Origin of the sequence: Rubritalea profundi (assembly GCF_002954445.1) — a bacterium.
In the GTDB taxonomy this organism is placed as follows: domain Bacteria; phylum Verrucomicrobiota; class Verrucomicrobiia; order Verrucomicrobiales; family Akkermansiaceae; genus Rubritalea; species Rubritalea profundi.
This window is the reverse complement of the sequence record NZ_MQWA01000001.1, coordinates 3,010,730-3,068,400: the sequence shown is the minus strand read 5'-3', so window position 1 is coordinate 3,068,400 and position 57,671 is coordinate 3,010,730. Positions and strand designations below refer to the sequence as shown.

Genomic DNA, 57,671 nt, shown 5'->3' with positions numbered 1-57,671 from the left:
TTAGTGTGGCTGGTGACGCACTACGCATCTCACTGAGGGCGGTGAGGCCGGAGATGATTTCGGTGTTACTTCTGCCATCTAGTAGTAGCCATTTTGTGACGGGTTGCTCCATTTGCTTGAGGTGGAATTTAGCGGATAGCCTGATGATGAGTGATTGAATTTCATCTGATGATTGATTTTTAAATTGTTCTGCACATGCTTCACCAACGATGGCAGCGAGGCTCGGGTTAGCGGCTAATTTAGCATCTAACAGTTCCATTTTTTTAAGGATACGGAGCTGGTGTTTAGTATCACGGAGCAATGACTGTAGTGCCTTGGTTACGTCTGGATTCTGAATCTGGCTGGCTAGCAGGGAGAGCTCATTCTTGCTGAGTTCGCGATCCAGCTTAGGGATAGATTTGATGAGTTGTGCGCTGGCCTGGGCTGGGGGAAGTGACTGGACAGCGAGCAAGAATGACTCGGGCTTCAGGTTCTGAACGATCTCAGAATCTAGCATCTTAGCGGTGACTGCACCGTGTTTTTCCATTGCCCAGCGTGCTAGGTAGAGCTCAAAATTTCGATGGTATGCGGTGAGTGACCTTCCTGTGAGCGGTGCCTGCCCAAGCTGGGCAGCAAGTGCGATGATACCAGGAGTAGGCGCTCGGTGATAGCGGATGGTGTTCGCTAGCTCCGCACGGACACGGTAGTTTTCATCCGTTGGGAAGGCTGAGGCGATGGAGAGGAATTCTTTTTCATTTAAATGTAAATTCGCCAAACTACGGATCACTTCAAAACGCATGAAGGGTGACTGATCAGAGGCTAGTTTCGCTAACTCAGAGGAATGTTCCTGCCACTCACCGAGGTCTTCGAGTGACCAGAATGCGAGTGTGCGGCTGCTGATCGGTGCGGAGGTATCGTTGACGAGCTTGAGGAGGTTTTCTGTCAGAGCGGGAGTCTTCTCAACCTTGCGGTCAGCGATGGCATACCATGCGAGACGTGCGATTTTCTCATTGGGGTTTTGAAGTGCCTGGATGAGTTGAGCTGGGTTGGCTTTAGTTAAATCTAGCGGTGTCTTTGGGGTAAGGTTATCAGGCGAATGCGCCAGATGCGACCACTTGTTTTGTCACGGTCTGGGTGAGCACGTGGGACTTCATTGTGTGAGATCACTTTATTATACCAGTCCACGATGTAGAGGCATCCATCGGGTCCGAAGTGTGCCGCTACGGGGCGGAACCATTTGTCTTCAGAGGTCATGAAGTCGGTTTGTTTTGTGTAGCTGTGATCACCATTTTTATCACGCACGGTAGTAATAATTTGGATTCTGTTAGTGATCGGATTCACGATATAGAAAACGTTTTCAGCTTTGGGGTGGAGTTGATTAAATGCTGATGCTTTCTCTTCGGTAAGGGCGATGCCGCTGAGCCCGGTTCCGCCCATTTGTTGACCTGGGAGAGTGGATGGTATTTGTGGCGCGTAGCTGCGGAGCTTTTCTTTAGAACCAGTGGCATAGTGTGTGCCTTGGAGATACTCAGCTATCGGTATTCCCCAATCATTCGCTTCTTGGATGAAGGTTTCACCGTTGTTCTTCTGTATGAGTCCCCAGATGTTGTTAGGACCTGCGCTTACGCTTTCAAATTCGCTGCCATCTGGTCTGAATCTTGCTAGTTTACATTGGCGAAATGAGACTGATTTACTGCCATCCGCAAATGCTTTTCCACCCGGGCGAACCACGTCTGAATAGTTGAAAAGTCCCTGTGCGAGGTAATACCATCCTCCTGGCGCACGCTCAAACTGGTGAGGAAATAGGTGGGAGTCTTGAATGCCAAACCCTTTTAAAACAGTGTCGAACCCTTCAGCTTTGCCGTCTTGGTTCTTGTCATAGTAGTGGCGGATCTCGGTACCATACTGGACGAGTGCGCCGTCAGCAGTGGGGATCATGCCGAGTGGGATGACGAGACCATCGGCAAAGACGCGGGGCGTCTGTGGTCCAGGAGCGCTGGGGTTATCAAAAACGAGTATTTTGTCTTTGCCTCCCCTTTTATAGATGGCTTCTGCGTGTGCTTTATTTTCGTTGGCATCGATAGGATATTCAAAGGCGGTCATCGTCCACATGCGTCCTGCGGTGTCCCATTGGACGGTGATTGGCTTGCCCACTCCTTGCTCCTCACTGGCTACGAGCTCGGCAGTGAAGCCTCTTGGTAGCTTGAATCCTTGGAGTTCTTGTTGTGGACTACGTGCGCCAGATTTTTTTGGTGGTGACACTTTCGCTGGAGCTTGTAGTGCCTTCCATGTTCTAACATTTGGAGTGCTAGGGAGTTCTTTGATGGTGATGTCCTTATACTGCACCTCAAAAATGCCACCACCGTGGGCTTGGAATCCGATCAATCCATCGAGCGGAATATTTTTGTCTTTTTCGGTATAGTCTAGTGCTGGGACACCATTGATCCATGATCTAATGCGTGGTCCTTCACAGAGAATGCGGTAGTGATTCCAGTCCCAGTCCTTCGCTGTTTTTTTGATCGCAGCGGGATCAATGGGCTGCGCAATGACTTTGTTTCTTCTGGATTCATCGTAGATTTTACCCCACCAGCCAATACCTGCATCGACTTGGTAGCCTTTCATTTCACTCTTTTTAGGGACGCGGATACTTCTCACTTGGATACCTGAGTTAATAAATCCGCTGCCTTTTACGAGACGGATGTCAAATTCTAGTTCAAAGTTTTGGTAAGATTTATCTGTGGCTAAGAAGGTGTTAAAGGGCACCTTCTTTTTCATATCCCCGCCTACGATGAGACCATCGCGCACCGACCAATACTTTTCTTCTCCCTTGTTTGTGTTCCAGCCTTTTAGAGTCTTTCCATCGAAAAGAGGAACTGCTTTCTGAGCTGTGAGAGGAAGGCTCAGAGCGATGATAATGAGGTAAATAAATTTCATAAATGCAGTATCATAGATGCATCTGATGGATGAATAAAGTAATATTCATCCACAAGTATCTATGCGAAATCCACATTGTATAAAGATTGGTGGCCAAAAGTTACGGGGAATGCACTCAATTACAGCACCCGGGACATGAAATATGTGAAATATGGGGACAGAGCCAGGGCGATTGGCTGGCTAGGGGCTACTGATGATGTAGAAAAAGGGGTCCGGTGATAAATCTTATAATTCTCTGTTTAAGAGTCTGTCGGAGTTAGAATTATTGGGCGAAGATCCAATTTTCTGGAGGGTTCTCTACATCATTTCGAACGAGGGTGCGCCCAGCTCAGGAGTCTGACTCAATGGTGATATTTTTGTGATTTAGCGTGATTTAGAGGGATATTGGGAAGTTGTTTTACGGGGAAGGGCCTCACAGTATTTATTAGACATACAATACTACCATTCGCACAATGCTACTAGTCGACTCGTGATCCATAGTGCCTTATAGGATGGAATCATCTTACAGATTTCTTATGAAATATCACACTACACGACAAAAATTTAAGCACTGGATTCTACAATCAATGTGATCGCTCAGTGTGACAAAACCTTGGAGTGCTGCGGCTTGACGCAGCTCTGGTGAGGCTGTGGCTTGACACATGGGGGCGGGAGTTTCAAGTGTGCCGTTTTCAGACCGATAGGGTGAAGCCTGTTGCTGATTACGTGGTCTGAGAGTTAGGGCTGATGGCTCCACTCCTTCAGGGTGTGACGGCGGTTTCCAACCGCCTCGTCCGTATTTTACAATCTTGGGCTTGGCGGTTGGAAACCGCCGCCACGCAAGACTCCAGCGTACCTACGCAGAAGGCGTCGTGAAGTCACACAATATCTGCAAATGACTACACCCTGCGAAATGTGTTCGGCGTTTTTCCGTAGTTGGCTTTGAAGAGGCGGTTGAAGTTACCGAGGTTGTTGAAGCCGCAGTCGAAGGCGATGGTGGTGATGGTGTGTTCGGTTTCGATCAACTCGCGGGCGGCGTGGCTGAGCCGCAGCTGCACCAGATAGCTCTGGTAACTCATGCCTAGGTGTTGTTGGAAAAATCGACTAACTGATTGGGGGTGCAGAGCCGCGGTGTCAGATACTTGCTGTAGGGTGATGGGCTCGCGCCAGTGCGACTCGAGGTAGTTGAGCACGCGCTGCAGACGATCGATCTTGCGTGTGGTGACCGATGCCGAGTAGCTGGGGCTGGCGAGTGGTTTGCGTTTCGTATCGATACTGAGGGTGTGGAGAATCTCAATCAATCGCAGTGCCTGTTCCGGGCCTGCTGGCAGTTCAAAGAGTTGCTGGATCTGCGATTGCACGGCTTTGGTTGTTGTCGGTGAGAAGCTGAGCCCGCGTTTGGATTCATTCAACAGGGCATCCATTTTTTGAAATTCGACTGAGTTGAAAAATTCGGCACCAAACAGGTCGGAGCGAAATTGAATGACGCGCGAGCAGGCTCGGCCTTGGCTCCAGTTGCGGTACTGGTGAGGCACTTGCGGACCGATTAAGATCAAATCGCCGGGCGTGAAGGATTCGACGGAATCGCCGATGATGCGCTGGCCCGAGCTTTCCATGACCCAAGTCAACTCGATCTCGGGGTGGTAATGGTAGTTGTGGTCGAACGTCGGCAAATCGATATCGAGGCAGGTAAAGGAACTGCCTGAGTGGGGGCGGACATTTTCGCGGGTGGGCTTCATCGCTCTCTATTCTCCATATTTTAAGTTAATAAGCAATCCAATGTGAAGATAGTATTAGTTGTGGTGAATTGGGTGGCAGAACTAGATCGAATCCCCTGCTAAAGTTCTGCTTATATGCCTACTAAAATTACCTTTATCACGCAGGACGGCTCAAAGGTCGTTGTCGAAGATGCCATTGGCACACTGATGGAAGTGGCCACCGAACACGATGTGGAGGGCATCGACGGTGACTGCGGTGGTGTTTGTTCGTGCTCGACTTGCCACGTCAAAGTAAAGCGCGAGTGGCTGGATAAAGTCGGCGTGGCCGATGAGATTGAGCAAGACATGCTAGATCTAGAAGACGAAACCGACGAACGCAGTCGCCTCTGTTGCCAGATCGAAGTAGTCGAAGAGTTCGACGGTCTTATCGTCGAAGTCGCTCCCCTCTCGTAGCGCGACTGTCCCGGTCGCAATACGAGTTACCAGTTTCCTTTTTCCTTTTTCCTTTTTCCTTTTTCCTTTTTGCCAAGACCACCATGTCCAACTGTCCCTACCACGATCCGTTTAAATCTGCCCGCGAGCAGAAACCTGTTTTAGCAACTGAGTTCGACGGCGACCCCGTCGCGATGATTCTTGGCTTTAAGGAAGTGCGCAAAGCGGCGCGCGACTACACGACCTTTAGCTCCGACGCTCCATTCCGGGTGCCGATTCCGCGCGAAGAAGATGTGCGCAGCATGCGTCAATACCCGATCGAAGTGGACCCGCCAGCACACACGGAGTACCGGAAAATTGTAGAACCGTTCTTCCGTCAGCCGACTCAGCCTGAATACATCGAACGCATGGAGAATTTATTGGAGGAACTCATCCTCGATGCTCTTGAGCGTGATTCGATCGAGATCGTGCGGGAGTTTGCCATCCCTCTGCAATCGCGTGCTCTGACGTATCTGCTCAACGTGCCGGAGTCGGAAGCTGATTTATGGACCACTTGGGGAACCCATGTTTTCCGCGATGAAAGTGGCAAGTCAAAAGGAGCTGAGATGGAGACCTATACCAACTCATTATTCGACCGCGCCGAGGCCAATCCTGGCGACGACTTTTTCTCTGCTCTAGTGCAGGCACGCTATCAAGGCCGGCCACTGACCCGCGAGGAGATGCAGGGCTGTGCCAACCTCGCCTTCGCTGGCGGACGCGACACTATAATCAATACTGTATCGACCGTCATGGCATACATTGCAGAACATCCCGAAGCGCTTGATGCGCTGAGAGAAAACCCGAAGCTGGTGATGACCGCGACAGAAGAGCTGATTCGCTACACATCGCCGGTGACCCACCTTGGGCGTATGTGTCCAATGGATACAGACGTGCACGGTGTGAAAGTCGATGCCGGCAAGCTGATCTCGCTCAACTGGGCGTCGGCCAACTTTGATCCGACTATGTTCGAGGAACCAGAAACCGTGCGCCTCGACCGCAAACCTAATCCACATATAGCATTCGGCAACGGCGCACACAACTGCCTTGGCGCACCTCATGCGCGATTGATCGTGCGCACCCTCTTGAAAAAGCTCTGCCAGCACACCAACGGGATGACGCTACTTTCCGCGCAAAGGAAGGTGGAGAAAGAGGCCGACTATGAACGTGCCAATGCCTATCACGAACTCAAGGTCCAGTTGATCTCAAAGTAACCAAAAAAAATTTAAGCGTAATGTCAATTCAAGCGAAAGCCGCAGTGGCGGATGGTAAGGGCGGGTTCACCGTCGAAACAATCGAAGTCAATCCACCCGCACGCGATGAAGTGCTGGTTGCCATCAAGGCATCTGGCCTCTGCCACACAGATTGGGATTCACTCAACTGGGGTGGAAATTTTGTGCTCGGCCATGAGGGCGCGGGCATTGTCGAAGCCGTGGGTGAGGGCGTGACGCATGTGGCGGTCGGCGATCGCGTCATTTTGAATTGGGCGATCCCCTGCAAATGCTGCTATCAATGCCAGAACGGCCATCAAAATATCTGTGAAAAATATTCACCGGTCACTGGTAAAGTGCCGACCGATGGGATGGCGCATGCCGATGCCACGCGTTGGCAAGGTGCCCCGTTAGGGCGTTCATTCAATATCGGCACGCTGAGCAGCCACACCGTGGTGCGCAAAGAGGCGGTCGTGCCGATCACCGTGGAGATTCCCTTTACCTCGGCCTGCATTATTGGCTGCGGTGTGATGACCGGTTACGGCTCTGTGGTAAATGCTGCGCAACTCAGCCCTGGTAGCAGTGCTGTGGTCCTCGGCACTGGCGGGGTTGGGCTCAACGTGATCCAAGGCGCACGCATTTCCGGCGCTTCCAAAATTATTGCGGTGGATGTGAACCAACAACGACTCGACATGGCGGTGCAGTTTGGTGCGACCCATACCGTGCTCGCTGATCGCAACGATACCGGACTGCTGCAAGCCGCGGAAAAAGTCAAAGCCCTCTGCGGTGGACGCGGGGCTGATTATTCATTTGAGTGCACTGGAATCCCCGCGCTGGGTGCCGCGCCGCTGGCGATGATTCGCAATGCTGGTATGGCGGTGCAGGTTTCTGGGATCGAGGAAACCATTGAGATCGATATGAACCTGTTTGAGTGGGATAAGATTTATCTCAATCCGCTGTATGGCAAGGCGAAGCCCGAGTTCGATTTCCCCAAACTGATGGAGCTCTACGCGCAGGGGCAACTCAAGCTCGATGAATTGATCACACGCACCTATGCCGTCGAGGATTTACAACAAGCCATTGATGACATGCTGGCTGGTCGTAACGCCAAGGGGGTGATCGTCTTTGATTAATGAGCGCGCAAACTTCTCATTTCCGGACGACCGAAGTCGGAGACCTGCCATGCCAGAGCGGCAAGCTGCAATTCGTCACGGTCAAGAGCCCCGCGCTGCAACAACGGGCAGACGTCACGCTCTATGTGCCGGAGCAAGCGATTGGCCGCAGCGATGTGCCGGTGGTTCTGCTGTTACACGGCGTCTATGGTAGCCATTGGGCGTGGGCTCTTTCTGGCAATGCCCATCTGACGCTTCAAGCGATGATTGATGCGGGCGATGTGCCGCCGATGATTCTAGCAATGCCTTCGGATGGCCTGTGGGGCGATGGCAGTGGCTACGTGCCCCACCCTGCTCAGGACTTTGAAAAATGGATCGTCGAGGATGTGCCCCATCTGGTCTCTGAAGTGACCGGCAACGTACGCACTGCGCCGCATTTCATCGGTGGTTTGTCGATGGGCGGTTTTGGAGCACTGCGCTTGGGAGCCAAGTATCCAGAGCGCTTCGCCGGCTTTGCTGGGCATTCATCGATCACCCAGCTAGAGCAGATGGCGCTTTTTGTAGAAACCCCTTTGCCGAGCTACCGAGGGGAATCCAAGCAGCCCGAGGGCGTCCTTGAAACCATCCTGCAAAATCGAGAAAGCCTAAAGCCGTTTCGCTTCGATTGCGGGTCAGACGATCTGTTGATTGAGCAGAACAGAGAGCTCGCACGGGCACTCGAAGACGCGGGTATCGATTTCACCTTTGAAGAATATCCCGGAGTCCATGACTGGAGCTATTGGCAAGAACACGTGTCCAAGACCTTTGCTTTGGGGCGGCTTGAAGCGCGCGGTGGCAGGACCACCCGGAATATAATACCATTTGAACAGTCAGATTGCCTTGATGACGTCGAATGATTGGATTGTAGCAAGGCGTAAGGAAGGGCCATAGCGGGCTATCTGACCGACGCGCAACGCCGCTAGAATCTAATCATTCGGCGCCCCTTCCATCTCGGCTCCGCTGACTATTTCACCCAACCTTAAAAACCTATCATTATGGTAAGATGACTGTTCAATTGGTATAACCACCCCCCTAGCTGTCAGACCACACAATCAGCAACAGGCTTCATCCTATCGGTCTGAAAACTGAAAACTGCACACTTGAAACTCCCGCCCCCATGTGTCAAGCCACAGCCTCACCAGAGCTGCGTCAAGCCTCAGCACTCCGAGGTTTTGTCACACTGAGCGATCACATTAATTGTAGAATCCAGTGCTTAAATTTTTGTCGTGAAATTGTGAATGTTGAATGATCAACCTCGGCCCCTTGGAAATTGAATATTCCTTGTTGGCTGTTGGATATTCCTCTTTTCCCACCCAGCGCATCCCACCTGTCCGCCGTAGTCTCAACGAAGGAGGATGATCAGATCGGACGTGTACTTGAGGCGCTTAAGAAAACGGGGAGAGCTGACAACACCATCGTTGTATTTTGCTCTGACTACGGATTGGCCATTGGTAGCCACGGCTTGATGGGTAAACAAAATGTCTACGAGCATTCCGTTAGGGTTCCGATGGTGATCATGGGCCTTGGCATCCCCAAGGGCGAGATCCGTGAACAGCTCTACTACATGTACGATGTCTATCCAACATTATGTGATCGCGCGGGATTAAAGACGCCAGAGGCGGTTCAGTATCGAAGCCTCGATAAAGCGATTGGTGACTCAAAATCCAAGCACCGAGACCACCTCTATTTTGCCTTCATGTCCTGGCAACGGTCTGTGCGTGATCAGCAATACAAGTTGATCGAATACTGCGTCGGTGATGAGCGTCATACCCAGTTGTTCGATTTGGTAGAGGATCCACAAGAAACCAAAAATCTTGCGGATCACAAAGCGCATCAGGCAACGGTTTCTCGTTTGAGGACCTTACTGAAGCAGGAGCGAGTCCGTCTCAATGATGGCAATGTTCCTTATGCGTTGACCAATAAGCAAGGTGCCGATTTCTGGACTGCGTTTGAGAGGAACTAACATGCTTGTCCTCCCCACATCCTGAGTCTTGGGTTGCTCTGAGCCCTGACATTGTAGCATTGCTGATGCCGCGCCTTTATTTTCGGTGCGTTGACTTTTGGCCTCGTGCTGATCACATTGTTTTACGCTTAGGCGAACCTATGAAAACCCATCCTAATTTTTTCCTACTGGCAGCGATGCTCCCTGTTCTGGTCTGGTCCGGGATCCATCCCTTCGACTGAACGACTTGGTGGCTGGAGGTGGCTCCCGTTTTCATCGGCTTTATCGGCATCTTCATCGCCCAAGCCAAGGGCTGGAGATTTTCGAATTTAGCACTCGTCCTGATCGGCCTGCACATGGTTGTCCTCATAGTCGGCGGCCGCTACACCCACGCGCTGGTTCCCGTCGGCGACTGGGTGAAAGACGCCTTTGACCTCTCTCGCAACCATTACGACCGCCTTGGTCATCTCATGCAGGGCCTCGTCCCCGCAATCATTTGCCGAGAAATCTTCATTCGTAACAAAGTGATCGAAAAACGTGGCTGGATGGCCTTCTGCGTCATTTCTGTCTGCATGGCCGTCAGCGCCGTGTATGAACTCATTGAATGGGCAGCGGCCCTCGTTTCCGCAGAGGCATCGGAGGCGTTCCTCGGCACCCAGAGCGACGGCTGGGACACCCAGAGCGACATGTTCTGCGCTCTCATCGGCGCATGTATAGCCTTCATTTCCCTCCAAATCCCCCACAACAAGTCGATGAAGAATTTGGAGGGGTCGCCCCAGAAAAAGCTCGGGCAATTTAAGTCCCAGCCGAAGTATACTAAGCGCGATCATTAATCGTGAAAAAGGCTTGAAGCTTTTTTCTACGGTCTGACGCTAGAGGCATCAGATGATTACCCTAGAGTTTTCCGAGCAAGATCTAGCTGATATTGAAGAGGCGTGCGATGCCCCAACTCTTCCTGAAAAGCTCACGCGTAAGCTAATGTGCCTGAGAATGCATAAGCAAAAAGTCAGGGACCGAGTCATTGCATCGGTCATGAATATTTCACCCTACACCGTAACAATCTATCTCAAGGAATTTGACAACCTCGGCATAAGCGGCACTCTCGAAGACAGAGCCTACATTCAATCTCTGAAAGGAACCATTATAGCAGCTCCTCACAGCAGCCAAAAACCTCCTCAAAGCATCCAACCCCGAAGCCTTTTTCTATTGGCTTTAAAATAGTCGAAGCTCAAGAACTTTAAGGAAAGTGACCCTTTGTGAGATTTAAAATCTCACGCAACTCACTCCATATTCTAATTTTCGACTTGCTACCTGCCACTTGCTACACGCTACTACTCCCATGCTCAAAGTCTCCAATCTCACCACTCGCTTTCACACCCGCAACGGCATCGTGTGTGCAGTCGAAGACGTTTCCTTCTCTGTCGACCGCGGGGAGACCCTAGGCATTGTCGGTGAGTCTGGATCAGGCAAATCCGTTTCCTGCTATTCCCTGCTAGGTCTCATCCCCATGCCTCCGGGGAAAATCCATTCGGGCACCGCCATTTTCGACGGCGACATCGACCTGCTCAAAGCCTCCGAAAAGATACTCCGCAAAATTCGAGGCAAGAGAATCTCGATGATTTTCCAAGACCCAATGACCTCACTCAATCCCTTTTTAAAAATCTCCACACAGCTCACCGAACCTCTTGAAATCCATGAAGGAGTCAAAGGGAAAGTGGCTCTCAACCGCGCCATTGAGGCACTGGCCGAAGTCGGAATCCCCGAACCAGAAAAGCGCATCCACTCCTACCCACACGAATTTTCAGGCGGCATGCGCCAACGCGTCATGATAGCCATGGCTCTGATCACTCGTCCTGAGCTTCTCATCTGTGACGAGCCCACTACAGCCCTCGATGTTACAGTCCAGAAGCAAGTGCTCGACCTCATCAAGGAACGACAGGAAAAACTCGGCACAGCAGTGATCATGGTCACCCATGACTTAGGAGTCGTCTCCCAAGTCTGTGACAACGTCAACGTCATGTATTCTGGCCGGATTGTTGAAAGCGCTAGCGCAGACGACTTATTCCGAAATCCAATGCACGCCTACACCCGCGCCTTGTTGAAATCGATTCCTGCCACCCACGCCAAAGGCGAAAGGCTCTACACGATCCCGGGTCTCCCGCCCTCACTCACTAACCCGCCAGAAGGCTGCAGCTTCCATCAGCGCAACACTCTTGGAAAACCTGAGCTCTGCACCAGTGATCATTCTCCAGAGCTTACCGAAAAGTCCCCAAATCATTGGGTACAAGATTGCCCTGGCTGCCTAGCCCGATCAGCGAGTTGATTCTTCGCTATCGCTCGGATTTCGTGAAAAGATTGTCACCAATCTAAGATTTCTCTGATAGAGTGTGAGATCTATCATTTGACTCACGTACTAAACTCTAGCTTATGCCAGTTACATACACTCTTCTACCCGGCCTTCACGGCGACACCACACTCTTCCCGCCCTTGGTAGAGGATCTCGGTGATGTTCTGACCGAATGTGTCGAGTACCCCACAACTATATCCCAGTCCTATGATTCGTTAGAAAAATGGCTGAGTGAGCAACTCGATTGGCAAATTCCACGCGTTATTATTGCTGAAAGTTTCTCCGGCCCACTCGCCCTTCGACTAGCGAAGCGCTTCCCACACTCCGTTCAATCTTTAGTTCTCGCTGCGAGCTTTTGTGCCTCGCCTAAAAACCCGAACTTAGCCATCTTGCCACTTCGGCCCTTACTCATGCTGAGCCCGCCAAAACGCACCCTAAGGCACTTCCTTATCGGCGATGAGGCATCTGAGCAACAGGTCACAGAACTTAAAAAGATTGTTTCTAGAATTCCATCGAAAGTCCTAAGCCAAAGAATCCGCGCCATTCTCGGTCTTCAATCCTCTGATAGCCCTTGTCTCAAAAAACTCCCGATGCTCATCCTGCAAGCCTCGGATGACAACATGGTTCCCTGGGAGACACAAAATCAATTGTGTATGCACTATGACCATGCCACTACTCATTGGTTAGATGGCCCGCACCTCATCTTGCAATCTGCAAGCGCGGAATGCGCATCGATAATCAAGGACTTCGCCGAACAATCTACCCCACAAGTTAGCTATGTATAAACCACAAGTTGTCCTCTCAATCGCAGGCTCTGATTGCTCATCTGGAGCTGGTATCCAGGCTGACCTCAAAGCCTTTTCCTACTATGGTACACATGGTCTTACCGCCATCACTTGTGTCGTGGCCGAAACACCAAACCAAGTCGTTTCCATCCACCCGATCCCCCCCGCGATCCTGCAAGACCAAATACGTATCCTTCTAGAAACCTACCAGATCAAAGCGATCAAGACTGGCATGCTCTATTCCAAGCTTCACATCGTCGCCATCACCGAGCTACTTCAACAACAACCCATACCCATCATCGTAGACCCAGTCATGGTTGCCTCATCTGGCGCACACTTGCTCAAAGATGATGCCGTAGAGGCCTACATCAGCCGCCTGCTGCCCATCGCTCAACTTGTCACACCCAATCTCGCGGAAGCTTCAGTCATACTCAATCAAGAAATCACCCAAGTCGACCAACTCGAAGCCGCAGCACAAGAGATTAGCTCGATTTACAATATTTCTTGCCTCGTCAAAGGTGGCCACCTCCCAGCAGAAAATAACAGAGTCGACGTACTTTGGCATGAAGGAAAAGCCTACCGCTACAGCGCTCCAACCGTCGATATTGAAAGCACCCACGGTACAGGCTGCACACTTTCAGCCGCCATCACCGCAAATATCGCCAGAGGCCTTTCCATCCCCGATGCCGTTCAGGTAGCAAAAGACTGGGTTCACTCAGCAATCTCTCAATCCTTTTCATTCAAGTCTGCCGACGATGTGCCTGTACAAGCGCTCAACCAATTGCGCCCAGGCGCTCTGAAGCTCGACCTCTAAAAAACAAAGCCCGCATCGCTGGTAAACAATGCGGGTTTTGAGTCAAAATTGCCATTTAGCCGGTAATAGCGTAAGTTTAGTTTAATACCATTTGAATAGTTAGAGTGGATCAATAGCGAAACAAGATGGTGAGAGTAGCACTTCGTGAGGAAGTGGGTACTGGGCGCTATTCAAACTTATGAACGTTATTACTCGATCCAGCTACCAGGTTCTTTGCGGAAGGTCTCGAATTTCCCAAGCGATTGATCCCAGAGGTACACCGACCAAAGGTAGGACCGGTATTTGAGCTCGCAGTTCTGACGGATAAATAACTCCTCACGAGCGCCTGGATATTCCCAGCGAATATTCTTTTTACGCGAGCGAAATTTCTCACGGTTGATGATGATCCACACCCTATTGTCCTCTACAAAAATCCTCTGTAAGTCAGCTAAACGGTTGACCACCCTTGCATCACCATTCCGATCATGGAGCACTCCATCTTTACGGTACGTGTAATCAAATAGAATAGGCACAACGAGATCGTAGTCGACTTTACCTAACTCAATCTTTGCGGCATGTGGGTGTGGCTCTGTGATCATTATCTTGTCAGACTTTCTCATTTCTCCCCTGACGTAGGCTAACGAAGAAATCGGGTCACCAAGGATTTTTTCCCGGTAAGAACCTGCGATTCTCCATGGAGACATGGAGGCAATGACCACCCCTATCACAATCCATCTCATCGTCATAGCTACTCGCCTGTTAGTTTGAGATGCTAGAAGTCTGCTGAAAACACTCACGCCATGGACCCCGAGGAGAATCCACAAGGGTATGATCGAATACATATAGCGGAAGCTCACTGAGGTGATTAGAAAGTTGAACGTGCAAATAGAAACCAAGAGGAACACATGCAGCGTGATCACAATCTTCGAGCCTCGACGGATCGAATAGACAAAGCTGAAAAAGTAAAAAAGAGCCAGCACCACGTGCAAGCGTGAGTAACCAATAAACATCGACAGAATATTACCCAATTCCCAAAAGGTCGGAGCCACTGTGGCCTCTATATTGGGAGACACCCCCACTGATTCCGTGATACATTTCACCTTAAACAAGAGCACATCTGCAACGATCAGCACTCCAGCAATGGCCATATAGATCACGGCTTTTATATCCCATTTCAACGCAACCCCACGGCCAAACAAAAGATAAGTAATGAGGAAGACTGGTACAAAAATGACACTAATTTCCTGACTCAACACAGCAAAAGAAAACAGCAGAATGGCACCAACACGGTACCATATGCCTCGCCTCACAATAAATCCTTCAATAAATAGATAGACCATCAACAGCACCATTAGTTGTTGTTGCTGGTAGAAGCGTGCAATGTGACCGCTGAAGATGAGGAATGGATGAACGGCAAAAACTAACAGGCTAGCACTCGCCACCCAGCGGTCTTTAAAGAAGCGCATAGCTAACAGCCAGACAACCCATCCTGTGACCACACTCAAAACTACCGAATAAAGCCTCAGTGACCAGATATTTGGTCCAAACACCTTCACTACCCCAGCTGCGACATAATGGTAAAGTGGGCTACGACTGTACCATATATCTCCAGCTAGACTTGGCGTACCAGTCTCCGCTATCGCCAGCACTGCTTGAATTGACGCATATTCATCATCATCAATCGGCTGGTAGTGCACCATCCAAGCCCGTAGCATAAATACCAATACCAACAGAAGAACCATAATGGTGGTAGAACTCCGTCGCCCCCGTCCTGATACCTGCCATTTCTTTCCAACGTAAAAAACTCCGAAGCTCACAACTCCCGCCAGCCCTACAAAAAGTGGTCCTCTGCTCTCTGCTAGAAACCACACGTACTCACTACGCTCGGCAAAACTGAAGACCAGCAAAGCAATCAAGCCTAGTATACAGGTATACACCAGGCACCAATGAGTAAGCGCTCTGTTGCTTCGTCCGATGATAACTAGTAAAGCTAGAGCTCCAATAGCGAGAGCGATCTCCCACCATTTATTGGCAGATGGCTGGTTCGTGGCATAGAAGTCCAGAACTGATAGATCACTAGGTTTCACCCTGTAAGCCGTCATAGGACTCGCCGCCCCAGTGGCCATCCAAGTCAATTCTCCCAAGCTGAAATCAACGGTATTGCTCTGCCTAACTATGCCATCGAGTGCGAAGTTGAGTGGCTGGCTACCGTCATAGCCAAAGTCTTCTCTATCGACTAACTTGATTCGTATCGAGTTCTGGCCATCCCGCAAGTACGCGCCAATATCATAGCCATGGTATTGGACGCTAGCACTCGGCCTAGCTAACGACTGAGGCAATGAGGCGTCAGTTTCCTCATAAAACCCATAGGGATCTTGTAGACGCCCACGTTCCTCTTCACTTCTATCATCATCTAAGTTGCCGCCACTTTGATTTGGTCTATCACGGGTTCTATTATGAGTATTTTCGTAGCTCTTAAAGTCATTGATAGTCGGGTCGCCATGTCGAGGGTTCTCGAATCGCTTTCCGACAAAGAAGCTTTCTGCTTCATCTGGATCTAGCATGACAAAAGGCATAGCCAGTGGCCTTCTTCCAGTCCACTTCACCCCCCACTCTCCCCCGTTGTAGAGACCTTTGGAGCTGCCACTCACTTCCACACGCACATCATTTACCCATAGCCAGAAATCTCCATGGCTTGCCAATCTTAAATATGCTCTCTCAGGATGCTGCAGGGAGAACTGCGCCTCTACCTCACCTGGGAAACGCCCTGCAGCATCCCGCACTGGTTGTATCCAATGACTTGAAAACGGTTTCTCGTATGTCCCCTCAGGTACGGCACTCAAAAATGACCTCTGCTTGCCCGCAACAACTTGAGCAGCACTCCAATGACTCACGGAATAGAGTGGTTTGGCCCAACTATTTCTGCCAAGACCTCTAGGTACTGGTTCGGCTACCCAGTTTTTGTTAGTTACCAATTCTACTAATGTACCGTCCTTTGTAGTCACCTCACCGAATGCCAGCACCGTGGGCTGCGTGGTTCGTCCCTCAGCCTCGAGACAAATGCTATTTTTTCCTTTATGTAGGTAGGGTGTTAAATCAAAAAATGTGACCAGCTTGGTATTGTCATGTCCGCTCCATTGGTACTCACGTGGGAAATTATACGCCACGATCGGTTCACTCCGCACCACCCGCTGACCTGACTCAGTTAGGCCATTTTGAAAAATTCGAGTTGGCCTCCAGTATCCTTGGGCCCCAATCGGGTTCCCGTTACAAAGTAACTCATAGCCTCCCTCGCTGACGACTGCTAACCAAGCATGACGTGCCTCCGCCTCTAGGTCTAAATCATAGCGGAAGCAGCCAGTGTATTGATCTACATCACTGCAGCTAATCCAGTGGGCGCTATCTGGTGCCCGATAGCTATAGAGGTTCCCCTCCGGCCCATATTCTCCAGCCAGAAATAACCAACTTAGCACCACAGCTAACACCGCCCATAAGGAACTCTTCGATGCCTTGATTTTCTTTAGAGTCACCATCAGCATACTATTTCCCCATCGAGCGTTTCCTCGCCTCCCAAGCCTCATTGACATTGCCCATCCTCAATTCACCCTGTGCAAGCATCCAGTTAGAAGAGGCTATCACACCCTTTTTGTTTTTACTGCGCAAGCCTCGATAAAGCTCAATCAGTTCAGAATGAGACGCTTTATTAGACCTCAAGTCACTCGTTTGTAAGGCCACTAACTGACGGTGAAAACACGCTTGAATACTGTTATTTTCACGTGCAAGAACTGAGTCCAAATACTGAATAGCGCTACTATAGCGACCTGAATTTATGTTATTGATTGCCACGCGTAGTTGCTGCCGGCTGAGTTCACGTGCTAAATTGCGCGACACATCCGTATCGCTTAGAACCATCTGATCTAGCTGAGCACGAGCACGAGCGTAATGGCCGTGACGCTCCAGCCAATCAACCCGGTAGAATTGGGCTTCCGCTGAAAATCTATTCTCAAGTTTGACATCACAATATCCCAGTTGCCGTATAACTCCACTATCACATTCCAAGCTAGGCAACCAGCCAATGGCATTTTCTATTTGCTGCTTAGCCCCAGCATAATCTCCCTGAGCTGTCGCCAATTTTGCCGACTTTAGAGAGTGATGCGCCATGTAGACATTACCAGCAGTTAGAGCGATCACACAGGCTGAGGCTTTGATGAAAAAAAGGATGCTTTGCTTGTAAAGCTTTCGGGCCACCGTGACTGAGCGTCTCCAATACAATCCACACACACACAATCCAGCTAACAGATAACCGATCACAGCATAGAACCAAGCACTCGCAACAAACTGTGTGAAGCTAGGCCCGTAACCATACCACCACAGCCAATCATTAATTTGAGTCACACCAATCGAGCCACTCGGTGGTCGGTAAACAGCCAATCTATCGGGAGGATCTTGGGCGTTGACCCCAGTTCCAAGCTCCACACTGCGCTCCGAATGAGAGCGGTAGACATCACCACCTAACCAAGTCAATGTGTCATGTTGTTGCTGAACCCAGGCCGCATCACCTATGAGGTTTGAGTCTCGCTGGGTCAACCAAGCTGGAAACCAGACAACCATAACAAAGCTCATGATCACTCCTTTTATGAGTATTCCTCCACGTTGACTTCGCTTGTTCCAAAAGAGAGTGACAGCTGCCACGCTGGCAATAAAAATCAGTATCAAGACTAACTTAAAGTAGAATGCCAATACTGAATCCGAATAACTCAGCTCACCACCGGAAACTTCGTAGTGAGGCACCGCAAACCACGGCTTAATCAATGATACAACAATAAGTAAAAAGGCAACCACAGCCAATGCTAGATTGAAAAGCTTTGGCAGCCAATCTGGGTCATTCTTGATCGACTGCAATCTTATCATTCACTTTCAAATTAATGTGTCCGTCTATTAGTACCTTCTCGTTTTGGATTAGTCCATCTAGGATTTCAACTTGCTCACCTCCCGCATAGCCTATGGAGACCTCCCTGATGGACCAATCATCACCATTAACCACGTAGACAACAGCAGAGCCAGCGGAGAGCGAGAGCACCGCAGACCTGGGTACTGCCAGCGCCTCACGCTGTAACTTCAGCCTAGTGAATCCAGTCATTCCTGTGATCACTTGGTCTTGGGTATTCTCCTCATCAAACACGATACTCACCTTGAATGTTGCGGCCCACTCTGGTGAGCCAGATCCACGGGGTCGCAATGGACGAGAAATTTCTGGCCCACCACTATTGAAACTCACAATCGGCTTCACCATCTCAATGTGAGAATCCCATTTACGCCCCGGATAGGATTCTAGAGTGATTGACGACTTGAGTCCCTTTTGGATAAAGCCGTAATCTGATTGGTCAAAGTAGGCATCAAACCAGAGACCACTGGAGATAAGAAACCCAGGTTTACCACTATCTTGGTTGTACTCACCAGAATGTATCAATACCCGGTCTACTATTCCAGCGGTTGATGCATACACCTTATAACTCTTGAGTTCTTCGACTCGATGAGCCAAAGCCTGTTGGGCATCCCCCAATGCATTTGCAGCTATTTTTAGACTCTGTTCCACACCTTGCTCGGCCATCCGCATAGATAGCTGAGCTTGGAAAAAACTCTCTGAGGCATCACTATGCTCCTTTAGAGATTCGAGTAAGCTAATCCGAGAGATAACTCCCTTCTCGAAGGCACTCTCGTAGCGCTCGAGCTTTTCGGTTGAGAACTCCAGCTGATTCTCCAACGCTGATAAACTGATTTTTTCGACTTCTGGCCTTTCCTGAGCCAGCACATAAGCGGAACCTAAGCGTACCCGTTCTAGCTCGGCTGCCGCTGTTGATACTGCTAGCTTTGCCGATTCATATTTTATCTTTGCCTTCAGTGAGTCCAAAGTAGCTAAAAGCTGACCGGCCTTCACCCGCTCCCCTTCTCTTACATAGACGTTTTCTACGACAGACATGGGTATGATCGGCACCAAGATTGGCTTACTGGTGCAGACGCCTTCTCCCATAATGTGGTAGTCTATCACCTGCCGCGTTACTGCCACACTTGTCACGGGAATCGACTTGCCAGATTTTCGTAGCATTTCGGTATAGGACAGCTTTGAAGATGCCATTCCATTGCCTTTTGATTTGTAGGCTGGATAAATCACCAACAAGCTCAGCACTGCAAACCCTATTGTCACTGCTACCAAGATAAGTAAACTTGCAGCGTTGTCTTTAACTCCCTCTTTAATTGTGAAAACTATTTTCTTCATAACAAGTTTCAGTTTTTATATTCTGTCTTTGATTCCCCCATTTAAATAAGCCAGCCCCCGCGACCAAGGAGATCGATGACACCTCAGCAACCATCTGACAAACTCGCCAAAGTGCCGCCACTAGTATCGCGTTCTCTAAATTGGTAAACTGGCACAACAAACTCACTATAACAGCTTCGCGCACTCCAATTCCACCAGGAATTCCTATTGCCCAAAACCCACAGAGCCAAGCAGCAGCGGTGATCCCGATAACTATGGTATAAGGGACTTCTACCCCGGGAACTGCTTGTATGAAAACCCACAAGAGTGAAGCATTCAAGACGCACAGACAAAGGTAATGGAACAAGGTGCGCACACATTTTGACATAGCGATAGGACCAATATTTAAAAATTCTTTAATCTTCTCATACTTCCATTTCAATACCCCGACGCCAACGACTGCTAGAGCTGAGAGAACGCATAAATAGAGAATCCAATTGTGCGAACCTAACATCCCACTCCCCCATTCAATAATGGGGAAGCTTAGAAAGAGTGATAGAGCCAACAGCCCCCACGCTATGTTGGTTATGATTAACTCTAACACCATGCTAGAGCCAGCTTTCTTCTTATCCACCCCGATTTCACTCGAAAGAAAAACCCTTGATCCATAGCTCCATACTGCCCCGGGTAACCACTTGAGAGACTCCGATTCTAACCAGATACGGGTACAGGCCCAACGGTTCCTAGGTAAGCCAATACAAGCTAACACATCTGCCCACACACCCGCATTAAAGATTTGATAGATCACAAGCCCCACTACAACATAAGCTACTATCATGAAATCTACCTCTCCTATAAGTTTCGGTAGAGCACTAAATTGCTCAGAAAGTGCTATTGAGGCACATCCCATTGCCAATAAAATCACACCATACTTAATCCAAGTTTTCATATTCTAAGCTTTCTCGTAAGTATTAATTTTCAGCTCTACCGTGGAAGTGAGTGAAGCGTAGACTTCATAAGTTTCTTTGGCTATTCGCTCCCAGTCAAAAAATCTAGTAACGTGTAAGTATCCAGCTTCACCGAGCTCAGAACAGAGAGTTTTGTTGTTAAGTAGCTTAAGGATAGCATCGGTTAAGGCCTGCTCGTTCTTTTCTTCTACGAGCAAGCCTGTTTCACCATTATGAATGACATCTGGAATGCCACCGACATTAGAGGCAATCACAGGTTTCTTATTTGACAGTGCTTCTATCAAGACGACGCCCAACCCTTCAGTGTCCCCATTGTCATCATAGATGGCGGGGTGCACATAGATAGAGCAGCTTGCATACAAGCGACTGAGTTCCTCGTCACTCACAAATCCAGGAAACTTGACAACCTCACTTAAGCCGAGTTCATCAGAGAGTTTTTCCCACTCGAGCTTACGATCACCTTCACCAGTGATCACGACATCAACATCAATGGATTCTAAAACCTTAGGTAACGCATTAAGCAGGACATCTATTCCCTTTCGTTGAACTAAACGGCCACAGAACAGAAGTAACGGCTTTTTTAGAGGCTCCAATGTACCACTTTTGCAGCGAACTGTAGCACCGTAAGGTAGAATGACTGAGTCTTTACAACCACTTACCCTTGCAACCTCGCTGGCTGTGTGTGAGCTATTTGTACAACGGACATCAGCTGAGCCTAGTAACCAAGATAAAACTTTGTGAACGGGCCGACTCCTACGAGCAATGGCGAGCTCCGCACCGTGACTCATTGCTACTATTTTCACTCCTAGAAGGTACTTAGGTAGTATCGCGTACAATCCATGAGGGAAAGGCCAGTGCACATGTAGAACCTGAATCTTGAACTTTACACACCACCATAAAACGGACAGAGCGCCCATCAAAATATAAGGTATCGCTAATAGTTGAAAGAATAATGAGCGAACCTTATTTGGAGCCCCCTCATCATGGGTTAGAGTTTCGATCGATTTGGGAGCATATCGGAATCTATGTACTGGAACTCCATCAATACTATGACTCTTCAATCCTTTAAATGCAGGAGCTAACACCCGAATATTGCAAGGGTAGTTCTTCATTTGAACAATCAGTTCACGCATCCAGGGTACTTGGCAGTCATCCTCACTACGGGCGTAGGTGGAAGTCACCACACCCACATTGATTTCATTTTCATTTTCATTTTTCATACAAATAGCAAGTTTAAGGTTATTTCATTCGTTATCGTTTAGCTAGCTATTAGCATATCTCGAGTGGATACCTCACACTGAGCTATACGCATAGAAGGGTGAGCCTCATCGCTGTTGATTGCTTCGGACACCATCAAGTCACGACCTTTTTCCATCGCGCGGTAGACTCGGTGCTCAGACATAAGTCCCTGCATACACACTAAGATAGCTGTTACCGTACTTATGGAACCTAGAATGACAAGTATCCCAGCTGCACCACCTGTGAGAGCTACTCCAATAGCAGAGACGAATAGACTTAGGGCAAACATGACCAACACTGCAGATACTTTGCCAGCAAAGTGCATTGGGCAATTCCTGAAGCGCTGCAAGAAACCAACAGTTGTTGTATCGATTGCACCAATGATAAGACGACTCCAGCCATATTTACTAACTCCATGCTCTCTAGCGTGATGTTCTACTTCTATTTCAGAGGTTTTGAAACCTTTGAAAGATGCAAGTGAAGGAACCATTCTGTGCATATCTCCATACATTGGTAGAGATTTAACAACCTCCTTTTTATAGGCCTTAAAACCACAATTGTGGTCGTGAAGGTTCACTCCTGTGACATTACTAAGCACTGCGTTGAACACTCGACTTGGCAAAACTTTGTGCCATGGGTCATGGCGCTTACGCTTCCATCCAGTGATAATATCACTACCGGCTTCAATTGCATCTATGAAACGAGGTATCTCCCTAGGATCATCCTGTAAGTCGGCATCCATCGTGAAGACAATGTCACCTTTCGCGACCTGGTAACCGAGGGCCAGCGCATCAGCTTTTCCTCTGTTGTTCGAAAACTTGTATGCTTTTACGTGTAAACTGCTGCGCATAGCCAAGGACTGCATGACCTTCCAGGTGTTATCAGTTGATCCATCGTCAATGAAGATCACCTCCCAGCTGCATTCAATATCGCGTAAATTCTTTTTTATGCCTTGGTAGAGCGTTTCGATAGTTTTTTCTTCGTTCATCGCTGGAATGATGAAGCTGATACATTTGAGTGATTGTTTGGTAGTGATTGTGTTCATTTTGATTTTTAGAGTTATTCTCCATTACTTATGCGTGTCGCATGCCAACCATCGAAAAAATCACACTAAACAATGTAGATAAATAGGTTACACTAAACATAAGGCGACGTCCCTCAGCTGAAATATAAAAAAACCTAAAATTTTTACAGCCATTGGAATATGGATACTGTAATAAATACAGCGTGAAATATTTAGGTCTAGTACCATTGGTTTGCTGCACCATTCTTCTGCCCAGTTGTATGAAGGTTGGTCCCGACTACACCCCTCCCGAAGTCCAGCTACCCGACGCTTGGACTGAGTCTATTGATTCTGATAATAAATCGTCATTCACTGGCTCTCAACGTTGGTGGAAAAAATATAATGACCCCACTCTCGATACGCTAATCAAAATATCCAGAGACGCCAACCCTAATATACGTATTGCCCGAGCTCGCATTTCGGAATCTTGGCACCAGCGATCCGTGCTCGCTGCCGCTTGGTACCCACATGCTGAATTTACTGCCCGCGATGAACATGGACTAGGCTCTTTCGACTCATCTGGCGTAAAGTGGGACTACGATTCCTCACACAACCAACTAGCCAGCCTCGATGTCGGATGGGAGATTGATCTCTTCGGCCGCGTTGCTAGGAGAGTCGAATCCGCTACCGCTGAATACGAAGCAAAAATTGAAGGCTACCGTGACGCCCTAGTGTTCATCAACAGTGAAGTCGCCCTCCACTACATAGCCTACCGCACACTCGAAAAAAGAATCGCCGTAGCTGAGGAGGCCACTCAGAATTACACTGAAATTAAGCGCATGATCGATACTCGCTTCGATGATGGACTAGCAACCAAGCTAGAAAAATACGAGTCTAACGCCGATCTACTTGCCAGCAAAGCTGAAATACCTAAACTAGAACAAGAGAAAAAAGTCATCAGCAACCGGCTCTCTGCCTTACTCGCTATGCGGCCATCTGAAATGCCTAATCTACTCTCCTCAACATCCAGAATCCCCAGACCACCCCGTACCATTGATGCGGGTTTCCCTGCTGAAATTCTACGATCGCGTCCTGATGTGCGCAGAGCCGAACGAAAAGTCGCTGCCCAATCAGCCCGCATTGGAGTTGCCACTGCCAACTTCTATCCACAACTTTCACTCTCAGGAGCAATCAGTTACGAATACTTCAGACAAGGAATCAATGTGGAGACTCTTACTCGAACCCTTGGCCTTGGTCCCTCGCTCAAATGGAGAATCTTTAATGCTTGTGCCGACCGAAACCGAGTCCGCGAACAAGAGTCCAAACTCAACCAGGCTATCACACTTTACGAAGGCACAGTCATCAATGCCGTCACTCAAGTAGAAAATAGCATGACCCGACTACAGTTCTCAAAAAAGCGTCACCAACTCCTTGAAAAAGCCACAGAGGAATACTCCGGAGCCGCCGAACTCATGAACGACGCCTACCAAACTGGACAAGTCGACCTCAGACGCCTTCTCAATGCTCAACAAGATTACATCAGAACTAAAGATGAAAGTATTGCGACCCTTGGCAGAAATGCCGCACATTCCGTTCGATTATTCAAAGCCCTTGGAGGGGGAGAACTTCCTCAACCCAAAACCAAGTCAGTAACTAATTGATGAGATTTCATGAAAACTCTGCGCAACTCTGCCTCCTTTCCCTCAGTGACATCCACTAATTTAGTACTTTCTAATTGCTCACAAACAACATGCAGAGTCAGCATCCCGAACATCCCCCCAGCTCCCTTAAGTTGGTGTGTCACCGCTCTAAACTCTTCGGTATCCCCCTGAGATCTTGCAGCCGCCATCAGATCAACCAACGCTAGCCCGCTCTCACCAAACTCCTCAAGTACCACCCCCACAGCCTCAGCATCATCTCCGACTAATGTCAGTAAATGAAATTTATCGATTTCAACATTCATTCTATTAGCCTAACATCATATAAATCTCATACAATTCAAACCCATGCCAAATTCTCCGTATAACTTGATCATTGCTGACGATGACAGCACGATAAGAAACCTGCTCAGCATCAAGGCTACTCAACATGGATTTCGTCCAGCAACAGTTTCTAACGGGCAAGAAGTGCTAGAGATGATGAAAGATCATGTTGATGTCGTCTTGCTTGACCTACATATGCCTAAAATGGACGGTTTCCATTGCCTCCAGGAATTATCAAAGTCGCACCCACTAGTACCTATTATCATCCTCAGTGGTGAAAACGACGCCAGCTCCGCAATGAAGGCCGTCAAGCTCGGCGCACATGACTACATCACCAAACCTTTTGACCTAAACCTCCTCTTCACCACGCTGCGAAATGCTAAAAAATACAGCCATATCCAGCGCGAAAACCAATCGCTCAAAGACTCCATAAGTCCTGCAGCAACCTCAACAGATGTCATCGCCTACTCAGCGCCGATGAAGAAATTAATGGCCAATGCAAAAAAGGTCGCGCACCTTGATTCCTCAATCTTACTCACTGGTGAGAGCGGCACAGGCAAGGGCGTACTCGCCCGCTACATGCACGCCCAGAGTGATCGTGCTGACAAACCATTCATCACTGTCAGTTGCCCAGCGCTCCCCCGTGAACTGTTAGAAAGCGAACTCTTCGGCCATGAAAAAGGAGCGTTCACAGGCGCACTAAAGAGACGTGTAGGCAAGATTGAAGCAGCCAAAGGCGGCACCCTTTTCTTGGATGAGATTGGAGATCTCCCCATCGATCTACAACCAAAACTCCTCAATGTACTTCAGGATAAAGAATTCCAGCGGATTGGTGGTGAACAGACTCTCCCCTGTGACGTTCGTATCATCACAGCTACCAATATTGATTTTAAAGAGAAGATTAAAAATAAAGAATTTAGAGAAGATCTGTACTACCGTATCAGTGTCATCCCACTCGAACTCCCCGCTCTCAGAACTCGGCCGGAAGAGATAATCCCACTTTCTGAGCACTTCTTGAAACGAATTACTCTTCAACGAGGAAGCCCTAGCATAGTCATCAGCAAGAGTGCCACGAAGAAGCTATTACAATACGATTGGCCGGGCAACGTTCGTCAGTTAGAAAATCTCATCGAGAGAGCATCCGCCTTTTGCGAGGATAATCAAATAGATGCAGACGACCTCGTGGGCAACATCGACTCACCATCTAACTCAGACACCACTACGAACTCCTTGGCGGGCAAAACCCTTGCTGAAATTGAAAAAATAGCAATCGGCCAAACTCTCGATCTTTGTAATGGAAATAAAGCTGAATCAGCCCGTACTCTCGGCATCAGCGAAAAATCAATTTATAATAAAATGAACCGCCTCAACCTCACGCCGACGACTAAAACACAACTCTAACAACCCAACAAAAACACCCAACCTTATGAAAGGAATCATATTCACAGAATTTCTTAGCATGGTCGAAGACGCCCATGGTCTCGACATGGTAGACACCATCATAGAGAAAAGCGACCTCCCCTCAGGTGGAGCTTACACCGCCGTCGGCACCTACCCTCATACTGAAATCGTATCGCTCGTCTGTAACTTAAGTGAAGAAATTCATATTGAGGTCTCAGACTTACTCAAAGAGTTTGGCCGCCACCTCTTCCATCAACTCGCGAAGTCTTACCCAGTTTTTGTCAAGAAATCAGCAACACCACTCGATTTTCTAGAACAAGTCGAAACCTACATTCATGTAGAAGTTAGAAAGCTCTATCCTGATGCTGAACTACCATCCTTCGAGTGCGCGCGACCACATTCAGCTAACCAACTCTACATGACATACCATTCTGTTCGGCATATGGAAGATGTCTGTGAAGGTCTCATCCGCGGAAGCCTAGAACACTTTAACAGCAAGGCTGACATTGAACGCAAAAGTGTTGATGATGATTCCGAACTCTTCATCATAACGATAACTTAAAGCCTCCATGACCACTGAAGCGCAAAAATGGGAAAATCGCCACGTGCGCGAGAAGAATGCCCGGATTCAGGCTGAGAAACTGCTTGAGCAAAAAAGCTCCCAGCTCTTCGACGCCAACGAGCAACTAGAACAACAGGTCCAGCTCAAGTCCTCAAAGCTGCGTGCGGAGGAAAAGAAATTCACAGCCCTATTCCATTCATCTATAGATGGAATTATTCTCTATACTCAAGAGGGAATCATCCTCGATGCCAACTCCACGATCTGCCAACTTCTCAAACTGCAACCCGACCAACTCATCGGCACCAACATCATTGATCTCTATCCGAAAGAGTTTCTCGACCAGGCCACCAAAGCCAAAGATGAAGTTAACCAGCACGGCCACACACGCTTCGAGGTAACACTCAGGTGCGCCGACCAAACCTACGTACCTACGGAAATTTCTGCTTCAAAGTTTGAGGTAGATGAACAGACCATCATCCAAGGTATTATCCGTGACATTACGGAGAGAAACAAAATAGCCCTAGACATGGAAAGGGCCTCAGAAAGTGCCATCAAAGCGAATGAGGCGAAGTCGCTCTTCCTCGCAACAATGAGTCACGAGATTCGAACCCCACTCAATGGCATCCTAGGATTCAGCGACATCTTAATTCAATCAGATGCCTCCGACGAACAAAGGCAATACCTTCAACTGATAAAAAAAAGTGGCGACATCCTGCTCTCCATCATCAATGACATCCTAGATTTCTCTCGGGTAGAAAGCCAGCAGATCGAACTAGAAATGGTCGACTTCAGCCTCACCGAGTGCATTGAAGAGACTCTCGACATTCATGCTCAAACTGCAGCCACAAAGAATGTGGACCTCCTCTACTCTATTGATGAGGACGTCCCACTCGACCTCAACGGCGACATTGGAAGGATCAAACAAATCATTCTCAACCTAGTCTCTAACGGACTCAAGTTTACAAATGAAGGCTATGTCGTAGTGCGTGCATCACGGCCTAACACAAACTCCATCGAACTCACCATCACCGACACAGGCATCGGTTTCTCGCCTGAGCTGACCGAGCAACTCTTCCAACCATTCATTCAGGCCGATGCCTCCACCACACGAAAGTATGGCGGTACTGGGCTCGGGCTCTCGATCTGCAAACAACTCATTGAAGCCATGGGCGGCTCCATTCACGCCAGCTCGACTCCGGGCGAGGGAGCCACCTTTGTGGTCAAGCTCCCCTACTTACCAGCGCTGCAGCCTGTTCCTCGAATTGCCGCCCACAAGGGCACCTCGAAACTTGATGGCACTCGCGTGCTGGTAGCAGACGACCACCCAATCAACTTAGAATTCATACAAGCTAAGCTAAACAAGTGGGGCAGCAAGATCAGCCAAGTACTGCCCCCAATTCTCAACCTATCTCAACCAGTATCCTCCCCAGAAAAACCCCACCAATACGGCAGTGCTACCTACGCATTGATTGTCGAAGACAACCCCATCAACGCAAAGCTCGCCAAGTTGTTGATTGAGCGAATGGGACTGACGGCACATATTGCTCACAACGGAAAAGAAGCAATCGCCGCTCTCATCGCCAAACAAGTGTATTCAGTCATCTTTATGGATATGCAAATGCCAGTCATGGATGGTCTTGTTGCGAGTACTAAAATCCGTGAAGGAGAAGCTGGCCACTATTACACGGACACGCCCATCATCGCCATGACTGCCAATGCCCTCGCGGAGGACAAGATGCGCTGCTTAGATGCTGGCATGAACCATTATCTAGCAAAACCTATCAACACGAAAGAGCTTACCAGGATTTTGTGCAAACTTGGGATTATTTCTTAATTTCCCCAAGCCCACTCATCTCGATAAGCTCTACCATGAATTGCTATGTGAATCTAGTAGCAGATGACCGCATCCCTTGGTGTGATTCCATCTTCCCCCTCAAAACCAAGAGTAGGATCAGCCGTTGGTAAACCATAGAGGTTATCAAACAGGTTCACGCCAGTTATCGGACCTCTAATGACTATGATCGCATCGTCGAAGCTACTATCACTGACATCACCTAGCTCAGGGGCTTCACCCACTTCATATCTTGTGTGATCCTCAATACACAGCACTGTCGTGTTGCCGTCTGACACTGTGATCATTTGATCCAAATAACCTGGATTTGCACCCACCAAGCTGAACAATGGCTGACGCTTCGTCCTCTCGCCGTGACCCTTGGCTGTGTATCGATGCGGGTTTCTTAAGAACACCTCTCTGCGGTTATTGGGAACTACCATGAGGCCTACTGTCTTGCCAGCCAATCCATACAGTGATGGATCAAAGCTGAGTGCGTCACCAGGATTGGTATCGCGGTCGTCTAAAACCGAGATGGCTATCTTAGCTGCACGCGTGCGAAACTCTAACGAACTTGGATCTAGGTGGCTCACTTGATCGTAATCAAACACACAGAGATCGAACTTCATCGAACTTCGGTCTTCTCTGAACTCAATTGTCACAGCTTGGTTTGGAAGTTGGAATACTTGACCAAGCGTCTCGACACTCGCGGAGTTCATCCCAAGCGCAGCTAAATGTTGCTCTACCCCTCGACGACCTCTATCACTATGGAGGCCCATTTGCCCTGGGATCACCTCGTCATATTGGGCTAAACCTCTATGTCTGGGAACGATTTCAATCTGAAAAATCACATCGTTAAAGTCCTGATCACCATTCACTTGATCCTCAAAGGCGAGTATCAAGGGGCCGTCATAGGCATCTCCGAACAACTTCGCTGCACACTGGATCAGTCCGTCTGGATTGCGATCCGCATCCTGAAAGACCATTGTTTCACCTCCGCGTGCACCATCGACAACAAGTCCAAACCGTAAAGGCGTCCCCGCTGGCAGCACCCCTAGACTAGCCCGTGATCCAGGTTTCAGTGGAGATGCTGGCCCTAACACATAGCTGTGCCAAATTTCAGTCATCTCATTCGGATCATCCTGGCTATACCAGAACAAGGAATTACGAAATGTCCCGCCATCATAAATAGCGGTGATGATCACCTCGGCATCCTCAGTCAGCACAAAATCCTCAGCATCGAACCCACGCTTCTCCTCTTCTAATAAAGTTCCGTGTTTCCTACAATGAAGTTGTTCCTTCACCATACTCCATAGGTTACGAGAGTACTTGTAGTCATCATCGGAGCCTGAGTAGGTTTCGACCAATTTCACTTCGTCATCAGCTACTGTAATGAAGAAATCTTCAGACACTATCAACTCACCATCAGAGGCGTTACAGCGCGCTATGTATTGGCCATTCCTTGAGAAGTACATCTCAGTCTTTGCCTTGTCTGGCTTGGTGAAGCTTATCGGTCGGGGACCTGCTTGATGTGACCACTCCACCACAAGCCCGTCGCCCACGAGCGGGAGTCCTTCATCTTTGACTCCTAAATCTACAGTGCATCGACGCGTACCACCAATAGTCACCCCTCCTTCCTCGAGGCTAATAGTCGGTGGCTGATTCTCAGGAATGACCAAAGGACTGTCTGATGATGGACAACTAAAGCCATCGTTATTACCAGTCACCACACTATCTAACAAAAATACCGCTCTGGGAGTATCACTGGTGTGGTTAAGTATCTGGTAGACTCCGCCCTTATTGCTACTGACAAACAGGCTACCCGCTTGATCTGTGTAGGCAGCACCGTAGGCAATTCGGCCTTCGGGTAAGTTCTTTACGGGCACGCGCTGCACACTCCCAGCAGTGACATTCCAAACGTAAAGATCCTGATTCCGAGCACCAAAGAAGTACCCTGCGCCTTCAATCTCTTGGTAGACTAAATCAGCCACACCTCCCGGGTTCGGCCCAGAAAACGGCACCATCTCATAAGTGGACGTTTCCACATTAATCTTCATCAGGTCCGGGCTATAGAACCGATCTCCTCGAACCCACAGGTGGCCCTCGAAGTCCATATCCCCCGCGTATATCCGTAGGTAGGCACAGCTTCACCCACCGGCGTGGGCGTCCCCAAAGCCAGGAATGATCCATCTCCGTGAATCCTAATAAGTTGATCCTTGTAGGGAGCGTAACGACCCCATGCGTATACAAAGTCGTCTTTCACGTTGTAACCAGCAGCGTTGTAACTCTGGTTTTTATCACCCATTTTGGTGTACACTCCATCTCGTGGATCCAATGAGTTGAGCTGACCTGACACAACTTGGTAAAAATTGGGTTGCCTTTCAAATGGCTGGGCATCTGCGAACACGCTATCGACCACAGTAAAAAGAGCCAACGCGGCGCATGTGCACAGCAATCCTGTACGATTATTTTGTTTTCTATATCTCATAGTATCTCTCTTACTCGCACAGCTTGTGCCAAGCAGGCGCGTTGCTCGCTACCCCCTGTGTTAGCTCGCTTTACGTATTTTTGCTAAACGACAGACGCACCACCAACCCTGTAAAATATACAGTCCCTCATCAGGATTGACGATAAATCTTACCTTGTTCTCCAGTGCCTTTTATATCGTTTTCCTCCAAAATCACTATTGCTCGAAGTGCCGAGATAGCGCACAACTACTTCCATCATGGCAGCACCACTCTACGGACTCCTACTCGTCGGCGGCAAATCTACCCGCATGGGCCAAGACAAAGCCCAGCTCATTTACCGTGACGACCAACCAGAGTGGATACGCTTGCACAGCTTGCTCAATGCCCACTGCGAGAAATCATTTCTGAGCCACCCTGCCGATCAAGAATTTGGTGTGGACGCCATCATCGATCCAGCTGAGGGCCCGCTCTGTGCTATCCATGCGGCGCAACAAGCCCATCCACACGCCCGTTGGCTGGTGATCGCTTGCGACCTCCCATTGCTCGAGTCTTCCACCCTTGCCGAACTAATTACCAGCGCCTCTCCACAAGACCAAGCGACTAGCTACCACAGCCGAGTCGACCACCGAGCCGAACCACTTTGCGCAATCTACGAGCCCAGTTCAGCTGACGCCATCAGCCAAGCAGTCAAAAACGGATCGCGCTGCCCACGCAAGGTTCTAGAAAAAATCGATACTAAACTTATCGCTCTAAATTCCCCACACGCGCTCGATAACGCTAACAGCCCAGCTGACACATTAGAGGTTCGCAGCCTTCTCACCCATTCTCGTATGTCTAAAACAATCACCGTCCGCTATTTTGCTCAACTTCGTGAACTTGCCGGTTGCGACGAGGAATCGGTCACCACTGACTCCGTCACCTCGTCCGGCCTCTACGAAGAACTCAAATCTCGCCACGCCTTCCCGCACAAACAAAAGCAACTAATGCTAGCGATCAATGACGATTTCTCAGATTGGGCCACCCCACTCAAAGCGGGTGACAAAGTCGTCTTCATCCCACCTGTTGCCGGCGGCTAATGCCACTGATTAGCCATTCGCGTCAAAATAGTGAATGACTGAAGGGAATGGTTTATTTCACTATCGGCGAATCTAATACACAAGCCTATGGAAGAAGCGTAGCGTATTCCTTAGGTTTACCGCAAAGAAGCGTATGTTGGCTGAAGGCCAACCTCATGCAGCCACAACCGTTGTATCAGAAATAGAGGTAGAGACAACGGACTTCTCCGTCGCTCTGTTCCTCGTCTAGGTAGATTCCTGCATGTGGATCGACGCTATTCGCCTCAAAGGAGCAACCGACACCAAATTGGCGGTCAAGGGATTGCTGGATGAGTACGCGGCGGTCCTTGGCGGTCCGGTCGAAATAGAGTTCCTTGGCGGTGCCGCAAGCAAAGGAGAACGCCCTAAGGCTCGACCTCTAAAAAACAAAACCCGCATCGCTGGGAAGCAATGCGGGTTTTGATTCAAAATTACCACTTAGGCGGCAATAGCGTAGTGCTCAGAAATATCGTGAAAGATATTATCACGTCTCTTGCGAGCCAGATCCACATCGCGAGTCTTGAGCGAGAAGCGCAAGCGCTCTGCAGTAGCATCTGCTTTGTGGACTGTGAGGTGACACCACCACACTCCACGGTTGTTCCATAAATGGTGATTGGGGTTCTCGTCGTTTACACGAAGAGCCAACTTAGTCTTTTTGAGTAACATTTGTTCTATTTGATTCAGGTTAATATATGCCTCTAACATGTCTACCTGGGACATCTAGGCGTTTATCCTAAGCAAGTTTTTACGATTCACAAGCCCATACTAGTCTCATGGATCATTCGACAATGAATCTGACGGTTTTAAACAAACCGAAACATCCAACGACAAGCACCCGTCAGAACTCTGCTACCCTCCACCACAGAGGTGTCAGTTCAGTTTAGAAACAAAAAAATCCTTCCAAGATAAGGAATTAAATGGTCGGGACTACAGGATTCGAACCTGCGACCTCTTCACCCCCAGCGAAGCGCGCTACCAAACTGCGCCAAGTCCCGGACACGTGGCGAACATAAGTAGCAATTGGGAGTTGGCAAGCCAGAAATTTCCTGCATTTTCAGAGCATGCAAAAGATCAAGACAGCAGTGGTAGGCGCAAGTGGCTATACGGGCATGGAGTTATTACGGCTCTTGCTGATGCACCCGAACGCTGAACTCACATGTGTGACGTCTAGGCAATACGCGGGCCAGCCCTTGAGCTCGGTCTTTCCTAGGTTTTCTCAAATGGCTGGCAGCGAAGTCGCGTTCACCGAGCCCGATGCGGAAACGATCAAAGCCAGCGGAGCCGAGATAGCATTTCTAGCGCTCCCCCACGGTGTCGCGGCTGCCTATGCAACTGCTTTGTTAGAGCTTGGAGTCAAGGTCATCGATCTCTCCGCCGACTTCCGCCTCAATGATCCAGATGTGTATGAGGAATTTTACGGAGCGGTGCACCCAGCTCAAGAGCTTTTAAAAGAAGCGGTGTATGGTATGCCCGAACTACCTCAACGCAGTGAAGCAATTGCCAAAGCGAGACTCATCGCGTCACCCGGTTGTTACCCGACAAGTATCATTCTCCCTCTCGTGCCACTTCTTCAGAATGGGTTAATAGATCCACAGTCCATTGTCACCTGCTCGATGAGTGGGGTCAGTGGAGCCGGTAAAAGCAGCAACGTTCTGTTCTCCTTCTGTGAGGCTAATGAAAGCGTTAGAGCCTACAGCGCTCCAAAACATAGACATCTTTCTGAGATCGAACAGGAACTCAGTATCGCAGCGAGCGAGCCTGTCGCCATGTCGTTCACCCCTCACTTGGTGCCGACACACAACGGAATTTGCACGACTACGAGTGCGAAGCTCATAGGCTCGCCTGAGAGCATCGGTAAAGCTCTCGAAGCGGCCTATGCAGATAAGGAATTTGTAAGGCTGCTAGGTGAAGGCTCCACAGCGGATACAAAAAATGTCACTAGAACAAATTTCATAGATATTGGCTGGGCAGTTGACGAGCGCACAGGAAGAGTCTTACTCTTCAGCGCTGAGGATAATCTAGGTAAAGGTGCTGCTGGCCAAGCGGTACAAAGTTTCAATCTGGTGGCGGGGCTTCCAACCCAAGCTGGTCTTCAAAACATCTAGAGACTCCTCTAACCGAACTTCATATAAAAGATGCCGACACCGTTTCGTAAAATAACAGGTGGCGTATGTGCGCCAAAAGGTTTCGTTGCCAATGCTGTATCAGCTGGCATCAAGACTCCAGACGCCGAACGCCTAGACCTCGCTCTTATTTATAGTGGTAGCCCTTGCGTTGCCGCGGGAACTTTCACAACGAACCGAGTCAAAGCCGCACCAGTGAGAGTCTCTCAGGCACACCTCCGCGACCGGGACATCCAAGCCATTGTTGTCAACAGCGGCAATGCGAATGCCTGCACTGGTGTCACAGGTATTCAAGATGCTAGAAATTCAGCCAAAGCCATAGCTAAATCATTAGGCCTCCGCCAGGGACAGGTGGCAGTATGCTCCACAGGTGTCATCGGCTTACCTATGCCGATGGTGCGCATCACTCCAAAGTTTCCGGAATTGGTGGCAGGCTTAGACTCCAAGAAAGGCACCAATGTGGCTCAGGCCATCATGACCAGCGACACCCAGCACAAAGAGATCGCCATCTCAATGGATCTGGACGGCCATAAAGTCAGAATAGGAGCCTGCGCAAAGGGGGCTGGAATGATTTGCCCGAGTATGGCCACCATGCTCTGCTTTATTACAACTGATATAAACATCGGTAAAGCCTGCCTCGATAGAGCAGTCCACGAAGCAGTTGAGAATTCCTTCAACCGTATCACCATCGATGGCGACATGAGCACCAATGACTCAGTTGTCGTTCTAGCCAATGGCGAGAGCGGGATGCCTCGCATCAAACCTAAATCAAAGAACTATAGGCTATTCAGAGAAACTCTAGAGTTTGTCATGTTAGAAATGGCCAAATCATTAGTCAGAGACGGTGAACGTGTCACTAAGTTTGTCACGGTCAAAGTCAATGGAGCTAGAACCTATAGTGACGCAAAGAAAGTAGCGGAAGCTGTTGCAAACTCAGCACTCGTCAAAGCTTCCTGGAATGGCAACGACCCTAACTGGGGACGCATCATCCACGCTGTTGGTTATTCTAGGGCGATGATCCGAGAAGAAATGATCGATATCCACATCGGCTCAAAACCTGCCTGTCTTGGTGGGATTGAAGCAAATACTCCTATGGATGAACTACGTAAAGTCGTAGCTAAAGATAAATTTGAGATCACGATCAACCTCCATCTTGGTGATGCTGAATACACCGTTTACACCAGTGATATGTCACCTGAATATATTGATTTTAACCGATCAGAATACGCCTATTGGAAGCAGTCCCGAAAAGATGGCCTCACCAAACAGTGATCTTAATTTATTCTAAACAAATATCGGTGTAAGTTCTCACCTCGTACTTCGTACCGAAACCTATCTCCTACATGACCCGCCCATCTATTCTTATTTCTCAACTAAAGGTCTCCATAGTGCCAGCCGCAATCGGCTGCCTAGCCTGCCTGCTTAGTAGTTGTGGTCATCAAACCGGTGGCACTATTGAAGTCTACGAAACAGCCGGCTATCAACCGAATTTTGGCCCCTTCGATAGCAACGGCAACTACGTAGAAAAATGGGCAGATAGCCCACCAAAGAGAAAATACATTTCTCGTGGCAAGAAAAAATCAGCGCCGAAAAAGCTGCGCCAAAACCCCAATATGTAGCAACGCCAAAACCCGCATATACTACTCCTCCCAAGATAGCTAGCACACCAGCGCCACGTAAGAGCACCCCTGTCGCTGTCAAACCTAAGAAAAAGCCACCTATCACTCATACCGTGAAAAAAGGAGACACTCTCTACGGCCTTTCTAGAAAGTATGGCACATCTGTGAGTTCAATCCAGAGAGCCAATCGTCTTAAGGGATCCAACATCGGCATAGGAAAAAAACTTATCATTCCTAGGTAGTCGAAAACTCGTTTATTCGTCTTCATCCATCGTACTGCCACAGCGGCGGCAGTACGAGGCATCTGGCAGATGCCCGTGTACCCCACAGCTAGGACAGGCATCAGTCGATCTATCTGGCATTTGAGAGCTCTGATCTTTCATCATTTCACTCGTCACAATGCCTGTTGGAACCGCTATCACAGCGTAACCCGCTAAAATCATAATAGTGGTAACAAATTGACCTAACTCCGTCTGAGCGACGACGTCGCCATAGCCAACAGTACTTATCGATACGATGGCATAGTAGATACTCTTTGGGATACTGGTAAACTCCGTGTTAGGCTGCCCGCCCTCAATAAAGTACATCACAGTTCCAGCAATAGTAGAAAATAGCACGATAGCAAAAAAGAAGACTGTAATTTTGGCTCTTGAGCGAGCCAAACCATGAAGAATGACGTCGGCACCGTGAACATGGTTCACCATTTTTAACACCCTAAACATCCTCAATAAGCGCAAGGCTCTCACTATACCAAATGCCGAGGAACCACCAAAAAAGAGAACAATATAGGCTGGTAGACAGCAGAGAAAATCTACTATTCCAAAGAAACTCGTGGCGTACTTTGATGACCGCTTACTACACCAAAGCCTTAAAACGTATTCTAAAGTGAATATCCCTGTGAAAAACCATTCAAAAAACAACAGCCAGCCTGAGTATCTCGTATCAACCGACTCGACCGTCTCAAGCATCACAACCAGAACGCTCAAGACTATGCACCACAATAATGCTACGTCGAACGCTTTCCCAGCGGGAGTCTCCGCTTCGAAAATAATTGTTCTCACCTTTCGTTTGAGCGACACACTCTCTGTTGCTGAATCACGATCCATCAGCACTGAGTATTCCTAACCGAGTCAAGCTGTCAACACACGAGAGTCATCTCTACAACAACTTGAAGAAACTTGACAAACAAACACTTGTTTACATAAAGTTAGCTAATCGCAAAATACACATGACCCCTCCCCCTATATTTATTCCTTTCATCCTGATGACTACGTCGAGTTTAAGCCTCGGAGCGGGTTATCAACTACAGGAACGTTCGACAAGTGGTTTAGGTCGGGCATTTGCTGGTGAAGCAGCCATAGCTGAGGATGCCTCGGCCATTGCAACGAATGCCTCAAGCATGTTGCTTCTCGACGGCACCCAATTTTCTACTGGATTTTCCTATTTAGCGCCCGATGTAGAAGTGACTGGAACATTCAACGGCACACCAGCTAAAGATGTGGGACCAGCACAGTCGGCACTCATTCCTTACGCCTATTTAAGTCACCGTATCAATCAAGACTTAGCAGTGGGTTTCGCCCTCCATTCACGCTTCGGTCTCAGCACTGACTACTCTGATAGTTTCTCGGCAACGAGTCTCGCTAATAAAAGTGAGATCACGACCTACTATCTAAGCCCGAAGGCTGCGTATCAGATCAATCAGTGCTGGAGTATCGGTGCGGGATTTGATGCAGTCTATGTGGATAGTACACTCACAAACTCGGTCCCGAATAGTTCTCAGATTGAAGGAGGAGCAACGATATTAGATGTCGAGGGTGATGACTGGGCCTACGGCTTCAACCTCGGCACCATGTTTCAGCTCAATGATAAAACGCGCTTTGGCCTAGCCTACTATTCAAAAATCGACTTCGAACTTGAGGGGACGGTGAAAACAGACACGGGATTTCCAGGGGTGCTACCTCCAGGCAGCACCACCAATGCAACAGCAGGTTCCACTCTCCCTCAATCAATTGAACTCAGTGGCTACCATGAGCTCAACGAGCAATGGAACCTCCATGCTAGCTTCACCTGGACTGATTGGAGTACCTTTGACGAACTTCTCATAAAAACAGCCAATGCCAACTTACCTGCCACTGCTGAGAACTGGAAAGATGTTTACCGTATCGCCGCTGGTGTCACCTATAAACACGATGACAATTGGACATTCCGCACTGGTATTGCCTTTGACGAAAGTCCTGTCAGCTCAGCGGAATATAGAACCTTACGTATTCCAGATTCAGAGAGACTCTGGCTCAGTGCGGGCACCACCTATAAGATCAACGAGAAGTACAGCGTGGACTTTGGTTTCACCCACATTTTCGCGAAAACCGTAGACTTGGCAGAGTCCACTGCTGGTGGATCCTTTGACGGCACCTCAAGTGGCAACGTCAATATACTAGGCCTATCATTTAACGGCCGATTCTAACTTAGGCTTCTCGACCGCGGCTTCCATCTTACTTTGAAGCCAATTGTCGAAATAGTTTTGTTTATCTAATTCAGGATCTTTATTAAGGAACCTATTATTCAGTCGTTCAAGATCGGCCGGCATCGTACCTAACACTAGTTTCACTTCGATTCGCTTGCCGCCACGGACGAGATCAATCACGACTGTGTCTCCCTCCCTTTTAGAGGTGACAATCTCTTTAAATTGAAGGTACGCTAATGCATTGCGGTTGAATGTTTGCTGGTCGACTCTCCATATAGCGTCCCCTTGCTTCAGTCCAAACATCTCAGCGGGTGAGTCTTTGACAACATTGGTAACCAAAACTACTGCATGTAACTCATCGTCAACTTTCTCAGCACCGTTATCCATTCGAATACCTACAAATCCTTTGGGTTTCCCGAATTTTTCAAATATCACGCGATCTCGAAGTAACTGGCCGACTCGCACCTTCACTTCAGGTGTCGCGGCTGCTTTATATTCTTTAAAGAATAGCTCAAGCGACTCAGCAGGATTCGCAACAGCCCACGTATCAAGCTCAAGCTGAGCTTTGTGCCTTTCAGCATAGCTATCGGCATTGAGCTTCTTGAAGAGCTCCGCGGCAGGCTCAGCGACGAGTGCTGCACTCAATACAAACGAGGTAAGGATGGCTAAAGAGCTCGAATTCATGTTTCTACACTATAATCGACTTTAGCCTAGGCTCAATAAGTAAAATAACCCATTCTCAAAGAGAATGAGCTATAAAAATAGGTACCTCTATACTCTATCTACCAAATGCATTCTTCGGTGGAACTGTGATCACATCTCCCACTCGCACTCTAATTGTTCGATTTTTTGAACTTTTTATGAGCTCATATATAGTCTCTTTACCATTGCGTTCAAGCTTCACACGATTCATCGCTCCAAAGGTATCTGCCCCTCCAGCAGTAGCTATAGCTTCATAGATTGTCATATTAGTGCGGTATTGCACCGGCCCATCGCGCTTCACCTCGCCAGACACGGTCACGAACTGGTTATTACGCTTAGCTATATCCTCACCTACAATATCGTCCTTTATAGTCAGAATAGTGATTCGAGGATTTGTGTATATTTTAGCATCTCTATAGGCGGCCTCGATCCTACGAGCCACCGATGAGCTAGAGCTTCCTGATGCCTTAATTCCGACTTCAAGCATCGGCAGGTACAATTTTCCAGAGTCATCGACAACGTATTCACTATTGATCGAAGCTTGTTCACTCGCTGGAACGCCTTTGATGGTAATGGTTACTTTCTCACCGCTAGTCACAGAGGACGCTTGAGCGACGGGAAGGCACAGAGCCATCAAAGATATTAGTAAGAAGAAAGCTTTTTTCATAATCTGTAGTTTAGCGGTAAAAATAAGTTTAGTAAAGGTCGTTAGTCTTTGGCGAGTCAGAACTGGATTTAGCAGTAGCTTCGGCAGCTGCAGATTTATTCTGACCTGGGGCGTAATAGGTGTAGTAACTCGTATAATACTGATACTGACTATCACTGCGTAAATCTACGTTATTCAAGACAACTCCCAGCACCGTGCCTCCCACATTTTCGACCGCCTGCTTGACTCGAACTAGCATATTGCGAGGCAGCTTCCTGTGCTGTACTACAATCATGGTGAGGTCTACTTCACTAGAAATAACGGAGGCATCACTCACACCTAAAATTGGAGGAGAATCAACAAGAACCAAATCAAAACGGCTCTTTACTTCCTGTATCAACTCAGACATGCGGCGAGAATTTAAAATTCCAGATGCATCTGCCGGTAAAATACCTGATGGCATGAAGTAGAGGTTTTCTATTGATGTTTGAAGAACAACATCTTCAAGCGGAAGTGTCGTAGTGAGATAGTTAGTCAGTCCCACGCTGTTGTTGATATCAAAGAATGTGTGGAGACGTGGACGACGCAGGTCAGCATCAATCATCAGCGTGGAATAGCCACCTTGGGCACAGATATAGGCTAAGTTCACCAAGGTTGTAGACTTACCTTCACCGGCACCACCTGAAACGACCGTGATCGCATTGTCATCCTGACTAGGACGGTTGAACTCGATGTTCGTTCTCAGAATTCTATAAGCTTCCGCATCCGGGCTTGCTGTCGACATCTTATAAAGCACTCCCACGTCCCTTGGCACTACGGCAAGCACTGGGACCTGAAGGTACCTCTCTACATCCTCCAAGCTTTTCACTGAAGTATCCATAAGCTCTAAAGAAAAGGCAATACCTATACCAAAAATCATACCAGCAACACTGCCGAGTGCCATATTTAGAATCCAATTCGGAGAAACGTAATCAGCCACTTCTGGCTCTTGCGGGTATGAGTAGAACTCAATCGGCTCAATCGACATATTCTCCTGCAATTCTTCAATCACATTACTCGTTCTTAGAGTATTCAGATTATTGACTGAGTCTTTGTATTCATCTTGGTATGACTGAAATCGCGTGTAATCTTCAGCTGTGTTTTTAGCATCTGATTGGGATGCGTCTTTTGATATCTGGAGGCGAGCAATTTTGGCTCCAGCTTGCTCAAGTAACACTTTAAGTAAATCTCTTACTCTCCGCACTTTGGCATCTAGGGTCTCTCTGAGAATTGAAATTTGAGAATCATGATGTTTCACCTGTGGATGATTCTCGCCTAATCCTTGAGCAATTACTCCTGCACGTTCGCGTTTAGCATCTTGGTATTGCTGAAACGTCAATGCTAGGACAGCACTTTCAGGACGATTGAGGCCAGACACGTGAGAAATCAATGTCTCATCATCAAGACCTACAAGGTCCTTTACTTGTCGCTCCAATTCGTCCCTAGCTTTCACTGCTTCATCATAGAGCATATTCTCTTGCTGGAGATCACGACGAACAACATCAGTAGCTCCACCACTGCTGCGATCTAGTGAATAGATTCCAGTCTTGGCCGAAAATTCTAGCAGTCTAGTTCTATAATCTTCGACAATATCCTCATACTTTTGAATTTTCTTAGCCAATTCAACGCGTGTTTTGTCGCGTCGCTTAGTCTCTTGATTTATACGCATCTCGCTATAAGCCAGAGCGATAGCTTCCGTGGCGGGCTTTACGTATTGACGGTTATCTTTCACCATGCGTAATGAAATCTCAATCAGGTCGGTACCTCGCTCCTGCCTCGCCGAGAGTCCACCTTTGAGTACCAGAATAGCCTCATCGGTTGAGATCTGCATTTTTTGTGGCAACTGAACTAGCTCAGCCGCTCTTTTTAAATTTTCATCCGACTCAATCTTTTTAAACTCAGTACCGAAAAACTGCCTAGTCATGAGAGCTGAGGAACCGCTTCCCAAAACTTGGTTATTCGTACCCAATGGATTAATCTTCACCACAGCGATCGCCTCATACTTCTTTGGCATTACATAAGTAATAACGGCAGCAGTGAGAACAACTAAGATAAATGTAAGTAAAATAATACCATACCTATTTTTTAAGATCTGTAAGTAATCGACGGCATGGAGGGTCGCATCGGAGGTATTTAAAGAATTGTTAGGTTGCATATTCAAACGGTAAACGGCTGGAAATCAAATGGAACTAGTATAGGAATAGGTATCGTCTGGCAAAGAAAAAAGCCTCATCTGTAAAATATACAGATGAGGCTCTTAAATATAAGAACGCCTACAATAAGCTAGCTAACTTAGAATGTGTAAGTTAAGCCAGCCTGCACACGGTTACGATCGTAATCACGGTTAAGTGTATCACCATCATCACTGGAATTCGTGTAGTTATAGTTAAGGTTCGCAGCAAGGTTGTCCATCATCTTGTACGTAGCTCCGATGCTCAAGTTGAGCACGTCTACTTCGTCTTCAGGGCGCCCACCATAGTATTCATTTGCCACGTAGTTGATTCCACCTGTGAAGTACAACTTCTGTGAGAGGTGGTAATCACCAGCGAGTGAAATACGGAATGCCTGATTGTTCTCGAAATTACTCCCGAGGAAAGACGTTCCATAATCATTGATCTCATACGAAAGGTCAGCACGCACGCGGAACATTTCATTCACACGCTGCATATAACCAATTTCAAATGTTGGATCAGAAGAGGCGTCAAGAGAATCAACCTTACGGTACTGAGCTCCTGCTTTAGCAACAAGAACCGCTGTACTATTCAAGCGATACTCAACACCAGCAAGCACCTTGTGGTTATCGGAATCGAGTCCTCCACTCACATCGGCCATTCTGTAACGATAATCCAAAGTAGCGATTGCCTGAGGAGACAGGACATAGCGGAATTGATTGTAGAGAGTCAGGCTCTTACGATCATTACGCGTGTCGCCGCCACTGTAGCTAAGATCGTCATACTTAAAACCTGTGTAAGTACCTAGACGCTCGGTCCACTTGTAACCCATTGAGTTATCTGTGGACATGAATAGGTATTCTTCATTAGTGCGGTCATTGACTGCTCCGTAGTTATAGTCAGGCTCGAGCCCGTAGAATACATAGTTTCGTGTGGAAAAACGAAGGCGTTCGCTCACATTGTGAGAAACATTAAGCAATACTTGTGAATCACTATAAGTGTCACTCGCTGCAGCATTCTCAATGTTGTCGAGGTAATAAAGAACTCCCAACTTAAGGCTGAAATCAATATTGGTCTGTGGATCAATATTTAAGTAATTCGCCCCAACTTTAAGTGACGTGTAGGCTGATTCATCACCACGGTTAGCTTCGATTGTTGGAGTGAGGTTATCATCCCAACCGAAGTTGATTGTGCCAGTGACTTCTAGAGGGATGGACTCTGTAATGCCATCGTTTGGTGACACATTAAAAATGCCTTGCGCAGCAAGTGATCCGGTAGCGAGTGCACTTACAGTACATACTTTAATTAGCTTCATAGATAAGTTATATTTATTTACGAGTTGCTTTAGAAGGAGTAGTGATAACGCTACTTCCTGAAGCAGCTCCAGCAGCTCCAGCACCGGCACCCGTGCTTAGGCCGGAAAATCCAGGAGCAGAACCTCCATAAGATGGGCTGTTCCCTAGACCACCAGGAGATGAATTCGGGTTCACTTTACCAGAATTTGACTGGGCGGTACCTAGCTGAGCATTGATTTTGTTCACTACTGCAGCAATTTGAGGGCTTGTATCAGGAGCTACGGCTGTTGCTGCAGCTGCAATTTGAGAAATTTGTTTAGGAGCTGAAGTTGCTGCGGTCTCCACAATTTGAGCAACTAGCTCTTTATTTGCCTTCGTTGTTATGATGGCTGCTTTTACGACATCAGCGGCGCAGGATTCATTAGCCGCCACTAGCTTAGATACCAGTTCGAGTACTTTAGCTGGATCTTTAGCGATGGCTTCTGAAGCGCTTTTATAAACAGCGCTGCACTTCTTCACGTCGGCAGCAGATTTCTCTGCAGCTGCTGCGAATGGCACAGCGGCTGCGAAGACTGCACCTACGAATGCGTATTTCATTGTGTTTTTCATATTTCCTTAGGTTGGTTTCGTGGAGTTTAGCTCTTCGAGAGCTAATTCTTAACAATCTATCTTAACTTCAACGATGTTGATTCAAGAAAGAGAACTCTCACATAGCAGTGATATCTAGTTGCAAGATAGAATTTTTCACCTGTCGATAGCAAGGACTATTTAAGCTTTTTTTTTTAAAAGGCACCCCAACTCGACAAAGTATCTAGGGGTGAGATATTTACGTCAAATCCCAGTAGGGTGATCTATAAATGTGTGCACAACCCCCCATTTCTCGGCAATCTGAGCACTGAGAGCTTTGACTCCAAAAGTCTCGGTAGCATAGTGTCCAGCGTAGATGAGGTTTACCCCCAACTCTTCAGCCAAGGGGTAACTCCAATGCGGCCCTTCCCCGGTAATAAATGTATCGATTCCTTGTGCCGCCATCGCTGCTATTTCAGATCCAGCCCCTCCAGTGATTACACCAACCACACCCACTGACGGCTCTTTGCGACCTCGGCAAAAATGAACATCCTGCCCTAAAGCCATCTCCACTCGTTGAATCATCTCCTCAAACTCTAGCTCCATCTCCTGCCGCAATCCCAGCTTTATGCCCTTCCAGTCGTGGTAGCTGATGGCATTCTCCATGCCAATAGCTTTTGCAAGCAATGCATTATTCCCGAGCGTGGGGTGCACATCGAGAGGTATATGCGCACTGTAGATAGCTAGATTCGCATGTATTGCCTCTGCAAATTTTTCGTACTGAGCCCCGACTAAGCACTGAACACCTTGCCAAAAAAGTCCATGGTGCACGACTAGCATGTCAGCCCCCTCATTGATGGCTTTACGAATTACCGGCAAGGAGGCATCTACCGCCGCTGCCACCTTGGTGACCTCACCATTGTTTGACAACTGAAGCCCATTGTGAGCCGCTGAGTAATCTGGGATCTCCCCCAGCCTCAACTCCTTATTTATATAGCACTCAATTTCACGCAGACTAGCCATAGCTAAGAACTACCAAAACCCTTCACTCTACGCATCAAAAAAGTCATCTAGATCCTTGGTTAAGCCAATTTCCCACTCCAACGAGACCTCATCGAGGGTGAGCGCCATCCTAGAAGCATGCAGGGCGTGACGCTTCAGTAACAGTTGAGAAGCAAGCTTAGCACTCCAGCCGCCTTCAATATAGCGTAAATAACACGTCTCATCCTCACCATAAATTTTATCACCCACCAAAGGATGGCCGAGGTAGGCTGCGTGCACTCGAATCTGATGCATCCTGCCCGTCTTAGGAAACACTCTGAGTAAACTCACCTTCACCCCTCGGTGCGTCCCTCGCTTGACTACTCTAAAATACGTTTCGCTAGGCCTCCCATCTGGGTGCACCATTTGTTTTACCCAGATTGGAGATGACTCCAACTCACCCTTACGCAACAACGGGGCATCCAGTGACCTTTCCTCCCAAGCCGGCCAACCAAGGCAAATGGCATCATACTCCTTCTCGAAAAGTCGACGCTCCATTGCACGACCAAACATCCGAGCCGCAAACTTACGCTTTGCCACGAGGACTAGACCACTGGTCTCACGGTCAAGGCGGTTGATGATCGACAGCCTTGCTCCATTTTGAATATCAAAACTCAACAACTGCTCCAGTCCACCTAACAAGGTGGGCTCAACTTTCTTACTCGTGGGATGCACAATCAAGGGCGCTGGCTTATTGACCACTATCCAATCGTCACATTCATCAACCACGTCAAAGTTGACCCACACATCTATAGGCTCGTCCATCTCTATGAATCCCCCATCACAGTCACTACAATGCGGCGGCGATGTGGAGCCCTTCGATGCTCAAACAAAAAGATCCCTTGCCACGTCCCCAACATCATTTGTCGTTCATGCACAGGAATCACCTCACTGCTACGAGTCAAAGCCATTCGTATGTGAGACGGCATGTCATCGGCCCCTTCATAAGTGTGAATAAAATAGTCAGTATCTTCGGGCACCAGTTTATCAAAAAACATCTCTAGATCACGGCGCGCAGATGGATCCGCATTTTCCATCAAGACTAGACTGGCACTGGTATGCTTCACAAAGATCGTGACAGTTCCATGGCGAACATTAGATTGCTCAACAATTCGTTCCACTTCGTGACTAATTTCGTAAGTCCCTTTCCCGCTAGTTTGGAATTCTAACTCTTTGGTAAATACAGCCATTACTTAACGTGCATATCTTTCGGATTCCACTTCACCTCAGGAAATTCCATTTTCAAGCCCTTGAGGGCGTTGATCACAATCTGAGCAACCACCAAGTTTCTGTACCACTTTCTATCGGACGGCACGACGTGCCACGGAGCATGGTCATAGGAGGTCTTTGAGATGAGATCACTATACGCAACCATGAACTCGTCCCAACGAGCTCGATCAGCTAGATCACCTGGGTCAAATTTCCAAAGCTTAGCTGGATCATCAAGCCTCGCTTGCAGTCGCTCTCTTTGCTCCTCTTTCGAAATGTTAAGAAAAATCTTCACAATTTTAGTTCCCTCATCTGTGAGCATCTTCTCAAAATCTACAATGTGCCTATAGCGATTCATCCACACCTTCTCTGGGAATAACTTCTTCACTCGCACTGCAATAATGTCTTCGTAATGACTGCGATTGAAGACTGCTATCATCCCCTTTGCCGGCACAGCCTTGTGCACTCTCCATAAAAAGTCATGAGCGAGTTCCTCTTCATGCGGAGACTTGAATGCCTTCACATGCACCCCCTGCGGGTCCATTGAGGAAAATACATTTTTTGCACAACCATCTTTCCCTCCCGCATCCATAGCCTGAACTACGATCAATACCTTTTGCTTGCCCTCAGCAAACAGTAGATTCTGCAGAGCCTTTAGCTCATCTAACTTCTCTAGCATCAATTCCGCATGGACAGACTTGGAGCCGTTCTCCCACAGTCTCTTATCTGAAGGATCCTGAGTGGTTAGATCAATTTTCACGCCAGGCTCGACACGATACATCACGCTTGCTTCATCGGTTAACATGCCATCTATCATCTCCGCTATTGGCACAGGAACTCAAGCCAAATATCTAGCATAACGACTTCGTCACAAACCAAGCCAGATTGCTTATTGCAAGACGCCCGTGGGATTGACATATTGTGAGCATGAGTTCCGATTCGCTTCCCCTCCCACCGCAAAGGCCGATTAGCGCAACAATACACATCGGCGCAAGTTCAATTTCCTTACTCATCTATACAGAAAACCCTGAAGGCAAGGCGGAACAAATCGATTTCTTAGAACAATCGGTTCCTATCGCGCACGATGTCTTCAGTCGCGGAAAACTCAACCGCTCTACAATCGAGCGCTGTGTCAACATCCTTACCGGATTCCAACAAAGCATTGATGAACTCGTTGCTGCTGTTAGCATGGCCCACTTGAGAGTTGTTGCCACTAACATCCTTTCAGAAGCAACGAACAAAGAGATCCTCCTCAATCGAATTCACATCAGCTGCGGAATGGATGTCGAGATTCTCGACGATGGGGAAATGACACGCCTCATCTATCTGAAGACCCGCAGGCGGGTGAGTGACACCCCATCCATGCGCTCACTCAACACACTGGTCCTTCATGTAGGTCCAGGTAACACACGCGCTATACTACTTCAGAAAGGTCGAATCACCTCCTACAGTAGCTACCGGCTTGGAGTTCACAGAACTGGAGAAAGTATTGCCAAAAATGAGCGCACAAATTCTTATAGAAAAAGTGTGCGCTCGCAGATCAAGGGCCCCTTGGATTCCATTATTGAAGAATTTCAGGAGGCTAACATCGAACACATCGTCCTCATCGGCTACGAGATCCAATTACTCCGTAGCTTCATAAAAGAGTTCAAAGACAAGTCATGTAGCTCCGAAGCTCTCACTCATCTCTGTGATAAAGCGGCGAAAAAAGATGACGATGAAATAGTCCAGAGCTATCGAGTCGACTACCAGACAGCCGAAGCAATTCTACCAGCACTTGAGATCAACCTAGCTGTTGTCGATGCATTCTCCCCTAAGCGCATCCATATCCCAGAGAGCGATTACGAATTAGGACTGCTCCAAGACCTCAACCTAACCCCATCGCTATCCGGAGAGTTCACTATGGAGGTGATTAGATCTGCCGAAAAAATCGCAAAAAAATACAAGGTCCATATGCAGCACGCTCGCCAAGTGGCAAATCTCTCACTTCAACTTTTCGAGCAACTCCAAGATATCCACAAACTCACTGAGCACGATGCGCTACTCTTGCACATCTCCGCAATTCTCCACGAATGCGGTGGATTCATCAGCAACCGAGCCCACCACAAACATTCGCAATACATCATCCTCAATAGCGAGATCTTCGGCCTCCCCCGCAATGACGTCGAAATGATCGCCCTCATCGCTCGCTATCACCGCAATTCATTGCCGAAACCAAGTCACTCGACCTACAAGGATCTCGATATGATCAACCGTATGCGAGTCTCCAAACTTGCATCCCTACTCCGCATCGCCGACGCCCTCGAACGCTCTCATGCTGGCCGAGTCAGCGAGCTAGAAATTCGCGTGAGCCGGCGACGTCTCCACATTTTCCTTCTTCGTGTAGCAGATGCACATGCCGAACGCTTAGCTATGCAGAGCAAAGGCGACCTCTTTGAAAATATTTTCGGATTAGAAATCAACCTCGTAGAAGACCAACTCAGCTAAACCATCATGTCCTCCAGCTACATAAACAGAGAACTCTCGTGGATTGAGTTCAACCAACGAGTCCTCAGCGAAGCTCAACGTCAAGACAAAGCATTACTTGAGCGCCTCAAATTCCTCGCGATCAGCGCTTCGAATATGGATGAATTCTTCCAAGTGAGAGTCGGTGGTCTCACCCTACTAAAAAGTACTGGATCGAGAAAGAAAGGTCTAGCGGGAATGACTCCTGTGCAGCAATTGACCGCCATTCGTAAGCGTGTCAAAATTCAAATCTCAGAGCAACATTCTCTATTGAATGACGAATTACTGCCTGAGTTAGAAAAAAATAAGATCCATATCTGCTCGCCAAAAAAGCTTCCGAAACACATCAAGGAGCAAGTTCGTCACCGCTTCGAAAAAAACGTATTCCCGCTTCTCACTCCACTCGCCCTCGATCAAGAACCTGAGAGTGACAGCCATCCAGCTCTCACCCTGCCAGCCATGACTCTGATTGTAGCATGCATGATGAAGAGTAAAAAAGGGCAGCAACGGATCGTGCTCATCCCCATCACCGAAGGCATTGATCGCTTCATTCAGGTAGAAGAACTCGGTATTCAATACGTCATCCCCATAGAAGAAGCCATCGCTGACTTCGCCAGCGGCATCTTCCCTAGTGAAACAGTGAGGGCGCACACGGTATTTCGCATCACACGGAATGGAGACATTGCGGTTCAGGAAGAAGACGCGATCGACTTAGCCGGCGAGATGGAAGAAGTCCTTTCAGCGAGAAAAACCAGTAACACAGTACGTGTCGAGATGAGCGCCACAGGATCAAGGCTGCTAGAAAAAACAGTACTCTCAGTAGCCAAAGCAAGCGTCGATCAAATTTACAGAATCGCGGGACCGCTCTGCCTGAGCGACTTCATGCAACTCGCTTTCATCTCTGGCTACGAGGAACTCAAAGCTCCAGCGTGGGAACCTCAGGCCGCCACCAGCATCGACTTCCAGAATTCAATTTTTGATGAAATCGCGAAGCAAGACATCCTACTCTATCATCCCTACCACAGCTTTGACCCCGTCATCCGCTTGATAGAAGAAGCATCCAAAGACGATGGTGTTTTAGCCATCAAGCAAGTTCTCTATCGCACAGCCAAGAACTCGCGCATCATTGATGCTCTCATTCGTGCTGCTGAAAACGGCAAACAAGTGACAGTCCTTGTTGAGATCAAGGCTCGCTTTGACGAAGCTAGAAACCTCCATAAAGCGGAAGAACTCCAACGCGCAGGTGTCCAAATAGTCTATGGAGTCAAGGGGCTCAAAACCCACGCTAAAATAACTTTAGTCCTCAGAAAAGAAGCTGGGTCGATCAAGCGCTACTGCCACTTTGGCACAGGAAACTACAACGAGACAACCGCTCGCCTCTACACTGACGCCTCTATCCTCACAGCAAATGACAACTTTGGTGCCGATGCCTCGCTTGTGTTCAATGCCATCACTGGTCGCTCAAAGCTACTCACTCCAAAACATATCCTTCCAGCCCCTACGCACATGAAGAAGCGCTTACTCGAGCTGATCTCCAGCGAAGCATCGCGGGCTAAATCTGGGGAGAAAGCATTTATCACGGCCAAGGTAAACTCACTCCAAGACAAGGACATCATCGATGCCCTCTATAGTGCCTCAAAAGCGGGAGTTAAAATCAAGCTCAACATTCGTGGTATTTGCTGCCTCAAAACCGGCTCCCGCCAAGAAGCCAAAAACATCGAAGTAGTCTCGGTGATCGACTACTACCTCGAGCACTCCAGAATCTTCCAATTCCACCAAGGTGGAGACAATCTAATATTCATTTCCTCAGCTGACTGGATGACACGCAACCTAGAAAAGCGGATAGAACTCATGATTCCAGTCACCGACAAGGAGATCAAAAATCAACTCTCTGACATCCTCGAATGCGCGTTCAAAGACAACCAGCAAGCACACCGTATCTTAGAAGACGGCAGCTCAGAGCGGATCCTGCCTAAAGGAAAAGTCAGCGTATTCAGAATGCAGGAATATCTGCAAAAAAAGGCAACCAAGCTTGCCAAAGCCAGATCGTACACACGCACTACCACCTTCGAGCCACACATTCCAAATAGCCAAAAACGCTAGAATGGCCAGAGCCAAGGAATCATGATACTCGCTACAATCCACAGCATCACATTGAGCGGGAAGCCTACTTTGAAGAAGTCGCTGAATTTATAGCCACCAGCACCATAGACAAACGTGTTGGTCTGGTAGCCGATCGGTGTGGAGAAACTGGCAGAGGCACCGAACATCACTGACACAACGAATGGTCGTGGGTCCACGCCCATCTGAATACCCACGTAGATAGACAAGGGTGTAAGCAAGGCAGCCACCGCATTATTCGAAATCATCTCGGTCAGCACATTGGATAACAGATAAAAAGCTGCCAGCATGATGTAAGGCTTCATCCCAGCATCAACAAAACTAAGACCATCCACTAGCGCAACCACAGCTCCTGCGGTATTTGCAGCGAGACCACTATGAGTCATCGCCATGCCTAGCCCCAGCATACCACAAATCATGAACACGACCTTCCACTCAATCGCTTGAAACGCCTCATGTGGGTCGAGACAACGTGTCACCAAAACCCCGAAAGCACAGCACATCGCCAATAGCACCGTAGGTACTGCAGGAATACCAAAGTTCCCTCCGAGTGCTCCAATCAGAATAAAAGCAGCTAAAGACATAAGCACAAATGGTGCCTTGTGCGTGCGACTTTCTTGGTGCTTAGGAGCGCTGAGGTTGATGAAATCTTTTTGCTGGAAGAGTCGCTGCATTTTCTCAGATGGTCCCTGCACTAGCAGCGTGTCACCAAACTTTAAGCGCTCGTCCTCGAATCGCTCACGCAGGTTCTCACCCTTGCGATGCACGGCTAGAATCAATACTCCAAAGCGCTGACGGAAGTTGAGTTCTTTTAGATTTCTTCCTGCTAGGGAGGACTCTGGGCCCAGAATACCTTCCATCAATACTGCCGACTCCGTACGGATGTCTTCCAAGCCTAGTTTTTCTTCACCCCGTACATCGACATCGGTATTATTCTTGATTCCCATCAGAGCTTGGACTCCTCCTTTGAAAACAATTTCATCCCCCATTTTAAATCGAAGTTCTGGTAGTGGGTCCAGCAATCGGTTACCATCTCTGCGCACTTCTATCACTCTCGCTTTCTTTATCTTAGCTAACTCTGAATCAGGAAATAGCTGACCAGCGAGTGGGGAGTTCTCTTTAACAAAGGCGTGCGTTATAAATTCGCGGCTCGTTTCGTTATCGATCAAAGCGGCCAATGTCGTGCGGTCTGGCAATAATTTCCTGCCAATAGTAATCATGTAAACAAACACCACTACCACAAAGGTAAGTCCCAAAGGAGTGATTTCAAACATGGTAAATGGCCTCATCTCCTTGTTGGCAATACCCGCAGCCACGAGATTCGTCGACGTCCCAATGATCGTCATGGTTCCACCAGCGACCGCGGCATAGGACAGTGGAATCAGGAATTTTGAAGCCTTGTAATCCTTTCGGCGGCATATCCCTAAAACAATAGGCATGAAAACTACAACTACCGGCGTGTTGTTAACGAAACCAGATAAGCTGGCAACCAATATCAACATCACCACCAACATCCGCATTGGACTTCCTCCTGCAAACTTCTCGAACCAATTGCCCAAGGACTCAATCACTCCAGTGCGATCAAGTGCCGCACTCATAATAAACATACACGCCACGGTGATCGGCGCAGGGTGAGAAAACACCAATAAAGCATTATTCTCAGCTCCTGGAGTCACCGAGAGCACTCCTGAAAAAATACAGGCCACCAGCCCACCAATGGCTACTAATTCGGTAGACAGCCATTCCTTCACGAAGGCCGTAAAGACAACGACCATCAAGATCGCCAAAAACACCTGCTGACCATTCTCAAAAAACATCAATACAAATACCTAGCAGAAATATCTAACTATGCTAAGTCCAAAAATTCGACTCTACAGAAAAAACTGCTCCCACTCAGCCTGCTTGAAACCAACCAAGGCCCCTTTTGGCGAAACTAGGAATGGACGCTTAACCAAGTTTCCTCGGCTATGAAGCACCTCCAGCGCTTCCAAATCGCTCAATGTAGGAAGGAGGTCTTTCATCCCCAGCTCACGGTAGTCTCCGCCAGAGCTATTAAAAAGTGCTTTGAGAGTGTGACCACTCTGCAATGCAAACTTCAGTTCGTCGACTGAGGGTGGAGTCTCGCGAATCGCGATTTCCTCCACCTCGACAGCATTTTCAGCCAACCACTTCTTGGCCTTACGGCAAGTGCCACATCCTTTGTAACTATAGTACCTAAGCATGAGCACTGAGCTAAAAAAAATCCTCTAAATTAACCAATACGGAAGGTGATCCGAGCCTTCGTAGTATCATAAGGAGACATCTCCATACGTACTCGATCGCCAATAACTAGACGAATGAAACGCTTACGCATTTTACCTGAAATGTGCGCCAATACTTCGTGGCCACCAGCAAGCTCAACTCTGAACATAGTGCCAGCAAGAACAACCTTGATTATTCCTTCAAGCTCAACAGACTTATCCTCGCGTTCGTCTACTACTTTTCTCTTGAAACGGCCTCTTCCTCCGCCGGGTCTTCTGTTTGGGCGACGACCGCCTCTTCTTGGTTTTGCTGCGATAACGTTTCTCCTTTGTTGATTAAATCAGATGCGAGCGCCATTAAGTATGGCAACTCACTTCGAGCGCGCATCTTCATTAGATATCTCGTCTGCGCAACACTTATTTGGCACTATTATTGAATAACTTTTCTCAATAAAAGCTCCAAGGCTGAAGCTTAAAGCTTTTGAAAATTCAGACTAGCTGTAGGACGACTCTACACGCGTGGCTACATCACGATAGCCGTAATCAACTTCGTAGATTTGTTTAAAGCATTCCAGAGCCTCATCCTTCACTCCCATTTTCTCGTGAATCAGGCCTTTTTCATAAAGAACCTCTTTCTTAGTCGTATCCATTGCTTGCAAGTCAGCCAAGGCATCGGACAACTGCTTGAGAGCAAGGTCATACATAGATTTCCCATCAAAAGCACGCGCGAGAGTAAGCAATACGCGTGTCCGGATGTGTGGGTTGCGTGTTGCTTGCTGCAAATGCGGAATTGCGTCACTGTATTGGCCGGCATTGTAAAGAGCTGAGCCAAGCTCGAAACGGAGTTGCGGGTCAGTAGGGTTTTGCTCCACTCGTTTTTCAGCCTCTTCCACGGACTCCTTAGCGCGTAGCTGCCTAGCTGATACGACCTGGGCGCGAAGTTCGTCGTTGTTAGGATCTCCCTCAAGCTGAGCCTCGATTTCCTTAACAGCCTCATTGGCAACACGATCACCAATCTGGCCAGCCTTTAGCTTCAGTGCTGCGTCTCCGTTACTGATCTGGAAAGCCCAGTCATAAAACGCGTGCGCATCTTTCCAGTTCTCCATTTCTTCGTAGAGTTGGGCGATATCCTTCACAACAATGAGATTGTTTTGATCTGCTTGATATTGTTCGATCAATTTACCTAACTTTTCGATCTGCTGATCCTTCGTCATTGCCGCACGATCCGAAGCCTCAATTTCAGCCATTTCCGCCGTATCCTTCTTCAGGTCATCGATACTTTGGGCATCTTCCCATCTTTGCTTTTTCATCGATGCCCGGGCTGATGAATCTTTAGACCCCTTGACCGCATGGATATCTCCTGGGTCCTGCTTCAAAATGTCATTATATACATCGGTCGCTACATCTGGCATATCACGTAGTAGGTAGTGCTCAGCGAGCTTGTGCATAAGCTTCGTGTTCTCTGGCGCACCTTTACGCACGGTTTCGAGCGCAAAGGCTGCAGTATCCAAGAGGTTCAGACGCATGGCCGTATCAAATAGCACATCATTGACCTGAGTCTCATATGGGTCTTTTTCCAGCTCCTTCTCAATCTGAATCAAGGCGCTTATTGGGTCCTTTTTAGCAGCACTAGCCAGCTTCATTGACGACACTCCACCAGATAGCCGTGCTGTCATACTGCCGATCTTCTTCTTCTTTCCTGAAGTAGCCACCACTTGGATAGCACATTTACGCGCGAGTTGACGGCCAGCTAGAAAACCAGGCTCATCTTTAAGCACCGCATTGACCAAACTAATGGCATAAGTATGGTTCTGCATTTCCACAGCGGAAAGTGCTTTTAGCCAAAATGTCTTTAGGTTTTGAGCCAATTCAGCCTCTGTAATTTCAACGATTTTATCGCTCATCTGCTAGTCTTATTTGTGTTAGGTAAAGGATTCCAAGGCATTTCTCATGCCAAGTTTTGTGGTATCATGACCAAATCATCTATCATGGCAAGCTAACCCTCAAAAATTCTAAAATAAAAGCTCTGACAATTCCCAAACTAACGATTACAAGACTCTCTAACCCACAAAATTCTACACGATTATGTCTACCGTTCTTATCATCGGCGCCGGCGGTGTCGGCTCCGTCGTTGCTCACAAATGTGCTGAGCTCTCCACCATTTTCAGCCACATCACTCTTGCATCACGCACCGTCTCGAAATGCGACTCAATTGCCAACTCTGTCAAGGAGCGCTACGGTGTGAATATCAGCACTGCTCGAATTGATGCTGACAACGTTCCTCAAACGGTTGCTCTCATCAAACAAGTTAAGCCATCGCTCGTCATCAATGTAGCCCTCCCCTACCAAGATCTTCCATTGATGGATGCCTGCCTCGAAGCTGAAGTCCACTACCTTGATACCGCGAACTACGAACCACCGAACGAAGCAAAATTCGAATACCACTGGCAATGGGCATACCAAGAACGCTTTGAGAAGGCTGGTCTCAAAGCTCTGCTTGGCTCTGGATTCGACCCAGGCGTCACCAACGTTTTCACAGCTTGGGCGCTCAAGCACCACTTTGATGAGATCCACTATCTCGACATCGTTGACGTCAACGGAGGTGACCACGGCCAAGCATTCGCCACCAATTTCAACCCTGAGATCAACATCCGTGAAGTCACTGCAGCCTGCCGGCACTGGGAAAATGGAGCCTTTCAAGAAACTGATGCAATGTCGCTTTCACAGAAGTTCACTTGCCCAGAACAAGTCGGAACCTACTCGATCTACCGGATGTATCACGAGGAGATGGAGTCGCTCACCAAGCACATTCCCACCATCAAGCGCGCACAATTCTGGATGTCATTCTCGGGGAATTACCTCAAACACCTCGAAGTCCTGCAAAATGTCGGCATGACCCGTATTGACGAAATCGAGTACAACGGTCAAAAAATCGTCCCCCTGCAGTTTCTCAAAGCCGTCCTACCAGACCCAGGTGACCTAGGCAAGACCACCACCGGCAGGACATGTATCGGCTGTATCATCCGCGGCATCAAAGACGGACAAGAAAAAGCAGTCTATATCTATAACATTTGCGACCACGAAGAATGCTTCGCTGAAGTAGGCTCCCAAGGAGTCTCCTACACCACAGGTGTCCCCGCCATGATTGGCGCTAAATTATTACTAGAAGGAAAATGGACCACTTCCGCCGGAGTCTGGAACATGGAGCAGAACGACCCAGACCCATTCATGGAAGACCTCAACCAATTTGGCCTCCCATGGACCTGCATAGAACTCGACCCCGAAGCAGCCAAATCACTCACGGTAGTTTCCTAAACTTAGAGAACTCACAAAAAAACGCACCCGAGAATTCAACCTCGGGTGCGTTTGAATTTGTAAATTTAGAGTAACCTACTTCTTTTCAGGAAGGATGCCGCGGGCAACTAGATTATTGATGCGACGGGAAACATTTTCTAGACCGTCGACGACTGCGTCGGTGTAGCTTCGGCCGTCGAGCGTGTCAGTGCCGTGACCTGAAACAGCTTCACGGAGGGCGGCGAGAGCCTCGTCTTCGTGGTGGAAGAGTTCCACAATCACTTCTGTGAGTTTACCGGTCTTAGCGCAAGCTGTTAGAAGAGCCCCAATCCAGCCATCATCAGTACTGAGGCAGCCACGCGTTGTCAGTGCTGACGCATGGAACATTCCTAACTCACCAGACTCTGCGATTTGTTCGATCAAAGCTTCATTTTCAGGAATGCTCAGCGCAGAATCACCACAATGTGCTGCATCGACAAGTAGCTTGAAGAACTTCTTTTCTAGAATAGCATTCAGGCCTTTTGCCACTTTCCACACACGACCGAGGTCGGTGAATGTAGTAAACTCAGTCCCGCGTAGGAACTCGAACTGCCAAACTGTGAGGTCGGAGTTCTCGATCCCAGCTTCATCGTAGACCCGCTTGTGGACTTTGATTATCTGCTCGACCGCGGCATCAAAATCAGCGCCCTCTTTGCGAGGAGCACCAGAGAGCCATTCTTCGAGCGAGGTTGACCCCACCTCTGTGACACCAAACTTCTTTGCCGTGTTCACACCTTCCACTAGTTGAGCTACCACAGCATCTTCATCAGCTGGGTCCATTGGATTTGCTCCGCCTACCATCAAAATAATTTTAACTATCAGCCCAAACCCTTGAAGCTGCTCATACATTTCGGCTAGATCATCAGCGTCGGCCCCATTGAATTGGGAAATCTGAACAGAATCGATCTTTACAGCTGAACGCTTTATTAGTCTTCGCATCTCAGCAACGGCAAAAAGCTCGCCATTCTCATCACGAGGGAGTTTCCCGTCATCACCCGGAACCAGTCCACCTACAAATTTTACATGCGTTGGGCACACACCGATTTCAATATCAGCTCTCAGTTTGATTGTTTTATCCATAAGATTAGATGGAAATTGCCAGCCACTCACAAAACCGTCAACTACTACCCGTGTTCGATCTCAGTATCAGCCAAAATAATTCTCCATTTTTTCGCAAGCGCTGCGTCAGACCACTTCGCGCTAGAAGTAAACAAATGCTGGATTGATCTCATTATAAATAAAGCCACACAGAAGATCGGCTCGAGCGCAAAGACTGAGCTGGAACGCTCATTTAACAGATCAGCTAAAGGTCGAGTTGCCTCTGCGCCAGCATTTGCGGATAGATCAACGATAGCCCTCCGTAGCCCACACCACATCTCAGATCCCATACAGATCAATGGATAGCGTATTCAGGTATTGTCAGACTATTAGATATGTTGGACTCTCCAGCGTGTCAGTGATTGGATAACGCGTCTTGTTGAACAG

At 48.2% G+C, this 57,671-nt stretch carries 51 protein-coding genes, 1 tRNA gene and 1 pseudogene (1 of these 53 cut by a window edge); 23 read left to right on the top strand and 30 right to left on the bottom strand.

The genetic code is table 11. The features are described from left to right. From BSZ32_RS13540 to BSZ32_RS13530, 3 genes are all read right to left on the bottom strand, one after another. Positions 1–778, bottom strand: partial view of a LamG-like jellyroll fold domain-containing protein gene (locus BSZ32_RS13540; protein WP_105043906.1) — the beginning only. It extends 1,367 nt beyond the left edge of the window; only the first 778 of its 2,145 coding nucleotides appear in the window; the start codon lies at positions 776–778; the stop codon falls past the left edge of the window. A gap of 263 nt (positions 779–1,041) precedes the next feature. Continuing rightward, positions 1,042–2,913: a PVC-type heme-binding CxxCH protein gene (locus BSZ32_RS18945; RefSeq protein ID WP_165788850.1), complete on the bottom strand. Its 1,872-nt coding sequence runs from the start codon at positions 2,911–2,913 to the stop codon at positions 1,042–1,044. Positions 2,914–3,791: 878 nt separating this feature from the next. Beyond that, positions 3,792–4,631: an AraC family transcriptional regulator gene (locus tag BSZ32_RS13530; protein ID WP_105043905.1), complete on the bottom strand. Its 840-nt coding sequence runs from the start codon at positions 4,629–4,631 to the stop codon at positions 3,792–3,794. Positions 4,632–4,745: 114 nt separating this feature from the next. Here BSZ32_RS13530 and BSZ32_RS13525 point away from each other — a divergent pair, with 114 nt between their 5' ends. The 10 genes from BSZ32_RS13525 to thiD all read left to right on the top strand — a co-directional run bounded on the left by BSZ32_RS13525 (position 4,746) and on the right by thiD (position 13,328). Then, on the top strand, positions 4,746–5,063 hold the full coding sequence (locus BSZ32_RS13525; protein WP_105043904.1) for a 2Fe-2S iron-sulfur cluster-binding protein: 318 nt from the start codon (positions 4,746–4,748) through the stop codon (positions 5,061–5,063). 83 nt (positions 5,064–5,146) lie between these two features. Next, positions 5,147–6,292, top strand: coding sequence for a cytochrome P450 (locus BSZ32_RS13520; RefSeq protein WP_105043903.1), 1,146 nt, complete (start codon positions 5,147–5,149; stop codon positions 6,290–6,292). A 20-nt stretch (positions 6,293–6,312) separates the two neighbouring features. Beyond that, positions 6,313–7,422, top strand: a complete 1,110-nt coding sequence (locus tag BSZ32_RS13515) for a Zn-dependent alcohol dehydrogenase (RefSeq protein ID WP_105043902.1) — start codon at positions 6,313–6,315, stop codon at positions 7,420–7,422. After that, entirely contained in the window at positions 7,422–8,297 is an 876-nt protein-coding gene (locus tag BSZ32_RS13510; RefSeq protein WP_105043901.1) for an alpha/beta hydrolase, read from the top strand. Before BSZ32_RS13515 ends, BSZ32_RS13510 begins: the two co-directional genes overlap by 1 nt. Before the next feature lie 434 nt (positions 8,298–8,731). After that, positions 8,732–9,403 carry a sulfatase/phosphatase domain-containing protein gene (locus BSZ32_RS13505; RefSeq protein WP_165788849.1) on the top strand — a complete coding sequence of 224 codons (672 nt, stop codon included), beginning with the start codon at positions 8,732–8,734 and terminating at the stop codon, positions 9,401–9,403. Positions 9,404–9,636: 233 nt separating this feature from the next. After that, entirely contained in the window at positions 9,637–10,215 is a 579-nt protein-coding gene (locus BSZ32_RS13500) for a DUF2238 domain-containing protein (protein ID WP_484592879.1), read from the top strand. A 52-nt stretch (positions 10,216–10,267) separates the two neighbouring features. Next, complete coding sequence (locus BSZ32_RS13495; RefSeq protein WP_105043899.1) at positions 10,268–10,603, top strand: helix-turn-helix domain-containing protein; 336 nt, start codon at positions 10,268–10,270, stop codon at positions 10,601–10,603. A 118-nt stretch (positions 10,604–10,721) separates the two neighbouring features. Beyond that, a complete protein-coding gene (locus tag BSZ32_RS13490) occupies positions 10,722–11,705 on the top strand; it encodes an ABC transporter ATP-binding protein (protein ID WP_105043898.1) in 984 nt (327 codons plus the stop codon). A gap of 104 nt (positions 11,706–11,809) precedes the next feature. Next, on the top strand, positions 11,810–12,514 hold the full coding sequence (locus BSZ32_RS13485; protein ID WP_105043897.1) for an alpha/beta fold hydrolase: 705 nt from the start codon (positions 11,810–11,812) through the stop codon (positions 12,512–12,514). Then, positions 12,507–13,328 carry a bifunctional hydroxymethylpyrimidine kinase/phosphomethylpyrimidine kinase gene (gene thiD, locus BSZ32_RS13480; protein ID WP_105043896.1) on the top strand — a complete coding sequence of 274 codons (822 nt, stop codon included), beginning with the start codon at positions 12,507–12,509 and terminating at the stop codon, positions 13,326–13,328. The genes BSZ32_RS13485 and thiD overlap by 8 nt, the downstream gene beginning before the upstream one ends. A 188-nt stretch (positions 13,329–13,516) precedes the next feature. Here thiD and BSZ32_RS13475 read toward each other — a convergent pair whose 3' ends face one another. From BSZ32_RS13475 to BSZ32_RS13450, 6 genes are read right to left on the bottom strand one after another with little or no spacing between them, the layout of a single operon-like run. Continuing rightward, positions 13,517–16,840, bottom strand: a complete 3,324-nt coding sequence (locus tag BSZ32_RS13475; RefSeq protein ID WP_165788848.1) for an ArnT family glycosyltransferase — start codon at positions 16,838–16,840, stop codon at positions 13,517–13,519. A 7-nt stretch (positions 16,841–16,847) separates the two neighbouring features. Next, positions 16,848–18,218 carry a hypothetical protein gene (locus tag BSZ32_RS13470; RefSeq protein WP_129589759.1) on the bottom strand — a complete coding sequence of 457 codons (1,371 nt, stop codon included), beginning with the start codon at positions 18,216–18,218 and terminating at the stop codon, positions 16,848–16,850. Continuing rightward, complete coding sequence (locus BSZ32_RS13465) at positions 18,190–19,584, bottom strand: efflux RND transporter periplasmic adaptor subunit (protein ID WP_105043893.1); 1,395 nt, start codon at positions 19,582–19,584, stop codon at positions 18,190–18,192. Before BSZ32_RS13465 ends, BSZ32_RS13470 begins: the two co-directional genes overlap by 29 nt. Then, positions 19,559–20,512 carry a lysylphosphatidylglycerol synthase domain-containing protein gene (locus BSZ32_RS13460; protein WP_105043892.1) on the bottom strand — a complete coding sequence of 318 codons (954 nt, stop codon included), beginning with the start codon at positions 20,510–20,512 and terminating at the stop codon, positions 19,559–19,561. Before BSZ32_RS13460 ends, BSZ32_RS13465 begins: the two co-directional genes overlap by 26 nt. Before the next feature lie 3 nt (positions 20,513–20,515). Then, positions 20,516–21,751: a glycosyltransferase family 4 protein gene (locus BSZ32_RS13455; protein ID WP_105043891.1), complete on the bottom strand. Its 1,236-nt coding sequence runs from the start codon at positions 21,749–21,751 to the stop codon at positions 20,516–20,518. A 38-nt stretch (positions 21,752–21,789) separates the two neighbouring features. Continuing rightward, the gene (locus tag BSZ32_RS13450; protein ID WP_105043890.1) at positions 21,790–22,815 is read right to left on the bottom strand and encodes a glycosyltransferase family 2 protein; all 1,026 of its coding nucleotides are present in this window, start codon (positions 22,813–22,815) and stop codon (positions 21,790–21,792) included. A gap of 182 nt (positions 22,816–22,997) precedes the next feature. On the opposite strand from BSZ32_RS13450, the gene BSZ32_RS13445 reads away from it, so the two are divergent. Beyond that, on the top strand, positions 22,998–24,434 hold the full coding sequence (locus BSZ32_RS13445; RefSeq protein WP_129589758.1) for an efflux transporter outer membrane subunit: 1,437 nt from the start codon (positions 22,998–23,000) through the stop codon (positions 24,432–24,434). Here the strand turns inward: BSZ32_RS13445 and BSZ32_RS13440 are convergent. After that, positions 24,404–24,736: an Hpt domain-containing protein gene (locus BSZ32_RS13440; RefSeq protein WP_105043888.1), complete on the bottom strand. Its 333-nt coding sequence runs from the start codon at positions 24,734–24,736 to the stop codon at positions 24,404–24,406. The two genes, BSZ32_RS13445 and BSZ32_RS13440, sit on opposite strands and share 31 nt — an antisense overlap. A gap of 43 nt (positions 24,737–24,779) precedes the next feature. Here BSZ32_RS13440 and BSZ32_RS13435 point away from each other — a divergent pair, with 43 nt between their 5' ends. From BSZ32_RS13435 to BSZ32_RS13425, 3 genes are read left to right on the top strand one after another with little or no spacing between them, the layout of a single operon-like run. Continuing rightward, positions 24,780–26,156, top strand: a complete 1,377-nt coding sequence (locus BSZ32_RS13435) for a sigma-54-dependent transcriptional regulator (protein ID WP_105043887.1) — start codon at positions 24,780–24,782, stop codon at positions 26,154–26,156. A 25-nt stretch (positions 26,157–26,181) separates the two neighbouring features. After that, positions 26,182–26,718: a heme NO-binding domain-containing protein gene (locus BSZ32_RS13430; RefSeq protein ID WP_105043886.1), complete on the top strand. Its 537-nt coding sequence runs from the start codon at positions 26,182–26,184 to the stop codon at positions 26,716–26,718. Between the two features lie 7 nt (positions 26,719–26,725). After that, on the top strand, positions 26,726–28,552 hold the full coding sequence (locus BSZ32_RS13425; RefSeq protein WP_105043885.1) for a PAS domain-containing hybrid sensor histidine kinase/response regulator: 1,827 nt from the start codon (positions 26,726–26,728) through the stop codon (positions 28,550–28,552). Between the two features lie 53 nt (positions 28,553–28,605). On the opposite strand, the gene BSZ32_RS13420 is transcribed toward BSZ32_RS13425, so the two are convergent. After that, positions 28,606–30,663: a DUF4114 domain-containing protein gene (locus tag BSZ32_RS13420; protein ID WP_129589757.1), complete on the bottom strand. Its 2,058-nt coding sequence runs from the start codon at positions 30,661–30,663 to the stop codon at positions 28,606–28,608. Further along, positions 30,606–31,037 (bottom strand): DUF6923 family protein, encoded by a 432-nt coding sequence (locus BSZ32_RS13415; protein ID WP_105043883.1) that lies wholly within the window; start codon positions 31,035–31,037, stop codon positions 30,606–30,608. Before BSZ32_RS13415 ends, BSZ32_RS13420 begins: the two co-directional genes overlap by 58 nt. 237 nt (positions 31,038–31,274) lie before the next feature. Here BSZ32_RS13415 and BSZ32_RS13410 point away from each other — a divergent pair, with 237 nt between their 5' ends. Both BSZ32_RS13410 and BSZ32_RS13405 read left to right on the top strand, forming a co-directional pair. After that, the gene (locus BSZ32_RS13410; RefSeq protein ID WP_105043882.1) at positions 31,275–32,093 is read left to right on the top strand and encodes an NTP transferase domain-containing protein; all 819 of its coding nucleotides are present in this window, start codon (positions 31,275–31,277) and stop codon (positions 32,091–32,093) included. Positions 32,094–32,334: 241 nt separating this feature from the next. Then, on the top strand, positions 32,335–32,535 hold the full coding sequence (locus BSZ32_RS13405; RefSeq protein WP_105043881.1) for a PIN domain-containing protein: 201 nt from the start codon (positions 32,335–32,337) through the stop codon (positions 32,533–32,535). Positions 32,536–32,549: 14 nt separating this feature from the next. Here the strand turns inward: BSZ32_RS13405 and BSZ32_RS13400 are convergent, their stop codons facing one another. Further along, the gene (locus BSZ32_RS13400) at positions 32,550–32,831 is read right to left on the bottom strand and encodes a hypothetical protein (protein ID WP_206018848.1); all 282 of its coding nucleotides are present in this window, start codon (positions 32,829–32,831) and stop codon (positions 32,550–32,552) included. 198 nt (positions 32,832–33,029) lie between these two features. Beyond that, positions 33,030–33,106 (bottom strand) — tRNA-Pro (locus tag BSZ32_RS13395). A gap of 66 nt (positions 33,107–33,172) precedes the next feature. On the opposite strand from BSZ32_RS13395, the gene argC reads away from it, so the two are divergent. The 3 genes from argC (at position 33,173) to BSZ32_RS13380 (ending at position 35,853) form a co-directional block, all read left to right on the top strand. Continuing rightward, positions 33,173–34,216, top strand: a complete 1,044-nt coding sequence (argC, locus tag BSZ32_RS13390; protein WP_105043880.1) for an N-acetyl-gamma-glutamyl-phosphate reductase — start codon at positions 33,173–33,175, stop codon at positions 34,214–34,216. 30 nt (positions 34,217–34,246) lie between these two features. Then, positions 34,247–35,506 carry a bifunctional glutamate N-acetyltransferase/amino-acid acetyltransferase ArgJ gene (gene argJ, locus BSZ32_RS13385; protein ID WP_105043879.1) on the top strand — a complete coding sequence of 420 codons (1,260 nt, stop codon included), beginning with the start codon at positions 34,247–34,249 and terminating at the stop codon, positions 35,504–35,506. Positions 35,507–35,577: 71 nt separating this feature from the next. After that, the gene (locus BSZ32_RS13380) at positions 35,578–35,853 is read left to right on the top strand and encodes a hypothetical protein (protein WP_105043878.1); all 276 of its coding nucleotides are present in this window, start codon (positions 35,578–35,580) and stop codon (positions 35,851–35,853) included. Positions 35,854–36,107: 254 nt separating this feature from the next. Here BSZ32_RS13380 and BSZ32_RS13370 read toward each other — a convergent pair whose 3' ends face one another. Continuing rightward, positions 36,108–36,959 carry an ion transporter gene (locus tag BSZ32_RS13370; protein ID WP_105043876.1) on the bottom strand — a complete coding sequence of 284 codons (852 nt, stop codon included), beginning with the start codon at positions 36,957–36,959 and terminating at the stop codon, positions 36,108–36,110. Between the two features lie 122 nt (positions 36,960–37,081). Between BSZ32_RS13370 and BSZ32_RS13365 the strand changes: the two genes are divergently transcribed. Then, a complete protein-coding gene (locus BSZ32_RS13365) occupies positions 37,082–38,317 on the top strand; it encodes an OmpP1/FadL family transporter (protein WP_105043875.1) in 1,236 nt (411 codons plus the stop codon). On the opposite strand, the gene BSZ32_RS13360 is transcribed toward BSZ32_RS13365, so the two are convergent. The 9 genes from BSZ32_RS13360 to BSZ32_RS13320 form a co-directional block, all read right to left on the bottom strand. Further along, positions 38,297–39,001 (bottom strand): PDZ domain-containing protein, encoded by a 705-nt coding sequence (locus BSZ32_RS13360; protein WP_105043874.1) that lies wholly within the window; start codon positions 38,999–39,001, stop codon positions 38,297–38,299. The genes BSZ32_RS13365 and BSZ32_RS13360 overlap by 21 nt on opposite strands. Before the next feature lie 94 nt (positions 39,002–39,095). Beyond that, positions 39,096–39,686 carry a polysaccharide biosynthesis/export family protein gene (locus tag BSZ32_RS13355; RefSeq protein ID WP_105043873.1) on the bottom strand — a complete coding sequence of 197 codons (591 nt, stop codon included), beginning with the start codon at positions 39,684–39,686 and terminating at the stop codon, positions 39,096–39,098. 28 nt (positions 39,687–39,714) lie between these two features. Then, positions 39,715–41,859: a GumC family protein gene (locus BSZ32_RS13350; RefSeq protein WP_105043872.1), complete on the bottom strand. Its 2,145-nt coding sequence runs from the start codon at positions 41,857–41,859 to the stop codon at positions 39,715–39,717. Positions 41,860–41,996: 137 nt separating this feature from the next. Continuing rightward, positions 41,997–43,190, bottom strand: coding sequence for an outer membrane beta-barrel protein (locus BSZ32_RS13345; RefSeq protein WP_105043871.1), 1,194 nt, complete (start codon positions 43,188–43,190; stop codon positions 41,997–41,999). 13 nt (positions 43,191–43,203) lie between these two features. Further along, on the bottom strand, positions 43,204–43,767 hold the full coding sequence (locus tag BSZ32_RS13340) for a hypothetical protein (RefSeq protein WP_129589756.1): 564 nt from the start codon (positions 43,765–43,767) through the stop codon (positions 43,204–43,206). Positions 43,768–44,001: 234 nt separating this feature from the next. Next, positions 44,002–44,760 carry a Nif3-like dinuclear metal center hexameric protein gene (locus BSZ32_RS13335; protein ID WP_105043869.1) on the bottom strand — a complete coding sequence of 253 codons (759 nt, stop codon included), beginning with the start codon at positions 44,758–44,760 and terminating at the stop codon, positions 44,002–44,004. A 27-nt stretch (positions 44,761–44,787) separates the two neighbouring features. Further along, on the bottom strand, positions 44,788–45,543 hold the full coding sequence (locus tag BSZ32_RS13330; protein ID WP_105043868.1) for an RluA family pseudouridine synthase: 756 nt from the start codon (positions 45,541–45,543) through the stop codon (positions 44,788–44,790). A 2-nt stretch (positions 45,544–45,545) separates the two neighbouring features. Beyond that, the gene (locus BSZ32_RS13325) at positions 45,546–45,968 is read right to left on the bottom strand and encodes a secondary thiamine-phosphate synthase enzyme YjbQ (protein ID WP_105043867.1); all 423 of its coding nucleotides are present in this window, start codon (positions 45,966–45,968) and stop codon (positions 45,546–45,548) included. Beyond that, on the bottom strand, positions 45,968–46,792 hold the full coding sequence (locus tag BSZ32_RS13320) for a PPK2 family polyphosphate kinase (RefSeq protein WP_105044855.1): 825 nt from the start codon (positions 46,790–46,792) through the stop codon (positions 45,968–45,970). Before BSZ32_RS13320 ends, BSZ32_RS13325 begins: the two co-directional genes overlap by 1 nt. Positions 46,793–46,914: 122 nt before the next feature. Here BSZ32_RS13320 and BSZ32_RS13315 point away from each other — a divergent pair, with 122 nt between their 5' ends. Together BSZ32_RS13315 and ppk1 are read left to right on the top strand one after the other, a co-directional pair. Further along, positions 46,915–48,474: a Ppx/GppA phosphatase family protein gene (locus BSZ32_RS13315; RefSeq protein ID WP_105043866.1), complete on the top strand. Its 1,560-nt coding sequence runs from the start codon at positions 46,915–46,917 to the stop codon at positions 48,472–48,474. A gap of 6 nt (positions 48,475–48,480) precedes the next feature. Next, on the top strand, positions 48,481–50,595 hold the full coding sequence (gene ppk1, locus BSZ32_RS13310; protein WP_240610642.1) for a polyphosphate kinase 1: 2,115 nt from the start codon (positions 48,481–48,483) through the stop codon (positions 50,593–50,595). On the opposite strand, the gene BSZ32_RS13305 is transcribed toward ppk1, so the two are convergent. The 5 genes and pseudogenes from BSZ32_RS13305 to BSZ32_RS13290 all read right to left on the bottom strand — a co-directional run bounded on the left by BSZ32_RS13305 (position 50,592) and on the right by BSZ32_RS13290 (position 54,757). After that, positions 50,592–52,430 carry an SLC13 family permease gene (locus tag BSZ32_RS13305; protein ID WP_105043864.1) on the bottom strand — a complete coding sequence of 613 codons (1,839 nt, stop codon included), beginning with the start codon at positions 52,428–52,430 and terminating at the stop codon, positions 50,592–50,594. The two genes, ppk1 and BSZ32_RS13305, sit on opposite strands and share 4 nt — an antisense overlap. 54 nt (positions 52,431–52,484) lie before the next feature. Further along, positions 52,485–52,835 carry a Spx/MgsR family RNA polymerase-binding regulatory protein gene (locus BSZ32_RS13300; protein WP_105043863.1) on the bottom strand — a complete coding sequence of 117 codons (351 nt, stop codon included), beginning with the start codon at positions 52,833–52,835 and terminating at the stop codon, positions 52,485–52,487. A gap of 29 nt (positions 52,836–52,864) precedes the next feature. After that, positions 52,865–53,062, bottom strand: a pseudogene (gene infA / locus BSZ32_RS19435) (translation initiation factor IF-1); the annotation flags it as partial. Between the two features lie 26 nt (positions 53,063–53,088). Continuing rightward, a complete protein-coding gene (locus BSZ32_RS19430; protein ID WP_206018846.1) occupies positions 53,089–53,247 on the bottom strand; it encodes a hypothetical protein in 159 nt (52 codons plus the stop codon). Between the two features lie 100 nt (positions 53,248–53,347). Continuing rightward, entirely contained in the window at positions 53,348–54,757 is a 1,410-nt protein-coding gene (locus BSZ32_RS13290) for a tetratricopeptide repeat protein (RefSeq protein WP_105043861.1), read from the bottom strand. Between the two features lie 181 nt (positions 54,758–54,938). Here BSZ32_RS13290 and BSZ32_RS13285 point away from each other — a divergent pair, with 181 nt between their 5' ends. After that, positions 54,939–56,168, top strand: coding sequence for a saccharopine dehydrogenase family protein (locus tag BSZ32_RS13285; protein ID WP_105043860.1), 1,230 nt, complete (start codon positions 54,939–54,941; stop codon positions 56,166–56,168). A 75-nt stretch (positions 56,169–56,243) separates the two neighbouring features. On the opposite strand, the gene BSZ32_RS13280 is transcribed toward BSZ32_RS13285, so the two are convergent. Next, a complete protein-coding gene (locus BSZ32_RS13280) occupies positions 56,244–57,266 on the bottom strand; it encodes a hypothetical protein (protein ID WP_105043859.1) in 1,023 nt (340 codons plus the stop codon). Positions 57,267–57,671 lie beyond the last annotated feature (405 nt).

Coding starts and splice junctions, on each gene's coding strand:
- BSZ32_RS18945 (WP_165788850.1), bottom strand. CDS start 2,913: ATGAAATTTATTTACCTCATTATCATCGCTCTGAGCCTTCCTCTCACA.
- BSZ32_RS13530 (WP_105043905.1), bottom strand. CDS start 4,631: ATGAAGCCCACCCGCGAAAATGTCCGCCCCCACTCAGGCAGTTCCTTT.
- BSZ32_RS13525 (WP_105043904.1), top strand. CDS start 4,746: ATGCCTACTAAAATTACCTTTATCACGCAGGACGGCTCAAAGGTCGTT.
- BSZ32_RS13520 (WP_105043903.1), top strand. CDS start 5,147: ATGTCCAACTGTCCCTACCACGATCCGTTTAAATCTGCCCGCGAGCAG.
- BSZ32_RS13515 (WP_105043902.1), top strand. CDS start 6,313: ATGTCAATTCAAGCGAAAGCCGCAGTGGCGGATGGTAAGGGCGGGTTC.
- BSZ32_RS13510 (WP_105043901.1), top strand. CDS start 7,422: ATGAGCGCGCAAACTTCTCATTTCCGGACGACCGAAGTCGGAGACCTG.
- BSZ32_RS13495 (WP_105043899.1), top strand. CDS start 10,268: ATGATTACCCTAGAGTTTTCCGAGCAAGATCTAGCTGATATTGAAGAG.
- BSZ32_RS13490 (WP_105043898.1), top strand. CDS start 10,722: ATGCTCAAAGTCTCCAATCTCACCACTCGCTTTCACACCCGCAACGGC.
- BSZ32_RS13485 (WP_105043897.1), top strand. CDS start 11,810: ATGCCAGTTACATACACTCTTCTACCCGGCCTTCACGGCGACACCACA.
- thiD (WP_105043896.1), top strand. CDS start 12,507: ATGTATAAACCACAAGTTGTCCTCTCAATCGCAGGCTCTGATTGCTCA.
- BSZ32_RS13475 (WP_165788848.1), bottom strand. CDS start 16,840: ATGGTGACTCTAAAGAAAATCAAGGCATCGAAGAGTTCCTTATGGGCG.
- BSZ32_RS13470 (WP_129589759.1), bottom strand. CDS start 18,218: ATGATAAGATTGCAGTCGATCAAGAATGACCCAGATTGGCTGCCAAAG.
- BSZ32_RS13465 (WP_105043893.1), bottom strand. CDS start 19,584: ATGAAGAAAATAGTTTTCACAATTAAAGAGGGAGTTAAAGACAACGCT.
- BSZ32_RS13460 (WP_105043892.1), bottom strand. CDS start 20,512: ATGAAAACTTGGATTAAGTATGGTGTGATTTTATTGGCAATGGGATGT.
- BSZ32_RS13455 (WP_105043891.1), bottom strand. CDS start 21,751: ATGAAAAATGAAAATGAAAATGAAATCAATGTGGGTGTGGTGACTTCC.
- BSZ32_RS13450 (WP_105043890.1), bottom strand. CDS start 22,815: ATGAACACAATCACTACCAAACAATCACTCAAATGTATCAGCTTCATC.
- BSZ32_RS13440 (WP_105043888.1), bottom strand. CDS start 24,736: ATGAATGTTGAAATCGATAAATTTCATTTACTGACATTAGTCGGAGAT.
- BSZ32_RS13435 (WP_105043887.1), top strand. CDS start 24,780: ATGCCAAATTCTCCGTATAACTTGATCATTGCTGACGATGACAGCACG.
- BSZ32_RS13430 (WP_105043886.1), top strand. CDS start 26,182: ATGAAAGGAATCATATTCACAGAATTTCTTAGCATGGTCGAAGACGCC.
- BSZ32_RS13425 (WP_105043885.1), top strand. CDS start 26,726: ATGACCACTGAAGCGCAAAAATGGGAAAATCGCCACGTGCGCGAGAAG.
- BSZ32_RS13420 (WP_129589757.1), bottom strand. CDS start 30,663: ATGGACTTCGAGGGCCACCTGTGGGTTCGAGGAGATCGGTTCTATAGC.
- BSZ32_RS13415 (WP_105043883.1), bottom strand. CDS start 31,037: ATGAGATATAGAAAACAAAATAATCGTACAGGATTGCTGTGCACATGC.
- BSZ32_RS13410 (WP_105043882.1), top strand. CDS start 31,275: ATGGCAGCACCACTCTACGGACTCCTACTCGTCGGCGGCAAATCTACC.
- BSZ32_RS13405 (WP_105043881.1), top strand. CDS start 32,335: ATGTGGATCGACGCTATTCGCCTCAAAGGAGCAACCGACACCAAATTG.
- BSZ32_RS13400 (WP_206018848.1), bottom strand. CDS start 32,831: ATGTCCCAGGTAGACATGTTAGAGGCATATATTAACCTGAATCAAATA.
- argC (WP_105043880.1), top strand. CDS start 33,173: ATGCAAAAGATCAAGACAGCAGTGGTAGGCGCAAGTGGCTATACGGGC.
- argJ (WP_105043879.1), top strand. CDS start 34,247: ATGCCGACACCGTTTCGTAAAATAACAGGTGGCGTATGTGCGCCAAAA.
- BSZ32_RS13380 (WP_105043878.1), top strand. CDS start 35,578: ATGACCCGCCCATCTATTCTTATTTCTCAACTAAAGGTCTCCATAGTG.
- BSZ32_RS13370 (WP_105043876.1), bottom strand. CDS start 36,959: ATGGATCGTGATTCAGCAACAGAGAGTGTGTCGCTCAAACGAAAGGTG.
- BSZ32_RS13365 (WP_105043875.1), top strand. CDS start 37,082: ATGACCCCTCCCCCTATATTTATTCCTTTCATCCTGATGACTACGTCG.
- BSZ32_RS13360 (WP_105043874.1), bottom strand. CDS start 39,001: ATGAATTCGAGCTCTTTAGCCATCCTTACCTCGTTTGTATTGAGTGCA.
- BSZ32_RS13355 (WP_105043873.1), bottom strand. CDS start 39,686: ATGAAAAAAGCTTTCTTCTTACTAATATCTTTGATGGCTCTGTGCCTT.
- BSZ32_RS13350 (WP_105043872.1), bottom strand. CDS start 41,859: ATGCAACCTAACAATTCTTTAAATACCTCCGATGCGACCCTCCATGCC.
- BSZ32_RS13345 (WP_105043871.1), bottom strand. CDS start 43,190: ATGAAGCTAATTAAAGTATGTACTGTAAGTGCACTCGCTACCGGATCA.
- BSZ32_RS13340 (WP_129589756.1), bottom strand. CDS start 43,767: ATGAAATACGCATTCGTAGGTGCAGTCTTCGCAGCCGCTGTGCCATTC.
- BSZ32_RS13335 (WP_105043869.1), bottom strand. CDS start 44,760: ATGGCTAGTCTGCGTGAAATTGAGTGCTATATAAATAAGGAGTTGAGG.
- BSZ32_RS13330 (WP_105043868.1), bottom strand. CDS start 45,543: ATGGACGAGCCTATAGATGTGTGGGTCAACTTTGACGTGGTTGATGAA.
- BSZ32_RS13325 (WP_105043867.1), bottom strand. CDS start 45,968: ATGGCTGTATTTACCAAAGAGTTAGAATTCCAAACTAGCGGGAAAGGG.
- BSZ32_RS13320 (WP_105044855.1), bottom strand. CDS start 46,792: ATGTTAACCGATGAAGCAAGCGTGATGTATCGTGTCGAGCCTGGCGTG.
- BSZ32_RS13315 (WP_105043866.1), top strand. CDS start 46,915: ATGAGTTCCGATTCGCTTCCCCTCCCACCGCAAAGGCCGATTAGCGCA.
- ppk1 (WP_240610642.1), top strand. CDS start 48,481: ATGTCCTCCAGCTACATAAACAGAGAACTCTCGTGGATTGAGTTCAAC.
- BSZ32_RS13305 (WP_105043864.1), bottom strand. CDS start 52,430: ATGTTTTTTGAGAATGGTCAGCAGGTGTTTTTGGCGATCTTGATGGTC.
- BSZ32_RS13300 (WP_105043863.1), bottom strand. CDS start 52,835: ATGCTTAGGTACTATAGTTACAAAGGATGTGGCACTTGCCGTAAGGCC.
- BSZ32_RS19430 (WP_206018846.1), bottom strand. CDS start 53,247: ATGAAGATGCGCGCTCGAAGTGAGTTGCCATACTTAATGGCGCTCGCA.
- BSZ32_RS13290 (WP_105043861.1), bottom strand. CDS start 54,757: ATGAGCGATAAAATCGTTGAAATTACAGAGGCTGAATTGGCTCAAAAC.
- BSZ32_RS13285 (WP_105043860.1), top strand. CDS start 54,939: ATGTCTACCGTTCTTATCATCGGCGCCGGCGGTGTCGGCTCCGTCGTT.
- BSZ32_RS13280 (WP_105043859.1), bottom strand. CDS start 57,266: ATGGATAAAACAATCAAACTGAGAGCTGATATTGAAATCGGTGTGTGC.